The 57,671-nt window shown below is 69.9% G+C and carries 50 protein-coding genes, 1 tRNA gene, 2 pseudogenes and 1 riboswitch (2 of these 54 cut by a window edge); of the genes and pseudogenes, 37 read left to right on the forward strand and 16 right to left on the reverse strand.

The annotated features are described in order from the left end of the window. Positions 1-339, reverse strand: partial view of a GNAT family N-acetyltransferase gene (locus ATK36_RS19155; protein ID WP_098515002.1) — the 5' portion only. 276 nt of this gene lie to the left of the window's left edge; the window shows 339 of its 615 coding nt (coding positions 1-339); its start codon is at positions 337-339; its stop codon lies off the left edge, out of view. Positions 340-452: 113 nt separating this feature from the next. Between ATK36_RS19155 and ATK36_RS19160 the strand changes: the two genes are divergently transcribed. Beyond that, positions 453-950, forward strand: a complete 498-nt coding sequence (locus ATK36_RS19160; protein ID WP_098512799.1) for a phosphoribosyltransferase — start codon at positions 453-455, stop codon at positions 948-950. Continuing rightward, on the forward strand, positions 947-1,669 hold the full coding sequence (locus tag ATK36_RS19165) for a Fic family protein (protein ID WP_098512800.1): 723 nt from the start codon (positions 947-949) through the stop codon (positions 1,667-1,669). Before ATK36_RS19160 ends, ATK36_RS19165 begins: the two co-directional genes overlap by 4 nt. Positions 1,670-1,672: 3 nt before the next feature. On the opposite strand, the gene ATK36_RS19170 is transcribed toward ATK36_RS19165, so the two are convergent. Beyond that, a complete protein-coding gene (locus ATK36_RS19170; protein ID WP_098512801.1) occupies positions 1,673-2,242 on the reverse strand; it encodes a TetR/AcrR family transcriptional regulator in 570 nt (189 codons plus the stop codon). 92 nt (positions 2,243-2,334) lie between these two features. Between ATK36_RS19170 and ATK36_RS19175 the strand changes: the two genes are divergently transcribed. Next, the gene (locus ATK36_RS19175) at positions 2,335-3,225 is read left to right on the forward strand and encodes an aldo/keto reductase (RefSeq protein WP_098512802.1); all 891 of its coding nucleotides are present in this window, start codon (positions 2,335-2,337) and stop codon (positions 3,223-3,225) included. Here ATK36_RS19175 and ATK36_RS19180 read toward each other — a convergent pair. Further along, entirely contained in the window at positions 3,222-4,088 is an 867-nt protein-coding gene (locus tag ATK36_RS19180; protein ID WP_098512803.1) for a sigma-70 family RNA polymerase sigma factor, read from the reverse strand. The two genes, ATK36_RS19175 and ATK36_RS19180, sit on opposite strands and share 4 nt — an antisense overlap. Before the next feature lie 75 nt (positions 4,089-4,163). Between ATK36_RS19180 and ATK36_RS19185 the strand changes: the two genes are divergently transcribed. Beyond that, positions 4,164-4,616 (forward strand): carboxymuconolactone decarboxylase family protein, encoded by a 453-nt coding sequence (locus ATK36_RS19185; RefSeq protein WP_098512804.1) that lies wholly within the window; start codon positions 4,164-4,166, stop codon positions 4,614-4,616. A gap of 48 nt (positions 4,617-4,664) precedes the next feature. On the opposite strand, the gene ATK36_RS19190 is transcribed toward ATK36_RS19185, so the two are convergent. The 8 genes and pseudogenes from ATK36_RS19190 to ATK36_RS19225 form a co-directional block, all read right to left on the reverse strand. Beyond that, complete coding sequence (locus ATK36_RS19190; protein WP_098512805.1) at positions 4,665-5,264, reverse strand: TIGR03086 family metal-binding protein; 600 nt, start codon at positions 5,262-5,264, stop codon at positions 4,665-4,667. Between the two features lie 108 nt (positions 5,265-5,372). Next, positions 5,373-6,480: pseudogene (nicT, locus tag ATK36_RS19195) on the reverse strand (Nickel transporter NicT). 97 nt (positions 6,481-6,577) lie between these two features. Beyond that, positions 6,578-7,507, reverse strand: coding sequence for an N-acetylmuramic acid 6-phosphate etherase (locus ATK36_RS19200; protein ID WP_098512806.1), 930 nt, complete (start codon positions 7,505-7,507; stop codon positions 6,578-6,580). 16 nt (positions 7,508-7,523) lie between these two features. Continuing rightward, positions 7,524-8,525, reverse strand: coding sequence for a MurR/RpiR family transcriptional regulator (locus tag ATK36_RS19205; RefSeq protein WP_170069805.1), 1,002 nt, complete (start codon positions 8,523-8,525; stop codon positions 7,524-7,526). A gap of 210 nt (positions 8,526-8,735) precedes the next feature. After that, the gene (locus tag ATK36_RS19210) at positions 8,736-10,448 is read right to left on the reverse strand and encodes a serine hydrolase domain-containing protein (RefSeq protein ID WP_098515003.1); all 1,713 of its coding nucleotides are present in this window, start codon (positions 10,446-10,448) and stop codon (positions 8,736-8,738) included. 50 nt (positions 10,449-10,498) lie between these two features. Next, positions 10,499-11,749 (reverse strand): exo-beta-N-acetylmuramidase NamZ family protein, encoded by a 1,251-nt coding sequence (locus tag ATK36_RS19215; RefSeq protein WP_098512808.1) that lies wholly within the window; start codon positions 11,747-11,749, stop codon positions 10,499-10,501. Continuing rightward, positions 11,746-13,398, reverse strand: a complete 1,653-nt coding sequence (locus ATK36_RS19220) for a glycoside hydrolase family 3 protein (protein WP_245915379.1) — start codon at positions 13,396-13,398, stop codon at positions 11,746-11,748. Before ATK36_RS19220 ends, ATK36_RS19215 begins: the two co-directional genes overlap by 4 nt. A 1,432-nt stretch (positions 13,399-14,830) precedes the next feature. Next, complete coding sequence (locus tag ATK36_RS19225; protein ID WP_098515004.1) at positions 14,831-15,652, reverse strand: HAD family hydrolase; 822 nt, start codon at positions 15,650-15,652, stop codon at positions 14,831-14,833. Between the two features lie 664 nt (positions 15,653-16,316). Between ATK36_RS19225 and ssd the strand changes: the two genes are divergently transcribed. From ssd to ATK36_RS19265, 8 genes are all read left to right on the forward strand, one after another. Next, positions 16,317-17,384, forward strand: coding sequence for a septum site-determining protein Ssd (gene ssd / locus ATK36_RS19230; protein WP_098512810.1), 1,068 nt, complete (start codon positions 16,317-16,319; stop codon positions 17,382-17,384). Between the two features lie 10 nt (positions 17,385-17,394). Continuing rightward, entirely contained in the window at positions 17,395-18,540 is a 1,146-nt protein-coding gene (locus tag ATK36_RS19235) for a TadA family conjugal transfer-associated ATPase (protein ID WP_098512811.1), read from the forward strand. Positions 18,541-18,656: 116 nt separating this feature from the next. Next, positions 18,657-19,295, forward strand: a complete 639-nt coding sequence (locus tag ATK36_RS19240) for a type II secretion system F family protein (protein WP_098512812.1) — start codon at positions 18,657-18,659, stop codon at positions 19,293-19,295. A gap of 41 nt (positions 19,296-19,336) precedes the next feature. Next, complete coding sequence (locus ATK36_RS19245; protein WP_098515005.1) at positions 19,337-19,993, forward strand: type II secretion system F family protein; 657 nt, start codon at positions 19,337-19,339, stop codon at positions 19,991-19,993. Between the two features lie 33 nt (positions 19,994-20,026). Continuing rightward, positions 20,027-20,191, forward strand: a complete 165-nt coding sequence (locus ATK36_RS19250; RefSeq protein ID WP_098512813.1) for a DUF4244 domain-containing protein — start codon at positions 20,027-20,029, stop codon at positions 20,189-20,191. After that, a complete protein-coding gene (locus tag ATK36_RS19255) occupies positions 20,191-20,529 on the forward strand; it encodes a TadE family type IV pilus minor pilin (protein ID WP_098512814.1) in 339 nt (112 codons plus the stop codon). Before ATK36_RS19250 ends, ATK36_RS19255 begins: the two co-directional genes overlap by 1 nt. After that, entirely contained in the window at positions 20,526-20,882 is a 357-nt protein-coding gene (locus ATK36_RS19260) for an Rv3654c family TadE-like protein (RefSeq protein ID WP_098512815.1), read from the forward strand. The genes ATK36_RS19255 and ATK36_RS19260 overlap by 4 nt, the downstream gene beginning before the upstream one ends. Before the next feature lie 531 nt (positions 20,883-21,413). Beyond that, complete coding sequence (locus tag ATK36_RS19265) at positions 21,414-22,034, forward strand: bifunctional DNA primase/polymerase (RefSeq protein ID WP_098512816.1); 621 nt, start codon at positions 21,414-21,416, stop codon at positions 22,032-22,034. A gap of 41 nt (positions 22,035-22,075) precedes the next feature. Here ATK36_RS19265 and ATK36_RS19270 read toward each other — a convergent pair whose 3' ends face one another. Further along, positions 22,076-24,865 carry a DEAD/DEAH box helicase gene (locus tag ATK36_RS19270; protein WP_098515006.1) on the reverse strand — a complete coding sequence of 930 codons (2,790 nt, stop codon included), beginning with the start codon at positions 24,863-24,865 and terminating at the stop codon, positions 22,076-22,078. A 311-nt stretch (positions 24,866-25,176) separates the two neighbouring features. On the opposite strand from ATK36_RS19270, the gene ATK36_RS19275 reads away from it, so the two are divergent. The 3 genes from ATK36_RS19275 (at position 25,177) to ATK36_RS19285 (ending at position 28,949) form a co-directional block, all read left to right on the forward strand. Further along, positions 25,177-27,441: a sodium-translocating pyrophosphatase gene (locus ATK36_RS19275; protein ID WP_098512817.1), complete on the forward strand. Its 2,265-nt coding sequence runs from the start codon at positions 25,177-25,179 to the stop codon at positions 27,439-27,441. A 139-nt stretch (positions 27,442-27,580) separates the two neighbouring features. Next, positions 27,581-28,165 carry a hypothetical protein gene (locus tag ATK36_RS19280; RefSeq protein WP_098512818.1) on the forward strand — a complete coding sequence of 195 codons (585 nt, stop codon included), beginning with the start codon at positions 27,581-27,583 and terminating at the stop codon, positions 28,163-28,165. 79 nt (positions 28,166-28,244) lie between these two features. Further along, the gene (locus tag ATK36_RS19285) at positions 28,245-28,949 is read left to right on the forward strand and encodes a hypothetical protein (protein WP_098515007.1); all 705 of its coding nucleotides are present in this window, start codon (positions 28,245-28,247) and stop codon (positions 28,947-28,949) included. A gap of 65 nt (positions 28,950-29,014) precedes the next feature. On the opposite strand, the gene ATK36_RS19290 is transcribed toward ATK36_RS19285, so the two are convergent. Beyond that, entirely contained in the window at positions 29,015-29,830 is an 816-nt protein-coding gene (locus tag ATK36_RS19290; protein ID WP_098512819.1) for a S1 family peptidase, read from the reverse strand. A gap of 315 nt (positions 29,831-30,145) precedes the next feature. On the opposite strand from ATK36_RS19290, the gene topA reads away from it, so the two are divergent. The 7 genes and pseudogenes from topA to ATK36_RS19320 all read left to right on the forward strand — a co-directional run bounded on the left by topA (position 30,146) and on the right by ATK36_RS19320 (position 39,902). Next, positions 30,146-33,052 (forward strand): type I DNA topoisomerase, encoded by a 2,907-nt coding sequence (gene topA / locus ATK36_RS19295; RefSeq protein WP_211291906.1) that lies wholly within the window; start codon positions 30,146-30,148, stop codon positions 33,050-33,052. Positions 33,053-33,373: 321 nt separating this feature from the next. Then, positions 33,374-33,604, forward strand: a pseudogene (locus ATK36_RS34435) (MFS transporter); the annotation flags it as partial. A 133-nt stretch (positions 33,605-33,737) separates the two neighbouring features. Continuing rightward, entirely contained in the window at positions 33,738-33,974 is a 237-nt protein-coding gene (locus ATK36_RS33630) for a hypothetical protein (protein WP_245914894.1), read from the forward strand. Positions 33,975-34,037: 63 nt separating this feature from the next. Next, complete coding sequence (locus ATK36_RS19305) at positions 34,038-34,877, forward strand: ESX secretion-associated protein EspG (RefSeq protein ID WP_098512820.1); 840 nt, start codon at positions 34,038-34,040, stop codon at positions 34,875-34,877. A 919-nt stretch (positions 34,878-35,796) separates the two neighbouring features. Next, on the forward strand, positions 35,797-36,402 hold the full coding sequence (locus ATK36_RS19310; protein WP_245914896.1) for a hypothetical protein: 606 nt from the start codon (positions 35,797-35,799) through the stop codon (positions 36,400-36,402). 138 nt (positions 36,403-36,540) lie between these two features. Next, positions 36,541-38,706: a bifunctional MFS transporter/dTMP kinase gene (locus tag ATK36_RS19315; RefSeq protein ID WP_098512822.1), complete on the forward strand. Its 2,166-nt coding sequence runs from the start codon at positions 36,541-36,543 to the stop codon at positions 38,704-38,706. Further along, positions 38,703-39,902: a DNA polymerase III subunit delta' gene (locus ATK36_RS19320; protein WP_098512823.1), complete on the forward strand. Its 1,200-nt coding sequence runs from the start codon at positions 38,703-38,705 to the stop codon at positions 39,900-39,902. The genes ATK36_RS19315 and ATK36_RS19320 overlap by 4 nt, the downstream gene beginning before the upstream one ends. 44 nt (positions 39,903-39,946) lie before the next feature. On the opposite strand, the gene ATK36_RS19325 is transcribed toward ATK36_RS19320, so the two are convergent. Continuing rightward, a complete protein-coding gene (locus tag ATK36_RS19325; RefSeq protein WP_098512824.1) occupies positions 39,947-41,626 on the reverse strand; it encodes a hypothetical protein in 1,680 nt (559 codons plus the stop codon). A gap of 138 nt (positions 41,627-41,764) precedes the next feature. Here ATK36_RS19325 and ATK36_RS19330 point away from each other — a divergent pair. Together ATK36_RS19330 and ATK36_RS19335 are read left to right on the forward strand one after the other, a co-directional pair. Continuing rightward, a tRNA-Thr gene (locus tag ATK36_RS19330) sits at positions 41,765-41,838 on the forward strand. Positions 41,839-41,997: 159 nt separating this feature from the next. Further along, positions 41,998-42,435 (forward strand): hypothetical protein, encoded by a 438-nt coding sequence (locus ATK36_RS19335; protein WP_211291907.1) that lies wholly within the window; start codon positions 41,998-42,000, stop codon positions 42,433-42,435. A gap of 51 nt (positions 42,436-42,486) precedes the next feature. Here the strand turns inward: ATK36_RS19335 and ATK36_RS19340 are convergent, their stop codons facing one another. Continuing rightward, positions 42,487-42,945, reverse strand: coding sequence for a GreA/GreB family elongation factor (locus tag ATK36_RS19340; RefSeq protein ID WP_098515010.1), 459 nt, complete (start codon positions 42,943-42,945; stop codon positions 42,487-42,489). Positions 42,946-43,067: 122 nt separating this feature from the next. On the opposite strand from ATK36_RS19340, the gene ATK36_RS19345 reads away from it, so the two are divergent. From ATK36_RS19345 to ATK36_RS19360, 4 genes are all read left to right on the forward strand, one after another. Beyond that, entirely contained in the window at positions 43,068-43,655 is a 588-nt protein-coding gene (locus ATK36_RS19345) for a TetR/AcrR family transcriptional regulator (RefSeq protein WP_098512825.1), read from the forward strand. 19 nt (positions 43,656-43,674) lie between these two features. Further along, positions 43,675-44,193, forward strand: a complete 519-nt coding sequence (locus ATK36_RS19350) for a gamma carbonic anhydrase family protein (RefSeq protein WP_098512826.1) — start codon at positions 43,675-43,677, stop codon at positions 44,191-44,193. Positions 44,194-44,232: 39 nt separating this feature from the next. After that, positions 44,233-44,320, forward strand: a riboswitch (ZMP/ZTP riboswitch). 21 nt (positions 44,321-44,341) lie between these two features. Then, a complete protein-coding gene (locus ATK36_RS19355; protein WP_098512827.1) occupies positions 44,342-45,610 on the forward strand; it encodes a serine hydroxymethyltransferase in 1,269 nt (422 codons plus the stop codon). A 194-nt stretch (positions 45,611-45,804) separates the two neighbouring features. Beyond that, a complete protein-coding gene (locus tag ATK36_RS19360; protein WP_098512828.1) occupies positions 45,805-47,454 on the forward strand; it encodes an MDR family MFS transporter in 1,650 nt (549 codons plus the stop codon). A gap of 56 nt (positions 47,455-47,510) precedes the next feature. On the opposite strand, the gene ATK36_RS19365 is transcribed toward ATK36_RS19360, so the two are convergent. After that, complete coding sequence (locus tag ATK36_RS19365; protein WP_098512829.1) at positions 47,511-48,029, reverse strand: inorganic diphosphatase; 519 nt, start codon at positions 48,027-48,029, stop codon at positions 47,511-47,513. A gap of 174 nt (positions 48,030-48,203) precedes the next feature. On the opposite strand from ATK36_RS19365, the gene dacB reads away from it, so the two are divergent. From dacB to ftsH, 9 genes are all read left to right on the forward strand, one after another. Further along, a complete protein-coding gene (dacB, locus tag ATK36_RS33635; protein WP_170069806.1) occupies positions 48,204-50,711 on the forward strand; it encodes a D-alanyl-D-alanine carboxypeptidase/D-alanyl-D-alanine endopeptidase in 2,508 nt (835 codons plus the stop codon). A 59-nt stretch (positions 50,712-50,770) separates the two neighbouring features. Next, the gene (locus ATK36_RS19375; RefSeq protein WP_098515012.1) at positions 50,771-51,787 is read left to right on the forward strand and encodes a zinc-dependent metalloprotease; all 1,017 of its coding nucleotides are present in this window, start codon (positions 50,771-50,773) and stop codon (positions 51,785-51,787) included. After that, positions 51,784-52,755, forward strand: coding sequence for a tRNA lysidine(34) synthetase TilS (tilS, locus tag ATK36_RS19380; RefSeq protein ID WP_098512830.1), 972 nt, complete (start codon positions 51,784-51,786; stop codon positions 52,753-52,755). The genes ATK36_RS19375 and tilS overlap by 4 nt, the downstream gene beginning before the upstream one ends. Before the next feature lie 2 nt (positions 52,756-52,757). Then, the gene (hpt, locus tag ATK36_RS19385; protein WP_098515013.1) at positions 52,758-53,309 is read left to right on the forward strand and encodes a hypoxanthine phosphoribosyltransferase; all 552 of its coding nucleotides are present in this window, start codon (positions 52,758-52,760) and stop codon (positions 53,307-53,309) included. 143 nt (positions 53,310-53,452) lie between these two features. Continuing rightward, positions 53,453-53,803, forward strand: coding sequence for a hypothetical protein (locus tag ATK36_RS19390; RefSeq protein WP_098512831.1), 351 nt, complete (start codon positions 53,453-53,455; stop codon positions 53,801-53,803). 23 nt (positions 53,804-53,826) lie between these two features. Next, a complete protein-coding gene (locus tag ATK36_RS19395; protein WP_098512832.1) occupies positions 53,827-55,191 on the forward strand; it encodes a hypothetical protein in 1,365 nt (454 codons plus the stop codon). A gap of 82 nt (positions 55,192-55,273) precedes the next feature. Further along, positions 55,274-56,077 carry an ESX secretion-associated protein EspG gene (locus ATK36_RS19400; RefSeq protein WP_098512833.1) on the forward strand — a complete coding sequence of 268 codons (804 nt, stop codon included), beginning with the start codon at positions 55,274-55,276 and terminating at the stop codon, positions 56,075-56,077. A 58-nt stretch (positions 56,078-56,135) separates the two neighbouring features. Further along, entirely contained in the window at positions 56,136-56,957 is an 822-nt protein-coding gene (locus tag ATK36_RS19405; protein WP_098512834.1) for an ESX secretion-associated protein EspG, read from the forward strand. Positions 56,958-57,147: 190 nt separating this feature from the next. Further along, positions 57,148-57,671, forward strand: partial view of an ATP-dependent zinc metalloprotease FtsH gene (gene ftsH, locus ATK36_RS19410; RefSeq protein ID WP_098512835.1) — the 5' end (the start) only. It continues 1,870 nt past the right edge of the window; only the first 524 of its 2,394 coding nucleotides appear in the window; the start codon lies at positions 57,148-57,150; its stop codon lies beyond the right edge, outside the window.

Genomic DNA, 57,671 nt, shown 5'->3' on the forward strand with positions numbered 1-57,671 from the left:
CTCGGTGTTCAGCGCCGTGCGCTGGAAGGCGGCGCCGAGCCAGGTGTGCCCGATGGCCAGGATGCGGTGTTTCGCCGCGACCTGGTAGTACGAGGTGGTGCCGGCGACGCGGCCGGAGGCGAGGTCGATCTGCGCCATCGGGAGCCGGTCCGGATCGGCCAGCGCGGCCCGCACCATCGCCTCGGATTCGGCGAGATCGGTCGGTCGCACCACGCTCAGCCAGGTCCAGATGCCCGGGTCGGCGCCGGCTTCGAGCAGGCCGGCGGCATGGCCGAGGGTCAGCGGTTCCAGCCGGACATGGCGGCCGGTCAGGGTCGGGGGTTCGGTCCAGGTGCTCACCAGGCTCACGCTACGAGGCCAAGTGGCTGTGCAGGATATCCATTTCCGCCTTAGTTCACCAGTCCACTTCGCCGTTGCCTATGCTCGCGGGAAGAACCGGAAAGAGGGCGCGCATGGCCGAGGAACGGGAAGAGCTGACCTGGGAGCTGTTCGGGTCGGCGGGCCGGGAGCTGGCCCGGACCGTCGCCGACGACGGGTACGCGCCCGACCTGATCCTGTCCATCGCCCGTGGCGGGCTGTTCGTGGCCGGTTCGCTCGGCTACGCGCTGGACGTGAAGAACCTGCACGTGATGAACGTCGAGTTCTACACCGGTGTGGATCAGCGGCTGGACCTGCCGGTGATGCTGCCACCGGTGCCCAACGTGGTCGATCTGACCAGCAGGAAGGTGCTGATCGCGGATGACGTGGCGGATACCGGCGCCACGCTCAAGCTGGTCCGCGACTACTGCCTGGACCACGTGGCCGAAGTGCGCTGCGCGGTGATCTACGAAAAGCCACAGTCCACAGTGAAGTGTGAATACGTGTGGCGCCGGACCGACCGGTGGATCAACTTCCCGTGGTCGGTGCTGCCGCCGGTCGTGCAGCGGAGCGGGCAGGTGCTCGACGCGTGAGTGACCCACTGAAGCCTTTGCTGGAGCTCGACGGCGTCGCGGCCGCGGCCAAGGCCGCACAGGACGCGGTGTTCGCCGTGCACCGGTTGCCGGCGAACCTCCGTGGCGGCGCGGAAACGGCCGCCGAAGCGTCGGTGCGCGCGGCGCGGGCCTCCGCCGGGATCGCCGGGGCCGACCCCGAGCTGCCCGCCGACGGCTCGGTGACCGATCCGCTGCTGGCCGGCGCGCTCCGGGTGGCCGGGACGCTGGAGCGGCTGCTGCCGACGTGGCGGCGGGCTCCGCTGCAAGCGCTGGCGCGGCTCCACCTGCTCGCCGCTTCCGACCTGGTCGACGATCCGGACGGGCTCGGCCGTCCCCGTAGCGGTGGGGAACGGCTGGAGTTGCTCGCGCAGCTCGTCACGGGGGCGACGAAGGTGCCTGGTGCGGTGCTGACCGCGGTCGTACACGGCGAGCTGCTGGCGTTGTCGCCGTTCGGTTCGGCAGACGGCGTGGTCGCTCGCGGCGCCGCGCGGCTGGCGATGGTCTCGACCGGGCTCGACCCGAAGGCGTTGACGGTGCCCGAGGTGGCGTTCTTCCGGCGCGTGCCGAAGTACGTCGACCTGGCCGAGGGTTTCGCCGGTGGAACTCCGGAGGGCGTGCGCGCCTGGCTGCTGTTCTGCTGTGAAGCCTTCGAGACGGGGGCCAAAGAGGCCCGCAGCATCTCCTCAGCGGCGGGCTGACGTTCAGTGGCGGACGCCGTCCACAAGTAGGTCGAACATTCGGTCCAGTTGCGCTCGTCCGCCGTCGATGGCGGTGGCGGAAGTCATCCCGACCACGCTCACCACGATGTCCTCGGCGCGCACGTCGGCACGCAATGTGCCGGCCGAGATCCCCGCGTCGAGAATCGTCTGGATTGCCGCAGTGAGGTCCTTGCGCACGTCCGTGATCGCCACCGCGCCGGACGACAGCAGCACTCGCAGGGAGTCCGCCATCTCCCGTTTCGCGGTCGCGTATTCGGCGAAGCGATCCATCCAGCGGCGTAGCGCGTGCACCGGGTTCTCGGCAGCCAGCAGAACCTCTGCGCTGGCGCACAGCTGGGCCACCTCTTCCCGGTACAGCGCCTCGACGAATGCTTCCCTGGTCGGGAAGTGCCGGTAGAGCGTGCCGATGCCGACTCCGGCGTCGCGGGCGATCCGTTCCAGCGTCACCGGTTCCCGGCCGGACGCGAAGGCGGCGCGGCCCACTTCCAGCAGCCGGGTGCGGTTGCGTTCGGCGTCCGCGCGGCGACGGCGCGGCGGTCCTTCTTCCGACATGATGCGGAGGATCCTCCGTTTCTGCTACCGTGGTGATACGGAGGAGCCTCCGTATCAACCCTGCTCACTATGCCAGAGCTGGAGTCGCACCCATGACGGAACTTGATTCCCCAGGCGGCACCGCCGGTCTTGCCGGACGGCAGGTTGCCCGGATCGGCTTCGGGGCCATGCAGCTGGAGCGCTCGTCCGCCTCGCACGAGGACCGCCTCGCAGTCCTGCGGCAGGCGGCCGAGGGCGGCGTCAACCATATCGACACCGCCCAGTTCTACGGTGCGGGTCTGGCCAATTCCCTTATCCGCGAAGCGCTTTCGCCCTATCCGGACGACCTGGTCATCGTCACGAAGGTCGGCGCGGACAACCTGCCGGATGGCAAACTCGCCCTGCGACAGCGGCCGGCGGAGCTGCGTACGCAGGTCGAAGCCAACCTCGCCACTCTCGGCGTGGAGCGGCTGGAGGTCGTCAACTTGCGCCGCGGCGACACTCCTCCCGGGCTGGTCGCCGAGGGCGAGCAGGTCGTCGACCTCGACAGCCAGCTCGCTGAGCTGATCGCGCTGCGAGAGGAGGGCAAGATCGGCGGCATCGGGCTCAGCCACGTCTCCGCCGACCAGCTGCGGCACGCCCGGCCTGCCGGGATCGTCTGCGTCCAGAACGCCTACAGCGTGCTGGACCGCTCCGGCGAACCGGTGCTGCAGCTGTGCCGGGAGCACGGCCTCGCGTGGGTGCCGTACTTCCCGCTCGGGTCGGCGTTCCAACTTGGCCGGGACGTCACCGGCGATCCGGTGGTCACCGGCATTGCCGCGGACCTCGGCGTGACTCCGGCGCAGGTGGCGCTGGCCTGGCTGCTTGCGCATTACGAGGGCACGCTGTTGATCCCGGGAACGGCGAATCCGGTGCACCTGGCGGAGAATCTGGCTGTCGGTGCGGTCCGGCTGCCTGCCGGCGCGATTGCCGCACTGGACCTGGCCGCCGCTGCCGTACGCTAAAGCGATAGTTCCAATGTGGACAGTCGGGTGGCGTCGGCGAGGATGTCGATCTCCACGATCAGTCCGTCGCGCAAGGTGAACGCCAGCACCGACCGGGCGCGGCCGTCCTGCACGGCCACGATGCCGGGGCCGCCGTTGACCAGCGCGAGCCGGGCCAGCCTGCCGCCGGCCCGGAACAGCACGGCCTGTCCGGCGATTTCGGCCGGACCGCGGACCAGCTTCGACCCGGCGCCGCCCGTGTCGACCCGCAGCACTGCGTCCGGGTGCAGCAGCTCGACCAGCGCGGCGAAATCCCCGCCTCGCGCGGCGGCGAGCCAGGCCTCCACCATCCGGCGCTGCTGCCGCCGGTCGGGTGAGCCGGTGAGCGGCAGGCCCTGCACCCGGCGGCGGGCCCGGCTCGCCAGCTGCCGCGCCCCGGCAGGGGTCCGGTCCACGATCGGCGCGATCTCGTCGAACGGCACCGCGAACATGTCGTGCAGCACGAAGGCGAGCCGTTCCGCGGGGGCGAGCGCGTCGAGCACCACGAGCAGCGCCAGCCCCACCGAATCGGCGAGTACCTCCTGTTCGGCAGGATCGGCACCGTCGCCGGATTCCACCACCGGATCAGGTACCCGCGTGTCCAGCGGGTCCTCCCGCCGCGTCGAACGCGCGCGCAGCATGTTGAGGCACTGCCGCGACACCACCGTGGTCAGCCAGCTGCCGGCGTCGCGTACGTCCTCGCCGGACGCGCTGGAGACTCGCAGCCAGGCTTCCTGCACCGCGTCGTCGGCCTCGGTGAACGAGCCGAGCATCCGGTAGGCCACCGCGCGCAACCGGCCGCGGTGCCGTTCGAACTGTGCCGCCCAGAAATTCTCGTCCTGCACTGTCACATCCTCTCTCCCCGCAGGGTCCTACCGTCAAGACCCGCCGAACGCGGGCGGTGTGACAGGAGGAGATCCATGCAGGCGCGGATGAATCACCCGGTCCAGGTACACCCGGCAGCGATGCAGGCGCTGCTGGCGCTGAACAAGGCGGCGCACGCGAGCACGCTGCCCGAGACCACCCACCAGCTGGTGCACCTGCGGGTGAGCCAGATCAACGGCTGCAGCGTCTGCGTGGACATGCACGCCAAGGAACTGAAGGAATCGGGCCAGAAGGACGAGCGGATCTGGGCGGTCGGCGCGTGGCGGGAATCGCCGTACTTCACCGACGCGGAGCGGGCCGCGCTGGCGCTGGCCGAATGCGTGACCCGGATCGCGGACCGGCCGGACGCGGTGCCGGACGCCGTCTGGGACGAGGCCGCGGACAACTTCGACGAGAAGGAGCTTTCGTCGCTGCTGCTGACCATCGCCGGGATCAACGTGTGGAACCGGTTGAACGGCGCGATCCGGCAGCCTGTCGGTTCGTGGTGACTGGGGGTGTCCGGCTCCGGGGCGCACGTCCCGGAGCCGGACCCCGGGTCAGCTCTTCGGAGCCCAGTCCGCCGGCCGTCCGACGAAAGCCAGCAGGCGCTCCAGCGCTGAAGCGTCCGCGCTCACCGGAAGCTCCGGCGCGAACGGCATGCCTTCGCCGCCCCGGTACTCCGGCTGGATCGCGGCCGAGAGGGTCGCGCGCACCAGCTCCGTCGCGGCCGGCTCGGGCTGCCAGGGCAGATCGAGGGCGCGGGAGAGATCCCAGCCATGCACCAGCGTTTCGGCGAGCAGGAGCCCGATGACGTGGTCGAACGAAGCCGTGCCCGCCGCCAGTTCGACGATGTTCACCTTTGTGGTCTCGTCGGCGTCGGCCACCGCGGTCCGCACGGTGGCGATGAGGTTCCGGACCGCCTCGGCGACGACCCGGGGTTCGTCGGAACCGGTGCAGCTGCGCGGATTCGGCCGCTCGGTGCCGACCGGATCCGCCAGCGCGACGGTGAAGTACTGGACTCCGCCGAGCAGGTGCTGATGCAGCCCGCGCACGTCCAGCCCGTCGCACGGAGTCGGGAGTTCCTGCTGCTCCGGAGTCGTCGCGTCGATTACGTCCGCCAGCTCGTCCAGCACGGTCAAGATGTGCCGCGAAGGCATGCCACGCTCCTGGTTCGCGAAACGAGACTTGTGCTGCTTGAAATGGTATAGACCGGCTTCCTCGCGGGTACGATGCCCGTTCGGCCCGCTTCGTGGCCCGATCGAGGGTTACTCAGGTCCTTGCCGCTCTTGCCGAGCCGATTCCGGTCCCGCATTCGAGGCCGGCCGGGCACTCCACTTCTGCTCGATCCGCCCAAACCGCCACACTGCCAACGCAATCAGCCACACGAGCACGAACAGCCCGACGATGCCGAACCCGACATAATCCAGGTCCAGCCCGGCGATCGCGGCCAGCGGACCGCCGGTGACGTCGAGCTTGTCCGCCAGCAGCGAGACGAGTTCGATGGAGCCGATGCCGAGCGCGACCGCCACGGACAACGCGGTGACCGTGAGATTGTAGTAGATCTTGCGGATCGGCCGGGCCGCCGCCCGGTCGTAGGCGTAGTTCATCAGTACGCCGTCGGCCGCGTCGAACAGGCACATGCCGGCCGCGAACAGCACCGGCAGGACCAGGATCGTATACCAGGGCAGGGAAAACGCGGCCGCGCCGGCGGCGAGCACGAGCAGGCCGATCTCCGTCGCGGTATCGAACCCGACTCCGAAAAGGACACCCACGGGGTAGATGTGCCACGGTCTGCGCACAGCTTTCGTGGTACCGCGCAGCAGCCGGTTCAGCAGGCCGCGCTGGTCGAGCCGCTGCTCCAGCGCCGCCTCGTCCAGTTCGCCGCGGCGCATTCCGGCGAACACCTTGGCGAGGCCGGCCAGCACCACCAGGTTCGTGATCGCGATCAGGTAAAGGAAAACACCGGACACCGACGTGCCGATGAGCCCGGCCGTCTCGTGCAGGGCCGAGGAGCCGTCCTCGAGCTGGCCGGCCAGCGCCCGCACCCCGAACGAGAGCAGCAGGCACAACACGAACACGATCGTCGAGTGCCCGAGCGAGAACCAGAACCCGACCGACAGCGGGCGTTGCCCGTCGGCGATCAGCTTGCGCGTGGTGTTGTCGATCGCGGCGATGTGATCGGCGTCGAAGGCGTGCCGCATGCCGAGGGTGAACGCGGTGACCCCCGAGCCCGATGCCGAACCCGCCGGTGCCGAGCTGGTAGTGCCGCGGTGCGACGACCAGCACCAGCAGGCCCCAGCCGAGGAGGTTGAGCAGCAGGATGACCAAGGCCATCGCGCCGATCACCCAGCGGTCGCCGCTCGGCTTGGTCATGGATGCCCTCCCGCTCAGCCTGACCACGAGGCTATGCAGGTGAACGAATGAACCGCAACGGCCGCTCGCGGGACGTCCACGAGCGGCCGAGCCGGACTCAGCCGGCGCGCAGGTGCAGGGAAGCGAGTGCCTTCCGTACGTGCCCGCCGGACGCTTTGAGCGCTTCGGCGGCGTGGGTGACGTTGCTGCCCGACAGCAGGTGTACGAGTGCCACCTTGAGGTCGCCGCCGGCTTCGGTGAGCGCGTCCGAGCAGTCGGCCATGGTCATGCCCGTGGCCTCCTGAAGGATGCGTACAGTGCGTCCGCGCAGCTTCGCGTTCGTCGCGCGCATGCTGACCATCAGGTTCGAGTACGTCTTGCCCATCTTGATCATCGTCGCGGTGGAGAACGCGGTGAGGATCATCTTCTGCGCAGTGCCCGCCTTCATCCGGGTGGAGCCGGCGATGGCCTCCGGTCCGGTCGCGACGGCGATCAGCACATCGACGCCCATCGGCTTGGCTGTACGAGGGTTGGCCGAAATCAGGCCGGTACGCGCACCAGCCCGGCTCGCTGCGGCCAGCGCACCGAGCACGAACGGCGTCCGTCCCGACGCGGCGAGCCCGAGTACGAAGTCACCAGGACGGACAGCTGCGGCCAACGCCGCTTCGCCCGCTTCGGCGTCGTCCTCGGCGTTCTCCACGGCTTCGCGCAGCGCCTGCGCGCCGCCCGCGTGATGCGCGATGAACCAGTCGGACGGCACGTTGAAGGTGGGCACGAGCTCGGCCGCATCCAACGTGGCCAGCCGCCCCGACGTGCCCGCACCGACGTAGTGCACCCGGCCGCCGCCGCGCAGCGCATCGACCGCGTAGTCCACCGCGAGAGCCAGCCGCGGGAGCACTGCGGCCACCGCGTCCGGCACCTTGCGATCCTCGGCGTTGATCGCGCCGAGGATCGCTTGCGTGGACATCAGGTCGATGTCGACCGTGCGGGGGTTGCGCTGCTCGGTCGGCGAATCGACGTGCACCGCTTGACACGGGACGGTCATCATGCGCCTCACTTTTCCCTCACTTACCGGTTTCCCGCGGACGGCGGCGGCCGTCGGGCCTGACCCCGAGCCGGTGCGAGCCGACCGCGTCCCTGGTCGCGTCGAGTGCGCTGACCGACGCCTCCATGTGCCGCTGCGCGACCCCGATGAACAGGCAGTCGATCACGGTCAGCTGAGCGATCCGGCTCGCCGTCGCGCCGGAGCGGAAGGTGGTCTCCCGGGCCGCCGTGGTCAGCACGTGGTCGGCAACCTCGGTGATCGGGGACCGCGGGAAGTTGGTGACCGCCACGGTCACCGCGCCGCGCTCGCGGGCCACCCGCAGCGCCTCCACGGAGTCCGTGGTGGCGCCGGTGTGCGAGACGGCGATGGCGACGTCGCCCGGCTGCAGTACCGCGGCCGAGGTGAGCATGATGTGCGTGTCCGACCACGCGAAGCTGACGCGTCCGATGCGGTGCAGCTTCTGCTGCAGGTCTGCGGCGACGAACGCGCTGGCGCCCACCCCGTACACGTCCACCCGCCCGGCGTTCGCGACGAGATCGATGACGCTCTGCAGTTCGGCCACGTCGAGCTGCTCCGCGGTCTCCTCGACGGCGCGCGCGTCGGCGAAGCTGACCTTGCCGATCACGGAGGCCAGGTCGTCGCCCGGGCCGATCTCGCCGCCGAGGTTGCGCGTGGTGCGCGCTTCGGTGCGTGCGGTGTCCGCGGCGAGCGCGATGCGCAGCTGCGGGTAGCCGCCGACGCCGACGGCCTTGCAGAAGCGGGTCACGGTGGTTTCGGAGGTGCTCGCGGCGAGGGCGACTTCGGTGATGCTGCGACGGGCGACCGAGGCCGGATCGTCGAGCACGACCTTTGCGACGCGCTGCTCTGCGCGGGCGAGCCCGGGCAGCAGTGAGCGGATGCGGACCAACGGGCTCGCGTCAGCGTCCCGGGCAGGCGGCTGACCTGCGAGGTCCTCGGACGGTGCGGCGACGACTACGGATCCGGCATCAACCGCCGTCGGAAAGTTACTAACCGTTGGCATTTGTGACAAGACTACCCACATCCTTCGGCAGGATCACAACCCGTCCGTGTCTGCGGACTTCGGTTTGCGATTAATCGTCGTAAAGAAAGTCGCTAACCGGGTCCGCCTTGTTAACGAGCTCAAGCTAACGACTTGGCAACTTAGTGTCGTGGGCGAACGAGGTCAGATCACCGGAACGGGCAAAATCCCTGACAACGGGCGACGAGCTGCTTACCGTGTGCTCAACCGCCACCCGGATGAGGACAGTTCGCCGGGGTTTCGCTCACCATCGAGAACGGTTCGGCCGCGTTCAGTGACTTTCACACCATCGAGTGAAATCCCGCGTCCGGTGTAATTCGAGTCGGTGGTGTAACGCCAGCGGAGCGTCATGGCTGAGGGCGCCGGGACGGTGGCGGACACGTGCCACCAGGCACGGTGCCCGTGTCCGGAGAGAGACCACACGGTTCCAGCGGGTGCACCCGGCCCGGTCGCCCGCAGGGGAACTGGTTGCCAATTGACGCCGTCGGTGCTCGCTTCGAGCTGGAATGGATCATTCGGTCCTTCGGTGTCGACGAAGGCGTGAAAGGACGCTTGCAGTGATCCACTCCGTGCGTCCAGCGGCGGTGTACTGAGCGTGGCTGTGGTGCTGTCGCCGGGGTCGGCGTACCACTCGTCCTTGCCGACCACCGGGCGGACGGCCATCGCCTTCGCGAGCGAAGTCGCCCAGACCTGCCGCGCGGCGTTGATGGACCCCCAGCCGCGCGTGGGGTGCACACGGTTGGTCAGAAGCAGCGCGAAGGAGCGCGAATCGGGGTCGATGACCAGCGTGGTGCCGGTGAACCCGGTGTGTCCCGCGCTCGCCGACGACGACAGCGCGCCCATGTACCACGGCTGGTCGAGTTCGAAGCCGAGGCCGTGCGCGTCGCCGGGGAAGCGTGCGTTGTAGTTCGTCAGCATTTTCTCGACGGTGTCGGGCCGCAGGATGCGGTGGCCGCGGTAACTGCCGCCGTTGAGGATGGCCTGGCACAGCGTCGCCAGGTCGCTCGCAGTGGAGAACACGCCGGCGTGCCCCGCGACGCCACCGAGCGACCACGCGTTCTCGTCGTGCACCTGTCCGCGTACGAGACCGCGCGGCGGGTTGCTCTCGTACTCGGTCGCAGCGATCCGGTTCAGCTTCGAGACAGGCGGGTTGTACCCGGTATCGACCATGCCGAGCGGCGCCGTGATGCGGTCGTGCACCACCGTGTCCAACGGCTTACCAGTGAGCTTCTCGATCACGAAGCCGAGCGTCAGCATGTTGAGGTCGGAGTACAGGTAGGTGGTGCCTGGAGGGTTCTTCAGCGGGCTGTCGAGTACGGCTTTGCGTCGCGACGGGATGTCCGCGTACCCCTCCCACAGCGACGGCGAAGGGTCAGCGTCGAAGCCGGAGGTGTGCGTAAGCAGCTGTTCGATCGTCACGTCCTGCTTGCCCTGTACGCCGAACTCGGGCAGATAGCGCACCACCGGCGCGTTTACGTCGAGCTTGCCTTGCTCGGTGAGCTGTAGCGCGGCTATCGAGGTGAACAGCTTCGAGATCGACGCCAGGTCGAAGATGGTGTCGTCACGCATCGGCACCTGCTGCGCGGGAGGTAACTCCGTGCCCTTCGCATCGGCGTAGCGCAGGGCGCCGCCCACGGCGTACCGGTCGACGACCACACCGTGGTGCGCGAGCAGGCCGACCGCACCGGAGAAGTGCGGATGCCCGCTCGTGTCCGGCTGCGTCCAGCTCCTCAGGAACTGCTCGGCGTCGCGGATCGGCCGCTGGTCGAGCCCGACGTCGCCGGGCCCGCCCTCGCGCAGCGTGGTGCTCGCCGGGGCGAAGCCGTGCTGTGGCTGGTCGAAACGCCCTTGGCCGGGCCTGCTGGAGGTCGTGGCTGCTCCCGCCGTCGTGGTGGCCGCGAGCATGACGGCCAGCGTCGTGACGAGCACCTTCCTAGCACGTATCACCGGTCTCCTCAGCGGTAGATCAGGTAGGGCCGGCGGCGACGGCCGAAATCGCCGAGTTCGGCGCGCCAGGCCCCGGTGATCTCGTCGATTCCGGCCCCGGCGTCGACCATGGTGCGCAGCCGGGCGGATCCGGACAGCTTGTCGATGACCTGGTCCGGCCGCCACCCGAACTTGTCCGGGGCGATCCGCTTCGCCGTCACCAGCATCGCCACAGCCGTGCGGACCGCGTCGAAAACCTGCGGTTCGGTGACGGTGAGCTGGACGCCGCCGCAAGTTTCGTTCACGAACTTGCTGAACGTCGGTACAAAGTAGACTTCGCGGAACGCGGCGCCGGGCAGATGCAGCTTCTCCAGCTCGTCACGCCAGCGCCAATCGAGGCCATGGGCGCCGACGATCTCGAACGGCCGGGTGGTGCCGCGGCCTTCGGAGAACACAGTGCCTTCGAACATCCCGGTGCCCGGGTAGACGAGCGCGGTGTCCGGCGTGGGCATGTTCGGGCTGGGGAGCACCCACCGTAAACCTGTGTCCGCAAAGAAGCCGTCGCGCCGCCAGCCACGTACCTGGATGACTTCGAGGTGCTTCAGCTGAGCACCGTCGCCCGGCAGGAACTCGGCAGCGAAGAAGCGCGCGAGTTCGCCGACCGTCATACCGTGCTGCTGCGCAATGGGCTTCAGTCCGACGCCCGAGGCGAACTTCGGGTCGAGCACCGGCCCGGCGAGACGGCTACCGATCGGATTCGGCCGGTCGAGCACAACGAAGGCGGCGCCGACGTTCGCTGCGGCCAGCATCGCTGTGTACAGCGACCATATGTAGGTGTAGAAGCGCGCGCCGACGTCGGCGATATCGAAGACCACGGTGTCGAGCCCGGCCTTCGTGAACAACGAAGCAAGCTTCGCTGCGTCGGCGCCGTACGCGTCGTAGACGGGAATGCCGGTACGTGGGTCGTTGTAGTCGCCTTCGGAGCCACCGGCTTGTGCGCTGCCACGAAACCCGTGCTCGGGGCCGAAAGCCGCGACAGGACGTACACCTGCCGCAACCATCGAGTCGACGATGTGATCACCGTTCGCGAGCACACCCGTCGGGTTCGACAACACGCCGAGCTTGCGTCCGGCGAGGGGACGCCAGCCCTGTGCAGCGAGCTGTTCCGCGCCGGTCAGTACGGGCTGGGCAGTCGCGGCCTGCGCCACGGCGGAGCCACCCGCGAGCGTTGGCAGCGCGAGCGCGGGAACGGCCAGGAAGCTGCGGCGGTTGAGGTTCACCAGGTCAGCCCGTGTCCGAACGGGTATCTGACGGTGTGTACGTCGGCCCCGGCAGGCACGTCCACGGGCAGCTTCCCGCTCGGTTTTGTCTTGCCCAGCACGGCCTTCGCCAGCGCCTCCAGCGACGGCGTGAAGTACCCGTAGGTGGCGAGCCACGTGGGCACCGGGTTGTCGTACCCCGCGTCGTACGGGATCTGCGCGGCCACCGCGATCACTGGTTTGCCGGTGTCCATCAACGCTTGCAGGAGCTTGTTCTGCCGGGGGAACCCACCGAGGTTGTTGGTGAGCACTACGACGAGATCGGTGTTCTTCGCCGCTCCGGCCGCCTGCGCGATCATTTCGTCGGACGGAGTTTGACCGGTCTGCAGGGCAGTCGCCTTCGTCCCGTGCGCGGAAAGGCGTTCGGCGAGCGTCTGCGTGCTGGCCACGCCCCAGCCGGCGACCAGCGCCGTGGCGGGTTTCTCCTTGAGCGGCAGTACTCGCGCGTCGTTCGCGACGGCAGTGATCGACCGGTCGGCGATGCGCCGCGCGATCGCCAGGTGCTCCGGCGTGCCGACCGACCTGCCGACCTGTGCCGGGTCGGTGAACGGCGCGGTCAGGATGCCGCGCTTGAGCTTCAGTTTCAGCACCCGGAGCACGCTCTGGTCGATCCGCTGCATCGGCAGGTTCCCGGACTTCACCGCGCTGAGCACGGAGTCGATCGCGAGCCGCAGATTCGCCGGCATGAGCAACTGATCCACCCCGGCTTTCAGTGCGAGCACCGGGATTTCCGCGTCACTGTGCAGCTCGCGCACCCCCTGCATCTCAAGGGAGTCGGTGATCACCACGCCGTCGTACCCGAGTTCGCCACGCAGTTTCCCGGTGATGATCGGCTTGGACAGCGTGGCAGGCTCACCCGAGGGATCGAGGCTCGGGAACTGGATGTGCGCGCTCATGATCGAATCGACTCCGGCCGCGATCGCGGCCTTGAACGGCGGCACGTCGATCGCCCGCCATTGTTCTTCGGATCGATCGATCCGCGGCAACCCGGTGTGACTGTCGGTCGCCGCGTCGCCGTGTCCGGGAAAGTGCTTGGCAGTAGCCGAAACCGCCTTCGCGGCGGGGCCTTCCTGGTACCCGCGTACCTCGGCGGAAACGAACTCTCCGGCCAGCCCTGGCTGTCCGGAGAACGACCGCACCCCGATCACCGGATTGGCCGGATTGGAGTTGACGTCGGCGTCCGGCGCGTAGTCCTGGTTGATCCCGACCGCCCGAAGTTCCCGCCCGAGCACGGCGCCTACCTGCATACCGGCTGAAACGTCCCGTCCCGCCGCGACCGCCATCGAGTTGGGGAATTCGGTCGCCGGCGCGCCCATCCGCGTGACCGTACCCCCTTCCTGATCGGTCCCGATCTGCAACGGAATACGTGCCCCGCTCCCGAGCGCGGCAGCCTGAAGCCCGTTCGACAACCGCGCGACCTGCCCGGGATCATCGAAGTTGTCGCGGCTGTCGTTGTTGAAGTAGATGACCCCGCCGAGGTGGTACCTGCGCACCGCCTCCGCTGCGGTATCGACCCCGAAATCGGCCTGATTCTTCGGATCGGCTTGCTCGGCGGTCTTCCCGTTCACCCAGGTGACGAACAGCTGCCCGACTTTCTCTTCGAGGCTCATCCCGCGCAGCACCCGTGCCGAGGCCACCTCAAGCTGCTCCGCCTGCGCGCTCGTCACGTCCACCCCGTCCCCCACGCCGACCTCCGTTGCCGCCGCAGTACCGGAAAGCCCACCTCCGGTAAGTACTCCGACCAGCGAAACGGCTACCACCCGCCCCACCCGAACGCGCCTACGAACAAGCCGACTCGCCACGACGCCTCCCAGTCTCGACAACCGCCCGACGTGAAGCCTCCACCGAACGGCACCGGTATCGGGAAGCTACTCACACGCGCCCCGCGTTGTCCATCGGACAAGCGCCCGAACCGCCCCGTTCACCTGAGCGGCTGCGCCCCGCTCGTCCCAACGTTGTCTCCGCCTGCTCCTGCCACCGCAATCACGTCACTCCGAATCGCCGTTGCCCACTGCATGCCGGGTTGGCTTCGCCGGACTGGCTCCGCTGCGTGAGCGGGGAGCGCCACTGCTCGCTCGGATGGCGGCCACCCCTGCCGATTGCGCTCCCGGCCGACCAACTCCGGGTACGGGAACCGACCGTGTTCCTCCCGCCTGTCAGCCCAGTCTCGGCGAGCTGCTGTTGCCAGACTCCGGCTCGGTTATGCCCGCCGGGAAGCTGATTATTTTCCGCGCCTTGCGATGTTGTGCCCGGGAAGCCGATGGTGTCCCCGGGCTTGCGGTCCTTGCGCCTCGGCGTCGGTGGTTCTCCCGCGCCTCGGGGCCTGGGGCTGCACAAGTTGATGACTTCCGCATATGCGGTCCGGCGCCCTGGCAAGCCGACGACGCTCCTCGCTCTCAACGTCCCAAAAGACAACCTGCCACCCGCCCGGCCCAACTTCAGCAAACGAATTCCGCCCCGCAGCCCCGGCGCCCACCACAACCTGCCCAAGCCGAACCCCGCACGTGGCCGAACCTCGCACGCACCAGACAACCGCGATGCCCCTAAGCAACGGTCATACCTCGTATCAAGCCCCCTCACCATCGAACCGACCCGCCCAGGCACTCGGCCCCAAAACCCCCACACAAAACAAAAACCCCCGCAAACACTGGCGGCGCCCGTCGGCCAAAGGCCGACGGGCGCCGCCTGCAGCGCGGAACATCTCGGGCGACCAAGCGTGCAACTCTGGTCGTACCTTCATGGACTCGGCGTCCGGCGTCCCGGTACGCAGTCCCTAGACGACGAGCCTCCCGCGGCGTGCTGCGCGTGGGTACCCGGAGTCCGCGCACGGAGGTTGCCCGGGGTGGCAGAGGCTTCTCTTCTACCTCTTCCCTGGCCGGCACAACGTCCGCACCTACTTTCTACGCCGTGAGCCGGGTCACTTCAAGTGCGCGGATGGGTGCACCGTTACAGAGGCTCGATCCGGTGACAACAGCCTGCGGTACCGGGACAATCGGTCGCCCCGGGTGGGGGAACGGTGCCCTCGTACCGCCGTGTGGGTGTTCAGCCGTCGGAGGCGCGAGACCGACGGCGACGGCTGAGGCTGTACCACGTCGCGCCGGCCGCGACCGCGCCGACGCCGAGGGCCACCATGCCCGCCGAGCGGGCCGGGATTCGCGTGCGCAACGACATCGGCCGCTCGAACGACAGCACCGGCCACCCCTGCTCCTCGGCGGCGTGGCGGAGCGCCTTGTCCGGATTCACCGCGTGCGGGTGACCGACCACTTCCAGCAGCGGGATGTCCGTACTGGAATCGGTGTAGGCAAAGCACTCCGCGAGATCGTAGCCATGCTCGGCGGCTTGCTGTTTCGCCGCCACCGCCTTGTTTTCGCCGTAACAGTAGAAATCGACCTGCCCGGAGTACCGGCCGTCGAGGATCTCCATACGCGTCGCGATGCACCGCGTGGCGCCCAGCATCTCCGCGACCGGTGCCGCGACCTCCTCGCCGGTGGCCGACAGGACCACCACGTCGTGTCCGTCGGCAAGGTGCTGCGCGATCAGCTCGGCCGCCTCGACGTAGACGAGCGGATCGACGACGTCGTGCAGAGTCTCGCGGACGATCGCGGAGACCTGTGCGACGTCCCAGCCCGCGCAGAGCGCCGAAACCTCGGCGCGCATCCGTTCGGTCTTGTCGGCATCGGCGCCGGCGAGCGAGAAGACCAGTTGCGCGTAGGCACTTCTCAACGCGGCTCGCCGGTTGATCAGCCCTTCTTTGAGCAACGGCTTGCTGAACGCGAGAGCGCTGGAGGAGGCGATGATCGTCTTGTCAAGGTCGAAGAACGCGGCGACGCGCCGGGGCGACTCTTCGTTGCGGGTTTCGGCCACGTGATCAGGATAGGCGCTCGCCTCCACCCGGTTGGACCCACACCGTCCTGCGCGGCCGCCGGAAAATTCATGACATGGCGACGGTTCCCGCTCCTCGGTGACGTTATCGAATCGTATGTAGCACTCACAGCGCCGATCCGGACCGTGGCGAGTTACAGTGGACAGACCCGGTGCATAACCGGGCCGGTTCAGTCCGACCCCCCGGGGCTGAACCCCTGGCGGCCCTCGTCCCTCCCCCCTGGCGAGGGCCGCCCTCTATTCCGGATATTTTCCTTTTCTCCCAACGTTCTCTCCTCGGCTGCAGGACGGTCGCGCACTGGCGCCGACGGGGTGCCCGCGCTCCGTTCGTGCCTGGTGCACAGCCGGTCCGCGCCCGCTCGCTCCGCTCCGGTACTCGGTGCACCACGCACCGTCGCCACCGCGAGACAGCCGATCTCGTTTCTCTGCATCGATCCTCCTCATCTCCGGCAATCGTTTTCCCGGCCGGAAATCCTGCTGCCCATTGTCCCGGACGAGCCGGCCACGACCTCCGTCCCAGATGGATTTCCCGTCGGGTTGTCCACAACCCCCCGGTTGTCCACAGGCAGCCGAACCCGCCATTGCCGCCCGCACCGCCGGCAGGTGACGGTGGAGGTCCGGCCCATCGAACCCAGGGGAGGGACACATGGCCACCGCACGTCCGCTCGTCGTCGCCGCAAACGGCACGGTGCTCGAAGAAATCCAGCGTGTCGCGGCTATCGCAGGCAGCGAGCTGGATCACGTACCGGACCTGTCCGCCGCGCGCGGCCGCTGGGTGCGGGCGCCCCTGGTGGTGATCGACGAGGAAGCCGCGGCCGAGCGCCCGGTCCTGCCCCGTCGCGACTCCGTAGTGCTGGTCTGCAAAGGCACCGCCGGATTGGCGGCCTGGCGGCGGGCCGCGACCATCGGCGCCCGCCGGGTTTTCAGCCTGCCCGAGGACGAATCCGAACTCACCGTGGCCTTCGCGGATGTCGCCGACGCACCCGCCGAATCCCCCGGGCCGGTCGTCGCGCTGGTCGGTGGCCGTGGCGGCGCGGGCGCCTCGGTGCTGGCCGCAGCGGTCGCGGTAGCGGCGGATCGCGGTGGCCCGGCGTTGCTCGTCGACTGTGATCCGCTCGGTGGCGGGCTCGACCTGCCACTCGGCTTGGAACACGCGGAAGGCCTGCGCTGGCCGGAAGTCCGGCTGACCGGTCGCGTGTCGGTGCCCGCGCTGGTCGCGTCGTTGCCCAGCCGCGGGGCGCTCCCGGTGCTGTCTTGCGGACGGTCCGGCACCGGGCCCAGCCCGAGTGCGCTGTCCGCGGTGGTCGCCGCGGGCCGCCGCGCCGGCCGTACGGTCGTCTGCGATCTGCCCCGGCATCTCGACGAGGGCGCGCTCGGGGTTGCCGCTGCAGCCGATTTGGTCGTCCTGGTCGTGCCGGTGGAGTTTCGCGCGTGCATGGCCGCGAAACAGGTTCTGCACCGGCTCGGCGCCCACGCCGACCGGCTTGCGATTGTCGCAAGTGGACACTCGATCGACGGTGCCCCGCCTTCCCGCACCGCGGAGCTGCTCGGGCCGCCACTGCTCGCGACGCTGCCTCCGGAACGCCGGGTCGCCGCCACCCTCGAAACGGGCGAGTTCGAGCTGCCCGCGAAAGGTGCGCTCGTGGCCGCGGCCGGAGCCGTGCTGGCTGAACTGCGATCCGCCACCGCAGCCCCGTTCCAGACGGCAGCCTGACGGGCCGGCGATGACGACAGAATTCGTCGAGCGAGTACGCAATCGCTTGGCCGGGGAGAGCCGAAGTGCGGATCCGATCGCGCTCGCGGCGGCCGTCCGCGCGGAAGCGGGTGGTGCGCTCAGCCACGACGCCGTACTGGACGCTGTCCGCCAAGCACAGGACGAATTCCTCGGCGCCGGCCCGCTCGCCCCGCTGCTCGATGACGAGGACGTGACGGACGTTCTGGTCAGCGCACCCGACCAAGTGTGGACCGATGGCCCGCAAGGGCTCGCCCGGGCATCGGTGCGTTTCGCCGACGAGGACGCCGTTCGCCGGCTCGCGCAGCGGCTCGCCCTCGCCGCCGGGCGGCGCCTCGACGATGCCCAGCCATACGTGGACGGCTGGCTCCCCGCCCGGCAAGGCCGAGTCCGGGTACACGCCGTCCTGCCGCCGATCGCCCCCGACGGCACCTGCCTGTCTTTGCGGGTACTCCGCCCCGCGACACACGATCTCGACGCGCTCGGTGCGTGCGGAGTGTTCAATGCCGCCGGTGCCGGGATTCTCCGTACCGTCGTCCGGCGCCGCCTCGCTTTCCTGGTCACCGGTGGCACCGGCGCGGGGAAGACGACCTTGCTGAGCGCGCTGCTGGGCGTGGTCGACCCGGCCGAGCGCATCGTCTGCGTCGAGGACGCCGGTGAGTTGCGTCCCGTGCATCCGCAGTTCGTCAGTCTCGTCGCCCGACCGGCCAATGTGGAGGGTGCTGGTGCGATCGAGCTGCCCGAGCTGGTCCGGCAGGCCTTGCGGATGCGCCCGGACCGGCTGGTGGTCGGGGAAGTCCGTGGTGCGGAAGTGTGTTCGTTGCTCAACGCGCTGAATACCGGTCACGAAGGCGGAGCCTGCACCTTGCACGCCAATTCCCCGGCCGAGGTGCCCGCTCGGCTCGAAGCGCTCGCCGCGCTGGGTGGTCTCGGGAGGGAAGCGCTGCACAGCCAGCTCGCGGCCGCCGTACGCGTCGTCTTGCACATGCAGCGCACGCCGGGCGGCCGCCGCCTCTCCGAAGTCGCGGTGCTTCAGCGGTACCACGGCGAGGTTCGTGCCATAGCAGTGTGGCGTGACGGTCAGTGGACCGCCCGCCGGTCGCTTTTCGCCGATCTGGTCCGGGAGGCGGACTCGTGAGCGTCGCCTGGCCGTTCCTGTGCTTTGGCACCGGACTCTTGTCGTGGCCGGTCCAACCCGGCCGGCTGCAGCCCGCATCCCGGTTCCGTTGGCGCTGCCCGGTTCCGCCCCGGCGCATGTGGTGGCTGGCGCCGGCAGTCGTCGCGCTTCCGCTCGCCGGGGTGGGGGCGGCTGTCGCGGCTGGGCTGGTCACCTTCTCCATCGGGCAGGAATGGCGTAACAGAAAGGAAAAAGCTGCGGCGCTCGCGAAGGCGGAGCAGACCTCGGCCGCGCTGCGGATGATGGTGTCGGAGCTGCGTTCCGGTGCGCACCCGGTGCTGGCGGCGGAAGCGGCAGCCGACGCGGAACCGGCACTGGCCGCAGACCTGCGGAACCTGGCCGCGTCTGCGCGGCTCGACGGCGCACTCGAATCGGCTGCGCTACCGCGGTTGGCGCAGTCCTGGGAACTCGCCCGAAAGCACGGCTTGCCGATCGCCGATGTGCTGGAAGCGGCGCGTCGTGATGTCGAGGCTGAGACGTTGTTCGCGCGACGGTTGCACGCGAAGATGGCCGGCCCGCGGATGAGCGCCACTGTGCTCACCATTCTGCCGATCGGCTGTCTCGCACTCGGCCAGGTCATCGGGGCCGGCCCGCTCACCGTGTTGACCGGAACCCTTCTGGGACAAGTCTTTCTGGTGGCGGGAGCAGTACTGCTGTGGGCGGGCGCGGCTTGGTCTCGCGCACTGACCGGACGGGGTGGGGTGGCGCGCACATGATGGCAACGGGCGTATTCCTCATACTGGCCGCCGTGGCTTTGATGCTGTGGCCGGATACTCCGGCTCCGCGCAATTGGGCTCCCGCCCGGTGGAAACGGCCGGCTGTGCGGCCGGCCGTATGGCACGCCGCGGCGGTGGTCGTCGGCGGCTTGTCGGTCGCGGTCGTGGCCGGAATTCCGGTCGGGCTCGTCGCCGGGGCGGGCGGCTGGTGGCTGCTCCGGCGGTCGCGGCGCGCCCGAGCACCGGACGATGTCGCCGCACGGCTCCGTTCCGCGGCGGTGCTCGACCTGCTCGCTGCTTGCCTGCGTACGGGGATGCCGATTCCGGTAGCGCTCGAAGCCGTGGCGAACGGCGCCCCGGAAGAGACCGGAAAGGCTCTGCGTTCGACAGCGAGCCTGCTCGCGCTCGGCGCCGATCCGGTACCTGCGTGGGCTCCCGTGCGAGCGCGGCCCGGTTTCGCCGAACTGGCCATGGCCGCTGCCCGCACTGCCCGGTCCGGCACAGCGCTTGCCGCGACCGCGGATGACCTGGCCCGGCGCCTGCGCGACGGGTTGGGCACCGAGGCCGAGGAACGCGCCGAACGGGCGGGGGTCGCCCTCGCCCTGCCGGTCGGATTGTGCTTCCTGCCCGCGTTCTTCGCCCTCGGTGTGCTGCCGGTCGTGCTCGGACTCGCCGAGCGGATCGGCGGCCTGCTGTGAACCCATCCACGACCGAAAGAAGGGAAACCGGCAATGCGGTTCCTGCCCGGAGACGAGGGCACCACCACTGCCGAATACGCGATCGGCACGGTGGCGGCGGCGTCCTTCGCCGTCGCCCTCTACCTCCTGCTCACCGGAGACACGATCTCCAAGTCACTGTCGGAGCTCGTGCAACGGGCACTGACCTTGGCCGGCTGATGACCGGTCGTCGCCGGGACGGTGGTTTCGTCACGGTGGAAGCCGCCCTGTGCTTGGGCGCACTCGCCGCCGTACTGGCGATCCTGTTGGCCGGAACGACCGCGGTGGCCGGGCACCTGCGTTGCCTCGATGCGGCAAGAGAGGCTGCCCGGCTCACTGCGGCTGGTCAACCGGGTGCAGCCGATGCCGTCGTGCGGACCATCGCACCGCACGGTGCTCGGCTGACCGTCCACCGCTCCGGCGACGGCCTCACCGCCGAGGTCACCACTGATGCGCTGGCCGCACTTCAGTTGAGTGCCAGCGCGTACGCCATTGCGGAACCGGGGGTGGCGCCGTGAGCCATTCTCGGGACACGGGCCTGGCCACCGTGTGGACGGCGCTCGCGGCAGTCGCGCTGGTCGGTGTCACGACGCTGGTCTGGTGGATCGGTGTCGCGATCACCGCCCGGCATCGCGTCGAAGCGGCGGCCGACCTCGGCGCGCTGGCTGCCGCCGCACACGCCGCCGACGGGCCGGCCGCAGCCTGCTCCCGCGCCCGCGAGGTGGCGGATCAGGAGAAGGCCACCGTGACCAGTTGCCGCTGGCACGATCGAGACGCCTTCATCGAGGTGCGGTCCGCAGTCACCCCGATACCCGGCCTGCCACCCCCGACCGCCCGTGCTCGGGCCGGTCCGGTCGGCTTGCCGCCCTGACCGGTCGGCGTTTCGGCCTGCGCGAAAGGTGGGTAGCGGCCCAAGCATCCCGGCTTGTGCCAGGTGAGCGGCCTGGCCGGCGGCGGCGCGGACACCCGGCCCGGTGTCCTGTTCAGGGCACGGTGGGCTCGGTGACCGTTCGTCGGCGGGCACGGTGATCGGTCGACAGGTTGTGCACGGATGTCGGCGGTGCGTGGTGCACCGATCACCGCACGGATAGCGCGAGCAGCGGTCGCCAGCGCGCGGCGAACGGTTGAAAGTGCAGGTCAGAAAGGAGTTCCCCAGGAGTAGAGCGGTGTCGCCGTCCTGGTTCGGAAGGCGGGGCCGGCGGGACGAGCGGTGGGGTCGGCGACCGGTGATCGTGTCCATTTATCGGCCGGACGGTGCGCTACTTGGCGTTCATCGCGCGTTGACTGCCGGTTGCCGCGCAGGGCTTCCGCGCAATGTGCAACTTGCCGTTAAGTGAGACGTGCGCCACCACGGCCCCCGATCCGGGCGGCGCGACGACCGGAACTTGAAGGCAGGAATGCAATGTTGGACGCGAATTGGCCGGACAGCTGGCGGAGCGCCTTCCGCATCGAACTGCGTGCGGAGGCGATCGGCCTCGCGTGGCGTGGCTGGCCGGTGCTCCCGGGGGCGACCCCAGCGCCGATCACCGGTGAGGGGGACGATCTGACCTGGCGGCGGCCGGTGCCGGTGCACGAGAACTGGCGCGAGCTCGTCGGCACGCACGCCCACGAAGCGGCGGGCTGGTTCACCGACCGCACGCACAGCCTGCTCGTGGCCACCGGCACCGTGGTGGACGCGATCGAGGTCGACCAGGAGCTGGGCAAGCGCGCCGCCCGGCTGCTGCGGGCGGCGGGACACCCGGCGCCGATCGCCGCGATGCCGAACGGCCGGTGGCTGTTCCTCACCACCCCCGCCGACCGGATCCCCGCCGAACTGGCCGAGCTGGTCTCGGTGCAGTGGCACGGTGCCGGCAGCTACATCCCGCTGCCGCCCTCGCCGTTCCAGCACGGCGTGGTGCACTGGCGCGTGAAGCCCGAGGTGTGCGGCTGGCAGCTGCCGGACGCCACCGAGGCGCACGACGTCCTCGTTCGCGCACTCAGCATCGAGCGGGTTTCCCAGCTGGTCGAGACCACGGCTGCCTGACCGGTCCCCATCGGCAAACCGCACACCACAACCGAAGAGTTTCACGTACCACCGTGGCCGCACTTCTCCCCGTGCTGACGCAATGCCCCGAGCACGGTTCCCAGTACGGCCACCGCCCCCGCCTTGTCCAGTGGATCGTTGCCGTTCCCGCACTTCGGCGACTGAACACAGGACGGGCAGCCCGTCGGGCACTCGCAGGAGACGATCGCCTCCCGCGTAGCGGCCAGCCACGGGACAATCGCGGCATAACCGCGGTCGGCAAACCCCGCACCCCCGGGATGCCCATCGTGCACGAACACCGTCGCCTCCCCGGTGTCCTCGTGCCACGCGGTAGACACCCCGCCGATGTCCCAGCGGTCGCACGTAGCGAACAGCGGTAGCAGGCCGATCGCCGCGTGCTCGGCGGCATGCAGGGCACCGGGGACGCGTGCCGGGATCAACCCGGCACCCCCCGGTGCTCTGCCTGCAATCCCGGTCCCCACCGGTATTCCGGCTTCGGTCCCCGCCGGGTGCATCTTGGTCTCCGCTCGATGCGCCCCGGCCTCCGCCTCCGCCTCCGCCTCCGCCGGGTGTACCTCCGCGCCCCCCGAGTGCGCCTCGATCTTCACCCGATGCACCTCGATTTCCGTCGGGCGCGCTTCGGTCTCCACTGGATGTGCCTCGATCTCCGCGGGGCGCGCCTCGATCTTCACCGGATGCGTCTCGGTTTCCGTCGGGCGCGCGTCCGTCCCCACCGGATGCAACTCGGTCCCCACCCGGTGTGCCTCGGTTCCTGTCGGCTCTCCGGCTTCCTCGTCAGCCGCCGGTCGCGAGTTCCCCGTCCGGACCGGGCGCGCCTCAGTCCCCGCCGGTTCCCCCGCTTTCACCGTGGCTCCCGAGCCTTCGGCCCCGGCCACACGCTCTCCCGTCCCCACGGCGCAGCCACTTCCCGGCGGTGACTCCAGAAGCTCGGCGGACACCGTGTACCAGACCGCGCGCGTCTGCAGCCGCTGTTCCGGAAGGTCCAGCGCGGTATGGTCCAGCACCTCGCCGGACGGGCGGCGCCGCAGGTAACCGACGACCTGGGACGTCACCGCCACCTCGCCGAGGGACACCGTCACACCGTGGTGGTGGCATTGACGTTCCGTGCTCAGCACCGTGATGTCCACTATCTCGCGAGGCGAGGTGTTCCAGTCCGGATCCTCCGCGTGCACCAAGGCCAGCGCGGTTTCCAGGTCCAGCTCGTCCACCACATACGACGAACCCTGATGCAAGTACACCGCGCCCGGATGCACGGCGAAGCAGGCCGAGCCGGGGTCCACGGTGCCGAGCATCCGCCCCGAGTCCGCTTCTACCACGGCGATCTGGTCGCCGCCGGAGCCGCGGATGCCTACCTCGGCGTGCGGGCGGTCGCGGGAAGTCCAGTACCAGCCGCTGGTTCGCCTGCGCAGCAACTTCTGTTCCGCCAGCTCGGCGAGCGCCGCGCGGGCCGCGGGGCCGCCGAACACCGCCAGTTCCGGTTCGGTCAGCGGGAGTTCGGCGACGGCGCAGGCCAGCTGCGGACCCAGCACGTACGGGTTCGCCGGATCCAGCACCGCCGTCTCCACCGGACGCTCCAGCAACGCCTGCGGATGGTGCACCAGGTACGTGTCCAGCGGATCGTCCCGGGCGACGAACACCACCAGCGCCTCGTCACCCGACCGGCCGGCGCGCCCGGACTGTTGCCAGAACGACGCCAGCGTGCCCGGGTAACCGGCCAGCACCACCGCGTCGAGACCGGCGATGTCGACGCCGAGCTCCAGCGCGTTGGTGGTGGCCACGCCGAGCAACCGGCCGGACAACAGCGCCTGCTCCAGCTCCCGGCGCTCCTCGGGAAGAAAGCCGGAACGATACGCCGCAACGGTTTCCGCCAAGGAAGGGTCCACTTCGGACAGCAGGCGCCGGGCGCCGAGCGCGGTGAGTTCCGCACCCCGCCGGGAACGGACGAAGGCCAGCGAGCGGGCGCCCTCCACGACCAGTTCGGTCAGGATCCGCGCGGCCTCCGCACCGGCAGGCCGGCGGACCGGGGCGCCGTTCTCTCCGCTGAGCTCCTCGATCAGCGGCGGTTCCCACAACGCGATGGTGCGGGCCCCACGAGGCGAGGCATCCTCGGTGACCGCCGAGCATGGCAGACCGGTAAGCCGGGACGCGAATTCCGCGGGGGCGGCGGCGGTGGCCGAGGCCAGCACGAAAACCGGTGACGCCCCGTAGTACTGCGCGACGCGGCGCAACCGCCTGAGCAGCAGCGCGACGTGTGAGCCGAAAACGCCGCGGTAACTGTGGCACTCGTCGACCACTACGTAGCGCAATCCGCGGAAGAACTGGGTCCAGCGCGAATGCGCGGACAGAATGCCGCGGTGCAGCATGTCGGGATTACTGAACACCCAGTTGGCGTGCGCGCGAACCCAATCGCGCTCCGTGACCGGGGTGTCTCCGTCGAAGGCCGCCGCACGCACCCTTGGGATGTCCAAAGTGGACACCGAACGCAGCTGGTCGGCGCCGAGCGCCTTGGTCGGCGCGAGGTACAGCGCGGTCGTCTGCGCGTCCCTCGTCAGCTCGGACAGCACTGGCAGCTGGTAGGCCAGCGACTTGCCGGACGCCGTGCCGGTGGAGATCACCACATGCCTGCCCGCGTGGGCCAGGCAGGCCGCTTCGACCTGGTGTCGCCAAGGATTGCCGACTCCCGCCGCGGTGCACGCGGCCACCACCTCCGGCGCCGACCACTCCGGCCACGGCGCGAACCCGGCCGCGCGTGCGGGCATCCGCGCGACGTGCGTGACGGGATTCTCCGATGCCGGAATCCCGGCCGTCACCCGGTCCAGCAGCTTCCGCCCGCGCTCGCCAACCACGTGCCGAAGCTTCGCACAGAGCACCGACAGAAACCGATCCGATCGACTTGGTGATCAATAACACAATGTCACGGAACGTGCTGCCCCCGGGACGCGTTGCGAGGCGCTGGAGCAATACCAATAGACTCCCGCAATCCACACCCTCTGTGGTGAGCGTCATGTGAGTCGTACGTCGCAGTGCGACTAGCGTGTCGTTCGGCACAGATCCATGCCAGCGCAGGCACGCCGGGTACGACGGGTCCGCTCTGGCCAAACGGCGTTTCCCAGGAGGACGAATGTCCCGGCAGTTCCTCGCGGAGGGCGGCCTCACGCTTTCCGGGGGTGGCTACACCATCGTCGGTGTGGTCGCCGTGGTCGCCCTTGTCGCACTGGTCATCGGTTACGTCCTGCTCAAAGAGGTGCTGGCCGCCGGCCAGGGCACCGCGAAGATGCAGGACATCGCGAAGGCAGTGCAGGAAGGTGCGGCCGCATACCTGAAGCGACAGCGCAACACCCTCGCCATCTTCGGCGTCGTGGTGTTCCTGCTGCTGTTTGCGCTCCCCGCCGACGACTGGAACGAGCGGATCGGCCGGTCGATCTTCTTCCTGATCGGCGCGGTGTTCTCGTTCACCATCGGCTACCTCGGCATGTGGCTGGCCACGCAGGCGAATCTGCGCGTCGCCGCGGCCTCGCGCGAGGAGGGCGGCCGCGAGATCGCCATGCGCGTGGCGTTCCGCACCGGTGGCGTGGTCGGCATGATCACCGTCGGCCTCGGCCTCTTCGGTGCTGCCGTGGTGGTGCTGGTCTACACCGGCCAGGCGCCGAAGGTGCTGGAGGGCTTCGGGTTCGGCGCCGCGCTGATCGCCATGTTCATGCGGGTCGGCGGCGGCATCTTCACCAAGGCCGCGGACGTCGGCGCGGACCTGGTCGGCAAGGTGGAGCAGGGCATCCCGGAAGACGACCCGCGCAACGCCGCGACGATCGCGGACAACGTGGGCGACAACGTCGGGGACTGCGCCGGCATGGCCGCGGACCTCTTCGAGTCCTACGCGGTGATGCTCGTCGCCGCGCTGATCCTGGGCAGCTCCGCGTTCGGCGCGTCCGGCCTGATCTTCCCGCTCATGGTGCCCGCGATCGGGGTGATCACCGCGGTGATCGGCGTCTACATCACGAAGGCGCGCAGCGGGGAAGGCGGTCTCGTCACGATCAACCGCTCGTTCTACATCTCCGCGGTGATCTCCGCCGTTCTGTCGGCCATCGCCGCGTTCGCCTACCTGCCGAGCAGCTTCGCCGAATTCGGCGACGCGTTCGGGGGCACCGCGGGAAACCCGGCGGTCATCGCGACCGTTTCGGTGATCATCGGCATCGTACTGGCGGCGGTCATCCTGAAGATCACCGGCTACTACACCGGCACCGAGTACAAGCCCGTCAAGGACGTCGGCAAGACCTCGGAAACCGGTCCGGCCACAGTGATCCTGTCCGGTATCTCGGTCGGTTTCGAGTCCGCGGTCTACACCGCGCTGGTGATCGGCGCCGCGGTGTTCGGTGCCTACCTGCTGGGCGGCGGCGTCGCGCTGTTCGCCGTGGCGCTGGCCGGTACCGGTCTGCTGACCACGGTCGGCGTCATCGTCGCGATGGACACCTTCGGCCCGGTCTCGGACAACGCGCAGGGCATCGCCGAGATGTCCGGTGACGTGGACGAGAAGGCCGCGGGCATCCTCACCGAACTCGACGCGGTCGGCAACACCACCAAGGCGATCACCAAGGGCATCGCGATCGCCACCGCGGTGCTCGCCGCGACTGCTCTGTTCGGGTCGTATTCGGACGCGATCACGAAGGCCGTCGGCACCACGGGTTCGTTCGTCGCGAACATCGCCAGCCCGCCCACCCTGGTCGGCGTGATCATCGGCGCGGCCGTGGTGTTCCTGTTCTCCGGGCTGGCGGTCAACGCGGTGTCGCGGGCGGCAGGCGCGGTGGTGTACGAGGTGCGCCGCCAGTTCCGCGAAATCGCCGGGATCATGGAGGGGACCACGCGGCCCGAGTACGGCCGGGTCGTGGACATCGTGACCCGCGATTCGCTGCGGGAGCTGGCCACGCCGGGTCTGCTCGCGGTGTTCGCGCCGATCGCGGTCGGTTTCGGCCTCGGCACCGGCGCGCTGGCCGGGTATCTGGCCGGCGCGATCGCCACCGGCACTCTGATGGCGATCTTCCTCGCCAACTCCGGTGGTGCCTGGGACAACGCGAAGAAACTGGTGGAGGACGGCAATCACGGTGGCAAGGGCTCGGCCGCGCACGACGCGACCGTCATCGGCGACACCGTGGGCGACCCGTTCAAGGACACCGCCGGTCCGGCGATCAACCCGTTGATCAAGGTCATGAACCTGGTTTCGGTGCTGATCGCGCCCGCCGTGGTCACGCTGTCGATGGGCGGCGGTGCGCACACCACCTGGCGGATCGTGATCGCGCTCGTGGCGGTCGCGGTGGTGGCGGCGGCGATCGTCGTGTCCAAGCGGCGCGGCACGGTCATCGCGGATACTCCGGCTCCGGCCAACGCGGTCTGAGTCGTTACTCCATCCGGGCCCGGTGCGCTACGGCGTGCCGGGCCCGGTTCGTGTCCACCGGCCGGGCGTGAGTTGCATCCGTCCGGCGGGTCGGTACGGTCGGGGCGTTCTGGGCTTCGAGTGGCGGGGAGGTGTTCGGGTGCGGCCGCGGTGGACCGTCCTTGCCGCGCTGGCAACGGGAATCGGGATCGGTCTGGCGGGTTGCGGGCAGCCGCCCGCACCGGCCGAGCCGCACGCGGGCGGACAGTCGGACCCGGCGAGCGGCGCCGACCCGGCGGCCGGCTGGGCGGACGGGTATTGCACGGCGGTCAGCCACCTCGTGCGCACGCTGGCCGGCCTGCCGGAGATAGATCCGAGTTCCCCGCTACAGGCGGCCCGGACCGCCAGCAAACTTCTCTCGTCGGTGGTGGACGGAATCGATCGGACGATCGCCGGGCTGGACCGGGTGGGACCGCCTCCGCTGTCCGGCGGTGAGACCGCGCGTGCGGAGCTGCTCGGCGAGTTCGCTTCAGTGCGTGCCCGCGCTGACGGCGTTCGCCGCCGCCTCGACTCGGCCGGCGGGGCCGACGCGTCCCGGGCGGCGCTGGGTGAAGCCCGGTCGGTGATCGATGCGGTCAGCAGGCTGGATGTGCTGAAGGGACTCGATGCCACACCCGAGCTGACTGCCGCGGGCAAGCGGGCGAGGGGGTGCCAGCAGCTCGTGGTGCCGCCGGCGCCGAGCTGACCGCCCTTTCGGGTGCCGGCGAAAAAGACACCCGTGTGACGCTCGCCTCCAATCGAACTTGTGTTCTATCATGATCGGTGTGGATCGGACGATCTCGCTGTTCTCGGCGGAGGCGACCGGACCGGGGCTCGCGGACCTGGCCGGGTTGTTGTGCTGTCAGGGGCAGATCACCGGCTTCGGGCGCACCGCGGCCCGGCTGACGGTGGTGGTCGAGCAGGCGTGGCGGGCTCGGGTGCTGGCGCGCGAATGCCGTGGCCGGGGTGCCGATGCGCAGGTCGCGGTGGCCGACTGCGGGCGGCCGCAGGTGCGCACGTCGTTCCGGGTCGACCTGCTGGGGCTCGCCGACCGATGGCTGCGGCCGGGGTGCACCGGTCCGGCCGAGCAGGATTCGGGCAAGGCCGTGCCCGGCGGGTTCCGGCTGAGCGGCGCGATGCTGCGGATGTGGGCACTCGCCGCCGGTCGTCCGGAGCCCGGTGGATACCTGCTCGGGCTCGACCCGATGGCGCCACTGATGCATGAGGAGCTGGCGGCAGCGCTCGCTCCGCTCGGAGTGCAGGCGCGGCTGCTCGGGCCGAAGGCCGAGGCGCCGGGCCTGCGGGTCACCGGGCGGCGTCGGCTCGATGGGCTGCTGGAATTGATCGGAGAGGCGCCTGCCGGTGCCGAGGACGTGTGGCCGGAGTTGCCGCCGGTCGGTGAGCGCCGTCCCGTCCGGACCGAGGGTGAGCCGCGCCGCGCCGGCCGGGAAGAGAGTCCTCTTCAATACTTACTGGAGGCTGTGGGGTAGCTGGATTAGAGAAAAGGCCCTCCCCGGCGGTTATGCCGGACAGGGCCCCTTCGCGGGACGCGGGGTTACGGCTTCGGCAGCGTGCAGCCCGGCCGGTTGAGGTCCACTTCGCCGGCCGCGGTGAGACAGGCGGGAATACCGTAGGTCTCCTCGCCGTACTTGGTACCGGCGTGCACGGTGATGTTGCCGGACTCGTCGACCTCGCACGCGTTGTTCAACGTGCAGCGCTCGCCGTTGTCGTTGGACGTGTTGTTCACGCCGATGACCTTGCCGGTCGCGTGGTCCTCGATGGGCGAACCGGACGTGCCACCGATCGTGGTGCAGCCGGGGGTGTAGCGGATGGAGTCCTGCCACACCCAGCCGTTCTCGCGAAGCTCGGGTACGAAGCCGTCGACGCTGCAGGAGTAGGTCTTCTTCCAGTAGCCGGAGACGACGTCGATGGCCGTGCCCGCTTTCGGGTGGCTGTCGACCAGTTCGAGCGGGGCGACGCCGTACTTGTCCTTGATCCCGGCGTAGCTGTCGGTGAGCTGGTAGAGCGACACGTCGGTGCCGGTCATGGTGGCGTAGAGGATCTTCTTCGCCTTGACCGTGCCCGCCGAACTCTGCCCGTCCGGGGACCGCAGGTCGAACGTGCGGCCGGAGGCCTGGCCGGTGATCACCTGGCCCGGCTTCATGAAGCCGGACTCCAGGCAGTGCCCGTTCGACAGCACGAGCGCGGGCGCGTCCAGCGGCGTGGTGGCCGGTTTGACCACCGAGCCGGAGCAGTTGGACAGCGCCACGGTGCCCGAGAACGAGGTCGTCGCCGCGCTTGCCGCCGGGGCGCCGGCCAACGCGAACACAGCTGCGGTGGCGATCGCGCCACCGAGCAGACGTCGAGTCATGAAGATTCCTTTCGGCAGGTGGGCATAGTAAGTGAAACCTTGGCGACGCGGGGCGCGCCACTGTCGAACGAAGGGGTATCCATTGCGTGACCGGTTACCCTGCACGGCACGTGTCCGACATCACGTGCTAGGTGTGGAAAGGAAACATCGCCGAGGTCAGTGGCGATCCGACGGGCAGGGGCCCGCCGGTGGATCCGGGCACCTCTGCGCTGCACAGCCGCCGGGGACGTGCACACTGACAGGTCGAGACGCGGGCGCAGAACCCCCGGAGCGGGGAGAGAGTGCCGCCGCCGGCGCAGAGGCGACGGCACGGAGATGAGTGGAGAGCAGGACAGCGTGGCAGGAGCACGGACCAAGAAGAGCGACGCCGGGGGCAACGGCGCCGGCCGCCGTCGGCTGGTGATCGTCGAATCGCCGACCAAGGCCCGCAAGATCGCCCCCTACCTCGGCGGCAACTACGTCGTCGAGTCCTCCGTCGGGCACATCCGCGACCTGCCCCGCGGTGCCGCCGACGTGCCCGCGCAGTACAAGGGCGAGTCCTGGGCCCGTCTCGGCGTGGACATCGACAACGACTTCAAGCCGCTGTACATCGTCACGCCGGACAAGAAGTCCAAGGTCACCGAGCTGAAGGGCCTGCTCAAGGACGTCGACGAGCTCTACCTCGCCACGGACCCCGACCGCGAGGGCGAGGCGATCGCCTGGCACCTGCTGGAGACGCTCAAGCCCAAGGTGCCGGTGCGCCGGATGGTCTTCCACGAGGTCACCGAGCAGGCCATCCGCGCCGCCGCGGACGCCACCCGGGAGCTGGACGCCGACCTGGTCGACGCGCAGGAGACCCGCCGCATCCTCGACCGGCTGTACGGCTACGAGGTCTCGCCGGTGCTGTGGAAGAAGGTCATGCCGAAGCTCTCGGCGGGCCGCGTGCAGTCCGTGGCGACCCGGATCGTGGTCGAGCGGGAGCGCGAGCGGATGCGCTTCACCTCGGCGTCGTACTGGGACATCTCCGCGACCATGAACGCCGGTCCGGACGCGGCTCCGCGGAACTTCCCGGCGCGGCTGGTCTCGGTGGACGGCGCGCGCCTGGCCACCGGCCGTGACTTCGACTCGAACGGGGAGCTCAAGGGCTCCGGCAAGGACATCCGCGTGCTCGGCGAGGCCGACGCGCAGGCCTTGGCGCAGGCGCTGCGCGAGCGGGACTTCAAGGTCGCGAGCGTCGAGGAGAAGCCGTACTCGCGCAAGCCGTATCCGCCGTTCATGACCTCGACGCTGCAGCAGGAGGCCGGCCGTAAGCTGCGCTTCACTTCCGAGCGCACCATGCGCGTCGCGCAGAAGCTGTACGAGAACGGCTACATCACTTATATGCGTACCGACTCGACCACGCTGTCGGAGTCGGCGATCTCGGCCGCGCGAAGCCAGGCGACGCAGCTGTACGGCAAGGAGTTCGTCTCGCCGTCGCCGCGGCAGTACACGCGCAAGGTGAAGAACGCACAGGAGGCACACGAGGCGATCCGTCCGTCCGGTGAGGTCTTCCGCACCCCGGGCCAGGTCGCGAGCGAGCTGGACACCGACGGGTTCCGGCTGTACGAGATGATCTGGCAGCGCACCATCGCGTCGCAGATGGCGGACGCGAAGGGCACCACGATGTCGGTGCGCATCGTCGGTACCGCCACCTCCGGCGAGGAGTGCACGTTCGCCGCTTCCGGCCGCACGATCACCTTCGCCGGCTTCCTGAAGGCCTACGTCGAGGCCGTCGACACCGAGGCGGGTGGCGAAGCGGACGACAAGCAGAGCCGGCTGCCGGTGCTGGTCAAGGATCAGGGCCTGACCGCCGACGAGCTGTCCGCGGACGGGCACAGCACTTCGCCGCCCGCGCGTTACTCCGAGCCGAGCCTGGTGAGCAAGCTGGAGGAGCTGGGCATCGGCCGCCCGTCCACCTACGCCTCGATCATCAAGACCATCCAGGACCGCGGCTACGTATGGAAGAAGGGCTCCGCGCTGGTGCCCTCGTGGGTCGCGTTCGCCGTGGTCGCGTTGATGGAGCGGCATTTCGAACGCCTGGTGGACTACAACTTCACCGCCGGCCTCGAGGACGAGCTGGACCGCATCGCCAACGGTGACGAGCACCGCGCCGAGTGGCTGTCGAAGTTCTACTTCGGCGGCGATCTCGGCGTGGAGGGCTCGGTCGGCCGGCTGGGCGGGCTGAAGAAGCTGGTCGATGGCAGCGTCGAGGGCATCGACGCGCGGGAGATCAACTCCATCCCGATGTTCAGCGACGCCGAGGGACACCAGGTCGTGGTGCGCGTCGGCCGGTACGGCCCGTACCTCGAAAGGGAGGTCAACGGCGAGTCGCAGCGCGCGAACCTGCCCGAGGATCTGCCGCCGGACGAGTTGTCGCCGGAGATCGCGGAAAAGCTGTTCGCCACTCCGCAGGAGGGCCGGGTACTGGGCACCGACCCGGTCAGCGGACACGAGATCGTGGCGAAGGAAGGCCGCTTCGGCCCGTACGTCACCGAGCTGCTCCCGGAGCCGGAGCTGCCCGAGGACGCCACTGCGGCGCAGAAGAAGGCAGCGAAGGCGAAGCTGCCGAAGCCGCGTACGGGCTCGCTGTTCAAGGCCATGTCGGTCGAGACGATCACTCTCGACGAAGCGCTGAAGCTGCTGTCGCTGCCGCGCGTGGTGGGCAAGGACCCGGAGTCGGGCGACGAGATCACCGCGCAGAACGGGCGGTACGGGCCATACCTCAAGAAGGGCACGGACTCGCGGTCGATCCAGACCGAGGATCAGTTGTTCTCGATCACGCTCGAAGAGGCGCTGAAGATCTATTCGGAGCCGAAGCAGCGTGGCCGGTCGGCAACGGCGCGTCCGCCGCTCAAGGAACTGGGCGAGGACCCGGTTTCGGGCAAGCCGATGGTGGTCAAGGACGGCCGCTTCGGTCCGTACGTGACCGACGGCGAGTTCAACGCGACGCTGCGGAAGACCGACAGCATCGAGGAGCTGACGGCTGAGCGTGGCGCCGAGCTGCTGGCGGAGAAGCGTGCCAAGGGGCCGGCGCCGAAGCGTAAGGCGCCTGCGCGCAAGACCGCCGCGGCGAAGTCGACCACCAAGACTGCGGCTGCCAAGACCACGACGGCCAAGTCCACCACGGCGAAGACCACGGCGAAGTCGCCGGCGGCCAAGAAGGCGCCCGCGAAGAAGGCGAGCAGTACGGCGAAAGCCAAGTAGATCCGTTTCGAAGGGCCATCCGGATGCCAGGGTGTCGGCAAAGTCGGTGTGGAGGGGCCCTGCGCAGCTGCGGAGGGCTGTGAAGGGCCCCTTCACGGACTCTGAGTCCGTCAGGGGCACCCTCACAGCCCCGAAACCGGTCGGGCAGCCACGGCTCTCTCTGCTGATCACGGGCCCTCGACCAACTTTGCCGGGCCCTCCCGTCCGGATGGCCCTTCGCATGTTCAGGGGGGCCGGGTGGAAGAAGCGCGGCGCGCGCGAATAGCGGTTTCAGTGGTATTCGCGGTGTGCGGAGCCGCTTTCGCTTCGTGGGCCGCACGCGTGCCCGCAGCGCAGGCGAAGCTCGGTCTCAGCGAGGGACAGCTGGCGGTCGGTGTTTTCGGGCTGGCAGCGGGTTCGGTGGTCGCGCTGTTGGCCGCGGGTCCGGTGCTGACGAAGATCGGCAGCCGGCGTGGAGTGGTTTGCGGCGCCACTGTGCTGTGCGCGGGGCTCCCGCTTGCTGCGTTCGCTCCGGATCTGCCGTTGTTCGTTGCCGCTCTCGCTGTGCTCGGAGTCGGCAACAGCTTGCTCGACGTGTCCATGAACGCGCACGCTGCGCGCGTCGAAGAGGCGTACGGGCGGCCGATCTTTGCCGGATTCCACGCGTTCTGGAACATCGGCCGTGGCCGGGCTCGGGGTGTCCGCGATGGTCCCGCTCGCGTGGAGCGCCGCCGGGCGCAAACAGCCGGAGGCGCCGGGGCGGGCGATCGCGGCCGTGGCGGCCTGCGGGTACCTCGGTTTCCTCGCCGGACCGGCGCTGATCGGGCCGCTGTCCGGCGGGATCGGGCTGCACTGGACGTTCGCGGTGGTCGGTGCCCTGCTGGTGACCGTGCACTTCCTGGCGCCGTCGATGCGGGCCGCCGAACCGGTGCGGCCGGGCTGACCGGCGCGGTCGTCGCCCCTCCGGGTGATTCGAACACAGGTTCGAGAAAATCTCGGTCCCAGGGTGTTCAATGCAGGGGTGAGCAGTTCCGCACCTGTCGTCTTCGACGTCATCGACCAGGTCATCGAACCGCTGCGCGCCGAGGTGCCGCAGCGGCCTTCGGTGATGGAGTTCTACGACCCGCACTTCGAGGTACCACCGGTGCTGGCCGGGCCGGAGCGGCCGGCACCGGAGCCGAGCCTCGCGGAGGTCCGGCAGTCGTTCGGGCCGCTGCTCGGCGCAGCGCTGGCCGAGGAGGCGGAGCAGTACATCCGGTTCGTCGGCGGGATGACCGCGCTGGGGCTGGCCACCGATGGCGAGGTGACGGCCGAGGCGCTCGGGCTGTACCGGGTGCTGCGCGGCGGGTTCATCCGGGGCGTGGTCACCGGGGTGTTCCCGGCCGACCGGGAGCCGTGGGAGGTGCGGTTCTTCGGCGATGCGGACTACACCACGGTGATGACCAGGGCGGGCCGCCGTGCGCGGCTGCGATCCGGCCTGCTGAGCGCGCTGCCCGGGTGGGTGTTCGACGGCCTGCCCGACCGTGCGCCCGGCCCCGGCCCGGCGGTCCGGATCGAGACCGACCGCAGCGGGCTGGTCCCGTCGGCGGCCTGGGGCGAGCTGGACGTGATCCGCTCCGCGGCCGCCCGCCCCCGTCAGGGCACGGTGCTGGTCGACCTCACCGTGCGCGAGGCGGTGCTGGCCGAGTACCCGCACGGCGCGTTCGGACTGGTGGACAACGACCAGGGCCGCTACCAGTTCCGGGCGGCCCCGCTTCCGGGCGGCGGCTGGACGATCACCTGGACACCGGCGACCCGCAGCACCGCGGAGGCCTGGATCGTCGAGGCGGTGCGCAGTCATGCGTGATCGTGATGGGGGTGTTGCGGCCGGGCAGGGGCGGGTTTGGGTCAGGGGTGAGTGGAGATGCTGGTGAGGGGCTGGGCTGAGGTGAGTGGGTTGCTGCTGGGAGGCGGGTCGATGTGTCCAGGGGAGGAGGGGTGTCCAGCGCGCGAGCGACGGTAAGTGGGTATGTCGACGGAGGTGAGCGAGTCTGCTGATGGGAGGTGCTGAGCGGCCGGGATACCGATCGGTTCGGTGAGCGTGATGTGGCGGTGGACAGAGGCGGTGAATGGGGTGGCGAGCGTCCCCACCGGCTCGCGTGTGGCGAACGAGCCGGTACCGGCACCACTCGCCCGGACGTAGCCGCCCGGCGATGCTTCAGCGAGTGACTTTGCTCCGCATCGCTTATGGCGAAGGAGTCTGCCTGCCGCGACCTGCAGGGAATAGTCTCGCTCAGCATGGCTTGTGGCAGACGGTCCCGGCTGGCGTCGCTGGTGGTGAGCGGCCTCGCCCGGCATTGCTTGTGGTGGATGACCGCCCGGCGCTGCTTTAGCGGCTGACCTTGCCCTGCATCGCTTATGGCGAAGGGCCGCCTGCCGCCAGTTGAGGAGAGTCGCCCCGCCCAGCATCGCTTGCGGCAGACAGCTCCGCCCGGCGCCGCTGGTAGCGGGCGGCCCGCCCGACGTCGCTTGTTGCGGACGGTCCCGCCCGGCGCCTCGGCGGTGGCCCGCTCGACGTCGCTTGTCACCGACGACCTGTCCGGCGCCGCCGGTGGCGACCAGGGCCGTCCGCCACCACTGTGTGATGCCGGAGGTGGTCCCGCGGGCACGGAGTGTGCCCGGCCGGGCGCGTCCGTCGCAGTAGGCTGAGGCCATTGGGTGGATGCGAGTGTGGGCAGTCTCGCCGATACTGGACGTGGCGGGCATTCCGTAGTGAGGTGGTCACCATGAGCACGAGCGATGGGGCGCCTTTCTTTCCGCCCCCCGCCCCGGAGTCCGATCGGGATGGCACGCTTTCCGGCGATTTCGTCGGGGAGCGGTTCTCCGATCCGCTGTCCGGGCTGGTCACCGGCGGCAGCGGCGGGGCTGCCCGGGCCGGGGAGTTCGGGCCGCTGCCCACTGCACGGCCGGTGCAGCACGATCCGGACGCGGTCAAGCGCATGGTGGAGGCCGCGCTCGAGGAGGAGTCGAAGAAAGGTGTGCGGAGTTCGATCTCCGATTCGGCCGCCTTCGAACGACCCGATCGGGTGCCGCTCGGGCTGTTGCCGCGGCAGCGGACCTGGCCCAGCCGGGCGCCGCAGCTGCTGAAGAACCTGCCGCGGCCGAAGCTGAAGCAGGTCGCCGAGGTCGCCGACGACGACATCGAGGAAGAGCTGGCCGAACGGCAGGTCCGGCGGCGTGGGCTGCCGGCCATCAGCATGCCGGCCATGGGCCGCCCCTCGACCAGCACCGCGGGTGTGGTGCTCGCGTTCGTCCTGTTGATCGTGTTCGGAATTGTCGCAATCGAGATGATTGCGAGCCTGGTCAGCAGTCTGGGCGAGCTGTTCGGCTGAGCCCGCATCCCCCGTACGACACCCGGGCCGGTTCCGCGGCCACCCCTGCTCCGGCGCTACCCTGGCGACACGGTCGGGGGATCCGCAAGGGTCGCCCGGCGCCGCCGTGACGAGTGGGGTGGGCATATCAGCGAGGGCATACGGTCGTTGCCCGGAGCCGGTCCGGGTGGGTCGAGCGGGGCTCCGGCGTCCACGATCCACCGGGTCCGCCGGGTGCTGGCGATCAAACCGTTCCGCAGACTGTGGGGCGTCACGTACCTGTGCAGCGTCGCCGACTGGCTGAACCTGCTGGCCCTGACCAGCCTGAGCACCAAGCTCCTGGACAACTACACCGCGCAGAACTTCGCGTTCGTCGGCGTGGTCGTGACCAGCCTGCTGCCGGGCCTGCTGTTCGCCCCGGTCGGCGGATTGCTGGCGGACCGGTTCGACCGGCGCAAGGTCATGGTCGTCTGCGACCTGCTGCGGTGCGGTTTCCTGCTGTCGATCGCCATCGTCGGCGCCCCGTGGTGGCTGTTCGTGGCGAACTTCCTGGTCGGCTGCAGCTCGATCATGTGGATTCCGTCCAAGGACGCCGCGGTGCCGAACCTGCTGCGCCGCCCGGACCAGGTGGAGACCGCCAACCAGCTCGGCCTGGTGATGACCTACGGCCTCGCGGTGATCACCGCGGCCGGGGCCAACGCGCTGATCCTCGGCATCAACTCCACGTTCCACCTGTTCCAGGGCGCGACCGCGGACCTCTACATCGCCAAGATCGTCGTGGTCATCACCGGTCTGCTGTACCTGACCAGCGGCGTCCTCGTGGCCACCCGGATTCCCGAGCTGTCACTGCGCGACGTGCACGCCACTCCCGAGAAGAAGGCCGAGAAGGCCGCCGAGGAAAAGCTCGGCCTCGGCGCCATGATGCGCGACGGTTTCCGGTTCGTGCGCACCACGCCGCTGGTGCGCGGGCTGCTGATCGGCGCGTTCGGGGCTTTCGCCGCGGGCGGTGCGGTGGTGGCTTCGGCCAAGCCGTACTCCTCGTCGTTGCTCGCCGGCGACGCTGCGTTCAACCTGCTCGTGCTCTCCGTCTTCCTCGGGCTCGCCACCGGGATGGCAGTGGCGCCGAAGCTCGCCCACCGGCTTCCGCACGACCGCCTGTTCGGCATTTCCATCGTCGTGGCCGGGCTTTCCCTGCTGGTGGTGGCATTGTCGCCGCACCTGGCGATCTCGCTGGTCGCGGTGGCGCTGGTCGGGGTCTGCGCGGGTACCGCGTTCCTCACCGGCGTCACGATCATCGGCTCCCGCGTGGAAGACGCGATCCGCGGGCGGATCAATGCGATCTACCAGACGATGCTGAAAGTGGTGCTGGCCGGCGCCACCGTGGTCACGCCGGCGCTGATCGGCCTGGTCAGGCCCCGGCAGGTCACCGTGTGGGGCGGCCCGATCACCATCGACGGCACCCGCCCGGTGATGCTCGGCGCCGCCGCGCTGGCCGTGCTGCTCGGAGTGGTCGCCTACCGGCAGATGGACGACCGCCGCACCGAAAAGATCTTCGCCGACCTGCGCAACGCACTGCGCCGGACTCCGCGGCGCGTCAACGGCTACCTGATCGCGCTTGAAGGCACCACCGCGATCAACACCGGAGAGCAGGCCGCTCGCCTGGTCCGCTGGCTGGACACCGGCGTACGCCCGGTGGTCCGGTCTGCCGATCCCGCGCTGGCCGAACGCCAGTTCACCACGCTGGTTTCCGAGGCCTCGCTGTCCGGCGCGCGGGCACAGGCGCTGGTCGCCGCAGCGGTGCGGGCCGATCTGGTCGAGCGGGAGATTCAGCCGGCGCTGGACGCCGGATCCGTCGTGGTGATGGAACGCTTTGCCGACTCACCGCTCGCGGCGGTGTCCGCGGTCGGCGGTCTCGACAGTGCCGAGCTCGAAGGGATCACCGACTGGGCGACCGGACGGCTGCGCCCGGACCTCACCGTGCTGCTGGACACCGCGTCCGGCAACCAGAATCCCGACGATTCGAAGCTGTCGCCCAGCGAGCAGTGGCGGATGCAGAAGCTGCTCGCCGACATGGCCGCCGCGGACCCCGACCGTTACGTGGTGATCGACGCGGACGGGACCGACGACGAGATCGCCGAGCGCGTGCGCGTCGCGGTCCAGGCGGTGTTCGTGGGGCGGCTGTCCAGCTTCGCGCCGAAGGAAGCCGCAGTCGCGAACCAGCCGGCACCGTACGCCGTTCACGAAGCCGCGGCTGCCGCAGACGTCGCCGAGGCCACCGCGGCGGAAGCCGAGGAGCGCGTAGCGTCCGAAGCGGAGGCGAAGTGACCGCGCCGATCGGCGTTTGGGCGGGTTTGATCGGGCAGGAACCGGCAGCGGAGACGCTCTCCACTGCGGCGGCCGCGGCAGCGAAGATCGTCGCGCGAGAGCCTGTGGCGCCGGCTGCGATGACGCACGCGTGGCTGCTGACCGGCCCACCTGGGTCCGGGCGTTCGGTCGCCGCGCGCACCTTCGCCGCGGCGTTGCAGTGCAGCACCGGTACCGGCTGCGGTGCGTGCCCGGGTTGCCGCACCACGATGGCCGGTACGCACGCGGACGTACGGCTCGTCGTTCCCGAGGGCCTGTCGATCTCCGTCGCCGAGATGCGCGCGTTGGTGCAAGCCGCAGCGCGACGGCCGACGACCGGTGAATGGCAGGTCGTGATCATCGAAGACGCCGACCGCCTCACCGAAGGCGCGTCGAATGCGTTGCTGAAGGCCGTCGAAGAACCGCCGGAGCGCACGGTGTTCCTGCTCTGCGCACCGTCGGACCATCCGGAGGACGTGTCGGTCACGATCCGCTCGCGGTGTCGGCTGGTGCCGTTGCGGACCCCGCCCGCGGCAGCGATCGCGCAGGTCCTCGTCTCGCGGGACGGCGTCGATCCCGAGCGTGCGCAGTGGGCAGCGGCGGTGTGCAACGGACATGTCGGCCGCGCGCGCCGGCTCGCGACCGACGAAGCCGCTCGGCACCGGCGGGACACCGTGCTGCGGATCCCGCTCGGCCTCCGCCGTCCTGGGGACGTCTTCACCAGCGCGGACCAGCTGATCAGCGCGGCTGAGGCGGATGCGGGCGAGGAGAGCAAAAGCCGCGACGAATCCGAACGCTCCGAGCTGCGTACCGCGATGGGCGGTGACGGCACGGGAAAGGGCGTCGCCGGTGCGAAGCGGGCCGCCGAAGCCGCGGTGAAGCAGCTCGAAAAGCGCCAGAAGTCCCGCGCCACGCGTACCCAGCGCGACACTCTCGATCTCGCCTTGGTGGACCTCGCGGGCTTCTACCGCGACGTGCTGGTCACGGCTTCCCATGCCGGAGCCACGCTCACCCACCCCGACCACGCCGACGCCATCGCGTCCGCCGCTTCGGCATGGACCCCGGAGTCGACCTTGAGGCGGCTCGAAGCCGTTCTGGAGTGCCGCGAAGCGATCGGGCTGAATGTGAAGCCGCGGATCGCCGTGGAAGCCATGGTCACCACACTTCGCCAAGGCTGACTCGTGAGTGGTGAGACCGGGGGACGGTCTCACCACTCACGAAGTCAGTCGCGTGGGAACGGTGACGGCTTGAAAGGCTTTGGCTCGCCGGGATTCCTGTGCGACACCAGCGCGGGCCTGCGACGGTTCGGGAACGCAGCCACCATGACCACACCGAGCAACAGCAACGCGGTACCGGTCCAGAACAACGGCACAGTTGCGTACGCAGTGCCCGTGTAGGCGAGGTGCTTCGCCGGGGCGGCCGGCGCTTGGCCACCAGCGTTCGGAGCGGGAGTCGTGCTACCGCACACCACGCCACCCGTCGGCGCGTACGCGCGCGCCACCTGCTCGCCCAGCGAAAGCTGCGCCAGCGACGAAGGCAGCTTGTCGCCCGCGTCCTTCGGCAACAGGCTCTTCAGCCGTTCCGTGGGCAGCACCTGGAGGTCGAACAGCCGCGCGGAGGCACCCAGCTGGTAGCCCTTGAACGGCGTGGTCGCCTCGGACTGCTTCTGCTCCAGGTTCGCGATGCTCAGCCGCAGCACGCCGAGGTCGAGCACTTTGTTGGTGGTGTCGGACAACTGCTTGAGGCCCTGCGTCGCCGTGGCGACCAGGCCGCCGACCACCGGCACGTTGTCGAGCGCGCCGAACTGGTCGCTCAGCGGCGACAACGGCAGGCCGATCGGGATGTCCTGTGTCGGGTTCGCCGCGTCGAGGGTGTACAGCGTCTTGCCGCCGGCCGAGATGGTCAGTACCGGTGCCTGGTACTCGACTTTCGACGTCTTCGCGTCGCCGGTCGAGGTCACCGTGAGCGTCGGCTGGCTGACCACCTTGAGCTCCAGTTCGAGCGGGGTGCCCTTGAGGATCTGGAGGTCCGCGCCCTGCAGCGTCGAGACCGACTGCACGGCCTTGTTCTTCGACCCCGGGATGTCGACGAGCTTCACCTGCGAGTGTGACGAGAGCGTGTTCGGCAGGCTGAGCAGCGAACCGGCGCCGCCCGGCTGGGCCTTCTCGCCCCCGGACAGCAGGCCGCCAAGACTCTGCAGCCCGCTCGCCGGATCGAACCCGGTGGCCAGCTTGTCGGTGGACGGTAGGTTCAGCCCGCCTCCGCCGAGCAGCGGGACCTGCGGCAGCGTCGGGATGACGTTCAGCAGCGAGAGACTGGCCACCGACGTGCTGGCGTCGGAGATCGTGCCGACGCACGGGCCGAGCGTGTCGCTCCAGCGCGCGTGCGCGCTGCCGTTGAGCAGCCCGACGTTCAGCAGCGGATTCGACGGTGCGTTGAGCCCGCCGGTGATCTCCTTGGGGTTGTCGGGCAACGCTGTCTGCGTGAGGCTGCCTGGCACCTGTGGCGCCTGCCCGCCCACCGCGAGCCCGAACGGCGAGGACTGCGCGATCGACTTCTCGTAGCTGAGGTAGGCCTCCGAATTCGCGGACGCGCTGGACAGGCCCATCCCGGCCTCCAGCGCGGACTGCTTCGGCAGCTGCTGGCCGAAGCCGGGGAGGATGGTCCCCGTGGTCACCGAGTTCGGCAGCAGCCGCAACACCCCGAGCGCGGTACCCGCGTCCCCGACAGCGTGCCCGAGCGGCTGCGGCTCGTTCGGCACCGACGCGGGTGGCTGGCCCGGGCTCCCCGGCTGAGGGATCGGCGTGGTCGGGATGTCCTGCGCACCCGCCGGACCCGCGCTGAGCAGCACCAGGGCCGCGGTGACGGGGACGGCTACCGCCCGAGGCAGTTTTCGCCGCATGTGCCGAATCCTCCAGATGGTGTTCGGGGGCCGGAATTGAGACCGAAGTCATAGGAGCCTAACGACGCGGCCCCCGGAAGGTGACGCGCCGGGCTCCGCTACACTGATGCCCGTCGCACGGCTCCACCACCGCGACACGCCGCCTTAGCTCAGTCGGCCAGAGCGATTCACTCGTAATGAATAGGTCGGGGGTTCGATTCCCCCAGGCGGCTCTCGAATCAGGCCCTGTCCGGAGATTTCCGGACAGGGCCTGAGTGCATTCGGTGCGCGGTTCTCCTCGCGGATGACCGGGCCACGATCGGCCAACTGGCCGGGCTACCCGAGCCGGAAGGCCGATGGCGGCGTCCGTTCGCCTGGCTTGACTCGAGGATATGCAGAACATGGTGCGCAAGATGGCCGTCGCGGGTGCGGTGGTGGCGGTGACCGCGGTGTCCGGGTGCGGGCTCCGTGAGGCGATCATCGAGCAGGGGAACGGGCATGCGAAGGCGGTTTCCTACGAAAGCGGGCTCGAGGGCAAGAACGATGCCGACGCGAAGTTGCCGGGGTGGGTACCGGACGGGGCGCGGCAGGTCGTGGAGGTCATCCGCACCACGGGCACCGAGCGGATTCTGAAGTACCGGCCCGAGGGGACAACGCTGCCCGCCTTGTGTACTCCCGGCAATGCCGAGGCCGCGCCGCCGACGCTGACCGCGGACTGGTGGCCGGCCGGGGAGCACAAGCGCACGGACAAGGTTTGCGACGGCTGGCATGTCGCGATCGAGCAGGGCGCGGTCTACGCCTATCGCGCCGAAAGTCTCCTCGGAAACTGAACGAGGGCCGCCCGCGCACTGCCGGGGCGGCCCTCGTTCAGTCCTTTGTGGTCAGTCCTTCGGCGGGGTCAGTTCCAGCACGGTCACCGTCGTGTGGCCGCGCGGCGTGCGGTAGGTGACTTCGTCGCCGGCCTTCGCGCCGACCAGGGCGAGGCCGAGCGGGCTGTCCGAGGTCACCGAATCGACATCTTCGCCCGGGAGGGTGACCACGGTGAACACTTCCTTGTCCCCGTCGGCGAACTGCAGCGAAACCCGCGTGCCGTCGGGAAGCAGCGAGCTGTCGTACGCGCCGTGCTCCAGTTTCGCGGACACGTCGGCGATCTGCCGTTCCAGCCGGGCGGCGGCCTCCGCACGGTCGATCACGTCGGCCTGGTCGGCCGCGTCCCCGGTGCGCTCCTGTTCACCCGGCTGCGGGGCGAGCGCCGCCCGTTGCGCGCGTAGATCGGCTATTTCCTTTTCCAGCTGACGGCGTGCCGCCTCGCTGAGCCCCTTGTCCCCTGAGATCACCATGCCGGGCATTCTCCGCCGCGCGGAGCGGGGTGGCCAATCCGGTTTTTCACCCTACGGGGGCGGCCGGGACATCTGCCCTAGAATTCGGGCCTGCCGTCCTGGACCCCGTAACGAGGATCACCGTGAGTGCCGTACCCGGCCGCAGCGCCCAGCTGTCGCCCAATCAACTGCAGAAGCAGGACCAGATCGTCGAGGCCGCCCGGGTGGTGCTCGCCAGGGACGGGCTCGCCGGCTGCACAGTACGCGCGATCGCGGACGCCGGGCCGCTCACCAAGAGCGCGATCCACTACTACTTCGCCGACATCGACGTACTGATCGACCGGGCGATGGCCGCGCACGTCAACACCTTCGCCGCCCGGCTGCGCACGGTCGGCGAAGAGCACGAGGACCCGCGCGCCCGATTGTTCGCGGTCACCGAGGCCTACCTGCGCGAATTCGCCGAACGGCCGGGTGGCGCGTTCCTCTGGTTCGAGTACTGGATCGCGGCCGGGCGAGCACAGCACCCCCAGGCGATCGACGCGATGCTCACCTCGATCACCGAGCCGCTGGTGGAACTGCTCGTCCCGCTCGACGTGGACGATCCCCGCGCCCGTGCCCGCGCGCTGCTGAGCTACCTGCTCGGCGCGGTCGTGCAGCAGCGGGTGCGGCCGCGTCCGTTCGCCGGGTTTCGCGGGGACATCGAAGCGCTCTGCTTCGCCGGATATCGCTGACGCCGCATAAGGTGCGCACATGCCTCTGTTCTCCTTCGAGGGCGTCAGCCCGAACGTGCATCCGGATGCCTGGATCGCCCCCACCGCAACCCTGATCGGCAATGTGACCGTCGAGAAGGACGCCTCGGTCTGGTACGGCGCGGTCATCCGGGGCGATTCCGGTCCGATCGTGATCCGCGAGGGCGCGAACATCCAGGACAATTCGGTGATCCACACCAACACCGAACTGTGCGAGGTGGGCCGGAACGTGACGGTGGGGCACCAGTGCCTGGTGCACGACTGCACGGTCGGCGAGCAGGCGCTGATCGGCAACGGGTCCACGGTGCTCGACCGCGCGGTGATCGGTCCGCGGGCGCTGATCGCCGCGGGTGCCACCGTGACACCCGGCACCGTGGTGCCCGCCGAGACGATCGCGATGGGCAGCCCGGCCAAGAAGTTCGTGCCGCTCACCGATTCCGCGCGGATGTGGGTGGATCACAACGCGGCCGTCTATCAGGAACTCGCCCGCCGCCATCGCGAAGGCAGCCGGCCGGTGTAGCGCGTGCCGGGTCCGGCACCGCGAGTGCACTAGACTTTCCCGCGCAGCTGCGACTGGCGCCATTGAAGAGGTGGAGCACCACCGGGGAGCGACGACGAGGCCGGCACCGCGCGCCTGGGTGCAGGCCACTGCACAGCCGGAGTACGTGATGACACATCAGCCTGCCCTGTCCGTTCTCGCCGCGGCCGACCCGAAGCTCGCCGGTCTCGTCGAGGACGAGGCGAAGCGGCAGCACGACAAGATCCGCCTGATCGCCTCCGAGAACTACGTTTCGCAGGCGGTGCTGGAAGCGACCGGCACCGTGCTGACGAACAAGTACTCCGAGGGCTACGCGGGCAAGCGGTACTACGAGGGCCAGCAGCTCGTGGACCAGATCGAGACGCTGGCCATCGAGCGCGCGAAAGCCGTATTCGGTGCCGACCACGCCAATGTCCAGCCATACTCCGGTTCCCCGGCGAACCTCGCGGTGTATCTGGCCTTTGCCAAGCCCGGCGACACCGTGCTCGGCATGGCGCTGCCGGACGGCGGGCATCTCACGCACGGCTGGAGCGTGTCCGCCACCGGGAAGTGGTTCACGCCGGTGCGTTACGGCGTGCGCAAGGAGACCGGCCGGGTCGACCTCGACCAGGTCCGCGACCTCGCCCGGCAGCACCGGCCGAAGCTGATCTTCGCCGGGGGCACGGCGATCCCGCGCACCATCGACTTCCCGGCGTTCGCCGAGATCGCCCGTGAGGTCGACGCGGTGCTGGTCGCCGACATCGCGCACATCGCCGGCCTGGTCGCCGGTGGCGCGCACCCGTCGCCGGTCGGTCACGCGCAGGTGATCACCACGACCACGCACAAGACGCTGCGTGGCCCGCGCGGCGCGATGATCCTCTCCGACGCCGACCACGCGAAGGCGGTGGACAAGGCCGTCTTCCCCGGGTTGCAGGGCGGTCCGCACAACCACACGACGGCCGCCATCGCGGTCGCGCTCGGGGAAGCACAGCAGCCGTCCTTCGCCGACTACGCGCACGCCGTGGTCGCCAACGCGAAGGCCCTCGCCGAGGCGCTCGTCGAGCGGGGTTACGACCTGGTCTCCGGCGGGACCGACAACCACCTGCTGCTGATCGATCTGACCGGCAAGGCCGTGCCCGGCAAGCCGGCCGCGCAGGCGCTGGACCGGGCCGGGATCGAGCTGAACTACAACACCGTGCCGTTCGACCCGCGCAAGCCGTTCGACCCGTCGGGGATCCGGCTGGGCACTTCCGCGATCACCACCCGCGGGCTCCGGCCCGAGCACCAGGTCCAGGTCGCGGACTGGATCGATCGCACGGTCACCGCCGCGGCCGCGCAGCAGGCGCCCGCGCTGGACGCCATCGCGGCCGAGATCCGCGAGTTCCTCGCGCCGTTCCCGATCCCGGGCTACACCGCCTGAGCGCTTCTCCCGAAGGGGCCGTCCGCATCTCCCCGCGGGCGGCCCCTTTTGCGCTGCTCCAGGCCCTGCGAGCAGGGTCACAGGAAACTTGGTTGCGGAATACAAGCTTTTTCGGGACAGTTGCACGGGGCAAGTAGTTGACGAGTGCAAGCAACCGTCACGCCGCCTGGAGATCACGAAGCAAGGAGACCCCGATGAGCAAGACCTCTTCCGCGGAAGGAGGCGCCACCACGAACGGGCGGCTTTCCCACCGGCAGATCCTCACCATCCTGTCCGGGCTGATGCTCGGCATGTTCCTGGCCGCGCTCGACCAGACCATCGTGTCCTCGGCGATGAAGACCATCGCCGACGAACTGCACGGGCAGAGCCTGCAGGCCTGGGCCACCACGGCGTACCTGATCACCGCGACGCTTTCCACGCCGCTGTACGGCAAACTGTCCGACCTCTTCGGCCGGAAACCGATGTACCTGACCGCGATCTCGCTGTTCCTGGCCGGTTCACTGGCCAGCGGCATGGCGAGTTCGATGTACGAGCTGGCCGCGTTCCGGGCGTTCCAGGGCCTCGGCGCCGGTGGCCTGATGTCGCTCGCGCTGGCGATCATCAGCGACATCACCTCGCCTCGCGAGCGCAGCAAGTACCAGGGCTACTTCATGGCGGTGTTCGGCGTTTCGAGCGTGGCCGGCCCGGTCGTCGGCGGGTTCTTCGCCGGTCTCGACTCGTTCGCCGGCCTCACCGGCTGGCGCTGGGTGTTCATCGTGAACGTGCCGGTCGCGCTGGCCGCGCTGGTCGTGGTGAGCAAGGTGCTGAACCTGCCGCACACCCGCGTGCGGCAACGGATCGACTTCCTCGGCGCCGGTGCGCTGACCATGGGCCTGGTGCCGCTGCTGCTGGTCGCCGAGCAGGGCCGCGAATGGGGCTGGGGCGCGCCGGCCTCGATCGCGATGTACCTGGTCGGAGCGCTCGGGGTGGTGCTGTTCATCCTGCAGGAACGCCGGATGGGCGACGCCGCGCTGCTGCCGCTGCGGCTGTTCCGCCGCCCGGTGTTCCGGGTGGCCACGATGGTCACGGTGATCCAGGGCGTCGGGATGTTCGGCGCGATGATGTCGCTGCCGTTGTACCTGCAGATCGTGAAGGGCGCGTCGCCGACGCAGGCCGGGCTGCAGATGCTGCCGCTGACCCTCGGGATCATGGTGGCCAGCCTGAGCAGCGGCCGGATCATCGCCCGCACCGGCCGGTACAAGCCGTTCGCGGTGGCCGGTCTCGGCCTGATGGCCGCAGCGCTGTTCGCGTTGTCCACGATCGGCGCGGACACCCCGCTGGGCGTGGTGATGGCGATCGCGTTCGTGATCGGGCTCGGCCTCGGTTCGTCGATGCAGACGCTGACGCTGGCCGCGACCAACGACGTGTCGCCGCAGGACATCGGGGTCGCGACCTCGGCGTCGACCTTCTTCCGCCAGATCGGCGGCACGGCCGGCACCGCGGTGTTCATGTCGATCCTGTTCAGCACGGTCGGCGACCGGATCGCCGCGGCGGTCCGCTCGGCGATGGGCTCGCCCGCCTACGTGACGGCGCTGGCCCGGAACCCGGAGTTCGCGCATCGGATGGCCGCCGGTGGCGTGGACATCAACGACACCTCGTTCCTGTCCTCGCTGGACCCGGTGCTCGCCCGGCCGATCCTCGACGGCTTCGCCGGCTCGATGAGCACGGTCTTCGTGATCGGCGGAATCGTGCTGACGGTGGGCTTCGCGCTGGTGTGGTTCCTGCGGGAGAAGCCGCTGTCGGACAAGTCGGCGCTGGAGGTGCGTGCCGAAGAGGAGAGCACGGACCTCGCGATGGCCGGCTGAGCCCGGATACCGAAAGGGCCGCTCACCCCCGGGTGAACGGCCCTTTCGTGCGCTGCTCAGTGCTCGGCTTCGCCTTCCAGTTCGGCCTTCGCGAGCCGGTCCACCTCGCGCTCGAGCGAGCGGCGGATCTCGGCCTCCGCCTCGGTACGGCCCGCCCAGCTGGAACCCTCCACGCTCTTGCCCGGCTCGAGGTCCTTGTAGACCTCGAAGAAGTGCTGGATCTCCAGCCGGTGGAACTCGTTGAGGTGGTGGATGTCGCGCAGGTGCTCCTGGCGCGGATCGTTCGTCGGGACCGCGAGGACCTTGTCGTCCGGGCCCTTCTCGTCGGTCATCCGGAACATCCCGATCGCCCGGCAGCGGATCAGGCAGCCGGGGAAGGTCGGCTCCTGCACCAGCACGAGCACGTCCAGCGGGTCGCCGTCCTGGCCGAGCGTGTCGTCGATGAAGCCGTAGTCGGCCGGGTACTGCGTTGCCGTGAACAGGGTCCGGTCCAGCTTGATGCGACCGGTCTTGTGGTCGACCTCGTACTTGTTGCGCTCCCCTTTGGGGATTTCGATCGTGACGTCGAATTCCACGGCCGTCCTCGCTGCTTCTCGAATCTGGGTGTGCCCCGCGTCGCGGGCGGCAACCACAATGCCCTCATTGACGTCACTAGTGTGGACTACGCCGGGCCGGCCGGTCGCGCCGATGTCGGTCAGGCGGCATGTGACCTTGGCCCCTTCCCGGGGGCAGGTGAGAAGGAGTGGTGGGTGCCGGACAACGACCAGCCGAGGTGGCCGACGGGCGACGAAGACGCCACGCCCCGCGGTGAAGGGGCGACCGGCGGCCTTCCCCTGCCGAAGCGGACCGCGGGCTCCACCGAACGGCTCGCCGTGCCGAACGTCACACCCGGTGACGGTCCGGGTTCGTGGTTTCGCCCGAACGTCCCGGCGACACCGATACCGGGCCTCAACGCGCCTGCGGAGCCGGGCACGCCGGATGGATCGGAGCCGCCTGGGGAGCAGACCCAGCAGGTCCAGTGGCAGCCGGAGTCCCGGGCGGAGCAGCCGTCGCCGCAGACTCCGCAGTGGCCGGAATCGCGTGCGGAGCAGCCGTCGGTTCCGTGGGTGCCGGTGGAGCGTCCGCAGCAGCCGGCGCGAGGCCCTGCCCCGCTGTTCCAGCCGGGACGTCCGGACGGTGGCCACGAAGGCTCAACGCAGCAGTTCTCCGCGTTCCACGACGAGTCGCCCGCGGCCGGTTCGGCGGCGGACGGCGGACAGGGTTGGGCGGCCTTCCGTCCGGTGTCCCCGGGAACTCCACAGCAGCCGGATGCTGGCGAAGGGTGGGGGGCGTTCCGCAGCGAAAGTTCGGCGGAAGGCGCGGATCGGCCGTCGGATGGTCAACCACGCAGCCCGGAGCCGACGTACGCGGCGAGCCGGTCCGGGGACGGGCAGCCGAGCTGGGCTGCGCAGGAAGCCGTGAGCTGGCCAGGGGAAGGGCAACCGGAGACCGCGGGCCGGGAGCCGGGTAGTCCTGAGCCGCGTTGGGATGCGTCGCAAGCCGACCAACCCGGGGATGGGCAGCCTCGCGGTACGGAACCGGGCCGTGACGAATCCTGGTCGCAGCGGATCGACGTGCCGATCCGGCCGGAGCCGGGTGGCGTGCCGTCCGCGTCCAGCGGTCCCGCGCGGCCGATGCGGATCGAGCCGTCCGGGGGCCAGTTCGGGTCCGAGGCGACGGTCGGGATCCCACGGCCCCAGCAGGCCGAAGCCGAGCCCGCGCAACCGGCCGGCGGTATTCCGGAGCAGCTCGCGAGTGAGTCGACGGTCGCGCTCCGCCCGCCGCCGGAGACGCCGCCTGCCCCGGCGGCCGGTGACGACGTCCCGAAGCGGGGGCGCAAGAAGCTGGTCATCGCCGGGATCGTGGTGGTACTCCTGCTCGCCGCGGCCGGCGGCGCCTCGGCGGTGCCGCAGGTGGCCACCCGTCTGGGGTTGCCGTGGGCGCCCAACGCGCCGAAGGGCGCCGCGCCCGATCCGGCCGACGTCAGTCTTTCGCTGCACGGTCCGGACACGTCGGGCCCGGGTGCGACCGCGAACGGTGTCGCGTCCGCCCTGGCCGGTCCGGCCGGCGCACCGGCGCTCGCGAAGCTCAGCGGCAGTGTGATCGACCCGGCGACCGGAACCGCCTTGTGGGACCGCGACTCCGCCACAGCGTTGACGCCGGCCTCGACCACGAAGATCCTCACCGTGGCCGCGGCGCTGCTCGCGATGGACCCGGGCAAACGGCTGACCACCAGGATCGTTCAGGGCGCGCAGCCGGGCACGGTGATCCTCGTCGGCGGTGGGGACCCCACACTCACCACGCTGCCGCAAGGCACCGACTCGCCGCTGTATCCGGGCGCTGCGCACGTGGACGACCTCATCGCGCAGGTCAAGAAGGCGGGCGGGAACGTCAGCAAGGTGCAGGTCGACGTCAGTGCCTACACCGGCCCGCCGACTGCGCAGGGATGGGAGCCGGGGGACGCTCCGTCCACGTACGGTGCCCCGATTGCTCCGGTGATGACCGACGGCGGCCGGGGCAACGCCAAGGTCGACGAGACCCAGCGCTCGGCCAATCCGGCCGGTGCGATCACCCAGCTCGTCGCGCAGAAACTCGGGGCAACCCCGGGCCCGGCGACGAAGGCGGCCCCGGACGCGAAGGTGCTCGCCGAGGTTCAGTCGGCTCCGCTGCCCGACCTCGCGTACGCGCTGCTGCAGATCTCCGACAACGTGCTCGCCGACGCGCTCGGCAGGCAGGTCGCCATCGCCACCGGCGGGGAGCCGTCGTTCACGGGCGCGGCTGCCGCGGTGAAGAAGGTCCTCGGCGATCACGGGTTCGACGTGAGCCAGCTGCAGCTGTTCGACACCAGCGGCTTGTCCAACCAGAACAAGGTGCCCGCGCGGCTGCTCAGCCAGGTGCTCGCGGCGGCCGCAGGCCCGGATGGCAAGGACGAGAAGACCTCGAAGCTGCGTCCCCTGCTCGCCGGGCTCCCCGTCGCGGGTGGTTCGACGGGCACGCTCTCCAATCGCTATCAGGCCGCGCCGTCGGCGGATGGCAGGGGCTGGGTGCGGGCCAAGACCGGCACGCTCACCAGCGTCAACACCCTCGCCGGATACGTGCTGGACAAGGACAACCGGGTGCTCGCGTTCGCGTTCATGTCCAATGGCTCGGACAAGGACCCCGGACAGGCCGCGCTCGACGTACTCGCCACGACGTTGCGTGACTGCGGCTGTCGCTGACCGGTTCGGGCGGTAGCGTCGGAAGGGTGAGCCAGGAAACCGAAACCCGCGAACGCCCGATGGTCGACTGGGACCGGGCGGCGGCCACCGGCGCGCTGCTCGTGCGGGGCGGCCCGCAGATCCCCCGGCGCGAGGCCGACCGGGTGGTGACCGATCTGCGGGAGCTGACCGCGGAGGCGGAGGGGCACGTCCGTGAGCTGACCGGGCTCGGGCGGGAGCTGCCGCTGCTGCCCGGCACGGTGGTGGACCGGCCCGGCTGGGTGCGCTCGGCCGCGTCCGGGCTCGGCGCGCTGACCGGCCGTGCGCTGCCTGCCGCGCAGGGCGGCCCGCTCGGCCCGATCCTGGCCTCCGGCGCCGGCATGCAGACGGGGCTGGTGCTGGCCTTCCTCGCTTCCCGCGTGCTCGGCCAGTACGACCCGTTCGGCGGGCCGGAAAACCGAGGCGAGTTGCTGCTGGTCGCGCCGAACGTGGTCGCCGCCGAGCGCGCGATGAAGGTGCCGGACCGGGAATTCCGGCTCTGGGTCTGCCTGCACGAGTGCACGCACCGGCTGCAGTTCACCGCCGTGCCGTGGCTGCGGGACTACTTCGCGGACGAGGTCGAGCGGCTGATCTCGGGAATCGCCGGACATTCGGACGACAGCCTGGCCGAGCTGTTCGGCAGGCTCACCGACGCGGTCAAGCATCGCGGGAAGGGCGCGGGTATCGCGGAGCTGCTCCAGTCGCCCAAGGAACGCGCGGTGTTCGACCGGCTGCTGGCCTTGTCCACGTTGCTGGAAGGGCATGCCGATTACGTGATGGACGCGGTCGGCCCCCAGGTGGTGCCCAGCGTCGAACAGATCCGCTCGAAGTTCAGCGCGCGGCGTCGCGGCGGTGGCCTCTTCGACCGGCTGCTGCGTGCTCTCCTGGGGCTCGACGCGAAGATCCGCCAGTACGAGGAAGGCGCGAAATTCACCCGGCAGGTGGTCGACGCCGTCGGTATGGCGGGCTTCAACGCGGTCTGGCGGTCGCCGAACACGTTGCCGACCCGGGCGGAGATCGCGGACCCCGCGGCCTGGGTACGGCGTCTGCACGGGTGAGTGCGCTCGCCGCGGTCCGTCTGGCGGTCCGCGAATTCCTCGCCACCGTCGAGCTGCCCGGCGAAGTGTGCGTCGCGGTCTCCGGTGGGGCGGATTCGGTCGCGCTGGCCGAAGCGACCGCGTACGTCGCTCATCGCCAGAGCTTCCGTACGCGGGCGCTTGTGATCGACCACGGCCTCCAGGAAGGCTCCGCGGACGTCGCGGCCGAAGCCGCCGCTGTGGTGCGGAAGCTGGGCGTCGAAACGGCTGAGGTGCGCCGAGTCGAGGTCACCGGCAAAGGCGGTCCTGAAGCAGCCGCACGCACGGCGAGATACCGCGCGCTGCGCGAAGCGCTGTCAGACGGCGAAGGGCTCGTACTGCTCGGCCATACCCTCGACGACCAAGCGGAGACGGTGCTGCTCGGCCTTGGCCGAGGCTCCGGGCCACGGTCGCTCGCCGGGATGCGCCCGCACGACCCACCGTGGGGCCGTCCGCTTCTCGGGATCACCCGCGTACAGACTCAGCAGGCTTGCGTCGAGCTTGGCGTGCAGCCGTGGCAGGACCCGCACAACGCCGACTCACGGTTCACCCGTGTCCGGCTACGCAGCGAAGTGCTCCCGTTGTTGGAGGACGTGTTGGCCGGCGGCGTGGCGCCCGCGTTGGCCCGTACGGCCGCTCAATTGCGCGACGACACAGAGGCGTTGGACACACTCGCCGCGCGGGTGCACGCGCGTGCGAAGCAGGGCCGAGAGCTTGATACGGCAGTGCTCGCCGTCGAGCCGGCAGCAGTGCGCAGACGCGTTCTCCGCAGGTGGCTGCTGGACTCCGGGGTCCGGGAGCTGACCGACGCGCACCTGCGTTCGGTCGACGCGCTGGTGTCCCGCTGGCGCGGCCAGGGCGGCGTCTGGCTGCCGGGCAACTTGGAGGCACGGCGGTCCCGTGGCAGGCTCTCGCTTGCCGGACCCGAACCCACCACCCGAGGGGAATGACCGTGTACGAGGGTGAGATCGCCTCCGTGCTCATCACCGAGCAGCAGATCAGGGACAAGATCGCGGAGCTGGCGGCGAAGATCGCCGCCGACCACCCGGAAAACGGCCAGGGCGACCTCATCCTGGTCGGCGTCCTCAAGGGCGCCGTCATGTTCATGACCGACTTCGCCCGCGCCCTCCCGCTGCCGACCCAGCTGGAGTTCATGGCCGTGTCGTCGTACGGGTCCTCGACCTCCTCCTCGGGGGTGGTGCGCATCCTGAAGGACCTCGATCGCGACATCGCCGGCCGGAATGTGCTGATCGTCGAGGACATCGTCGATTCCGGGCTGACGCTGTCCTGGCTGCTGAAGAACCTGGCGAGCCGGAACCCGGCCTCGCTGGAAGTGGTGTCACTGCTGCGGAAACCGGAAGCGGTGAAGGTCGAAGTGCCGGTTCGGTACATCGGCTTCGACATTCCGAACGAATTCGTAGTCGGGTATGGCCTCGACTATGCGGAGCGCTACCGGGATCTGCCCTACATCGGCACGCTGGACCCGCACGTCTACACCTCCTGAAGCCGGTTGCGTCCGGCCCGCCGGATGCGGAACCCTGATCTCTTCGAACGCGTCATAGGGCACGACCAGGTGCGTTAACCTATGCGAAGACCTAGTGCCATGCGGGCGGGCAGGGCTCGCGCGGGGGAACGGAGAGAGGGCAGATGGGCGACGCCAACGCGTTCAGAAATGCGGCTGCGAACGGTCAGGTCGGGATCGATCCCGACGCGGCGCACACCGTGCTGAACAAGATCCGCACCGGCAAGGATGCGGTCGAGGCGCTGCTGAACGGCTCGGGCGCGCTCGCCCAGCCGCCGAAGCTGGGCAACAACCCGGTCGGCAACGCGATGGCCGCCAAGTTCGTGCAGCGTGCCGACGGGGGCGGCGACTCCTACTCTGCCGCACTGCAGAACCTGCTCGGCCAGTACCAGGCCGCCGAGGAGGGCATCGTCCAGGCGATGGCGCGTTACCACGAGATGGACCAGTCCGCCGCCGACCCGTTCCGCAAGGCCTGACGTCCTAGGGGGATCAGCAAGTCATGGCACCGAATCAAGACCTCGCCGGGCCGGGCTCGGCCGGCTACGCCCCGCCGTCCGGCGGCTCGGTCGTACCGCTGGGCAGCAACTCCTCGCAGAGCATCGTGAACGCCGCGCGCAGCAGCTCCGGCGGTTTCGAGATGGGCGGCGACCGCGCCATCGCGAACCCACCGAACTGGAACTCGCAGGCCAGCCAGCAGCTCTACAACGGCGCGGTGAACGACAACGACCCGGGCACCGCGGAGGCGACGGGTCAGCACTGGAGCAAGCACGGCACCGAGCTCAAGCGCACTGCCGACGAGTTGTACAACGCGATCGCCGAACTCGGCAACGCGTGGGTCGGTGAAGGCGCGGCGAGTGCGCAGGGCGCGCTGGTCGCCATCGCCAACTCCGGCAGCCAGGCCTCCGACGCCGCGCACACCATGGCCGACCGGATGGCCAGGCAGGCCGCCGCGGCCGCCGAGGTGAAGAAGATGCCGGCGCCGCGCGAGTTCGACCCGAAGCAGGCCATGGCCGCGGCGCTCGCCGGCGGCCCGGCCGCGATGGCCGCCGACCAGAAGGCACAGGCGGATGCTGCCGACGACGTCAAGGCGCAGCAGGTCGCGTTCTTCAACGCCTACACCGAGTCGATGACCGACGTGGACGGCTCCACCCCGAGCTTCGGTCCCGAATCGCTCGGCATGAAGGCGACCGCGACGCACTTCAACGGCAACTCGTTCAACTCCGTCAGCGTGGTCGCCCACCCGGGTTCCGGGCAGGGACTCGGCGGCGTCGAAGTGCTCGGCGGGGCGGGTGCCCCGGGCCTGGCCGGTGGGGCGCACGGTGGCCCCGCCGCGCATGTGGCACACGATTCGGGCTCCATGGCCACCGCCGGTTTCGACGGCGGCCTCGCTCCCGGCGCCGCTGCGGGAGCGGGCACGGGTGCTTCCGTCCCGGCCTCGGCGGCGTCCGTTTCTGTTTCGTCCGGCGGCAGTGGCGCCGGTACGGGTGCCGCGCTGGGCCTCGGGGTCGCCGGTGCGGGCGCGGGGCTCGGCAAGCTCGGTCAAGGCTCGCGCAGCGCGTCGCGCAAGAGCGACAACACCGCGGCCTCGTCGGAGCACCAGAGCGGGCAGAGCGCCGCATCGGCAACGCCGCAGCAGCAGGGCGTGGTCTCCGCGGGCGGCACCATCGGCGGCCAGAACCAGCCGGCGGGCATGGCCCCGGGCATGGGCGGCGGCATGGGTGCGCACGGCGGGCCGGGCCGGGAGGACGAGGAGCACACGCACGCCTCGTTCCTCATCGAGCCGGACCCGGACGACGCGTTCGGCGCCCGCGAGGCCACCCCGCCCCCGGTCATCGGGGCGTGGTCGGAGGACGAGGAAGACTGATGCGGTACCCCGCGGGCGCGTGACCGGATCCGGTCACGCGCCCGCGGTTGTCCGGGAACACTTCGGGATAGGGAGTTGGTCGATGCCGAACGCGGAGCTGCTCACGCCATTGGAGGCGGACTTCCTGTGGGAGTCCGCCGCGGTGGGTGAGCTGCCTTATCCGCTGCGCATCCCCTCGCACGGCGCGACGATGGACGAGCGTGCGGCGCTGCGCCTCGGCACGCTCGGCGGGCTCGCCGAGCGCGGCGTGGCCGATCGCCACGGCCGTCCGGCGCCACACGTCGAGGACTACTTCGGCATGCTCGCCTCGCCCGACGCGAGCCTGGACACCGTGCAGCTGCTCGACCCGAACGGCGAGCCGCTGCTCGCGGTCGCCGCCCGGCTCGGGGACCAGGGCCTGTTCGCGGTGCAGGATCAGCGCGGGCTGCACCTGCAGCCGTGCCCGGCCGACGGGCTGGCCACCGCCGTGGTCTCGCTGCTGCCGGGCAGCCCGCGAGGCAGCGAGAAGTCCATCACCGTGCCGCTGGAGCAGCTCGTCGGCGCATCCGGGGTGGACTTCATGCAGCGCCGGGGCAACCAGGTCGACGCGACCGGCCGGGCGAGTGTGGACGAGGACCGCAAGGCACTCGCGCGGCTGCACACCCAGCAGCGGCTGCGGGGCGGCCAGATCGGCGCGAACGCCCGCAACCGGCTCGGCGGGCGCAGCCGCTCGCCGGTGCTCAGCTGGTTCGACACCGAGACCGGCCGGTACTTCACGCAGGCCAGCCGCGGGCACGACGGCCGGGACTGGATCACCATCGCCCCGGCCGACGCCGCGACCCTGCGGCACCGGCTCGGCGAGATGCTCGCCGGCGCCGCCGACCAGGCGGGTGCCGCCGCGCTCTGACCGGAGTCCCGGCGTTACGCTGGGCCACGAGCCGATTCTGGAGGGTGAGCAGCACCGGATGCACCAGGAGTTCTTCTCGCCGCTGGCGTTCGACTTCCTGTGGGAGTCGATGGAGCTGGGCGAGCTGCCGTATCCCCTGCGGATCCACTCGCACGGCGCCACCCAGGACGAACGGGTCTCCCTGCGGCATCGGGTGGACACCGAGCTGAAGGCCCGCGGCCTGCGGGACGCGCGCGGCCGGGCGGAACCGCGGCTGGAGGACTGGCTCACGCTCCTCGCCCGTGCCCCGGTCTCCCTCGACGGCCTGCACATCCCGCAGTTCGAGGCGCATCCGGTCGCGCTGCTCGCGGCCGGGGACGAGCGCACCGGCGTGGTCGCCATCCAGGACGCGGACGGCATCTGGCTGCGCGAGACGCCGTCCGACGGGCTGGTCTCGACCATCGTGGGCCTGCTGCCCGCGGGCAAGCGCGGTAGCGAGGCCTCGGTCACCCTGCCGCTGGACGAGGCACTGCACACCCGGCCGATCCGGGTGCCGGTGGCCGCGGGCGGGGGGCAGGAGCCGCAGGTGAAGGGCCGCCGGCCGAGACGTCAGTCACTCAGCGAGCGCGCCACCGTCGATCCGCGGGAGACCTACGGGCTCATCTCCGGCCAGCCACGGCTGCGCGGCGGTCAGCTCGCGGCGAACAGCCGATCGTCGCTCGGTGCCCGGCAGCGGTCCCGGGTACTGGGCTGGTTCGACACCTCGTCCGGGCGATATCTGAGCCTGTCGCGGGCCGGTTCGGACGGCCGGGAGTGGGTCACGGTCTCGCCCGCGGACCCGCAGACACTGCGCACCAGGCTGGGTGAGATGGTCTCTTCCGTGGCGGACAGCACCCGCTGACCTGCCCGCTCCGGGAACCCTCCCGCGGGATCGGCCGTTGACCTGCGAGAGGCTCACCAGGTTCCATCGCCCGGCCGGACGGTACCCTGGTGGGACGGGTGCCCGGCGGCGTGCCGGGTCGAGATCGTGATGGCGGGTATCACAGGAGCCGCCCAACCAGGGAGGGTCGAGGCCGCAAAGGCCGAGTCGTATGAACCGGAAGAGCGTGCTCAGGAACCCACTGCTGTGGATCGTCGCGGGGTTGCTGGCGTTGTTCGCGTACAACACGATCTTCGACAGCGATCGTGGCTACACGCAGGCTCCCATCTCGGTGGCGAACCAGCAGATCGCCCAGGGTCACGTCAAGGAAGCCAACCTCGAGGACAAGGAGCAGCAGCTCAAGCTGCTGCTCACGCAGAAGATCGACGTCGAGGGCACCCAGACCGACCAGATCATCGCGCAGTACCCGGCGGACGCCACCAGCTCCATCTACACCTCGCTCAACGATGCGAAGTTCGACGGCCAGCCGATCAAGTTCACCACCAAGGTGACCCAGCAGTCGCTGTTCACCCAGATCCTCATCTTCGCCATTCCGCTGGCGCTGGTGCTGGGCCTGCTGATGTGGATGATGAACAACGCCCAGGGCGGCGGCAACCGGGTCCTCAACTTCGGCAAGTCCAAGGCCAAGCAGCTGAACAAGGACATGCCGAAGACCACCTTCGGGGATGTCGCGGG

This window comes from Amycolatopsis sulphurea, assembly GCF_002564045.1.
Lineage (GTDB): Bacteria > Actinomycetota > Actinomycetes > Mycobacteriales > Pseudonocardiaceae > Amycolatopsis > Amycolatopsis sulphurea.

Coding starts and splice junctions, on each gene's coding strand:
- ATK36_RS19210 (WP_098515003.1), bottom strand. CDS start 10,448: ATGCTCGCGGCCACCACGACGGCGGGAGCAGCCACGACCTCCAGCAGG.
- ATK36_RS19245 (WP_098515005.1), top strand. CDS start 19,337: ATGCTGTGGCCGGATACTCCGGCTCCGCGCAATTGGGCTCCCGCCCGG.
- ATK36_RS19265 (WP_098512816.1), top strand. CDS start 21,414: ATGTTGGACGCGAATTGGCCGGACAGCTGGCGGAGCGCCTTCCGCATC.
- ATK36_RS19200 (WP_098512806.1), bottom strand. CDS start 7,507: ATGATGACCGTCCCGTGTCAAGCGGTGCACGTCGATTCGCCGACCGAG.
- ATK36_RS19405 (WP_098512834.1), top strand. CDS start 56,136: ATGCACCAGGAGTTCTTCTCGCCGCTGGCGTTCGACTTCCTGTGGGAG.
- ATK36_RS19255 (WP_098512814.1), top strand. CDS start 20,191: ATGACCGGTCGTCGCCGGGACGGTGGTTTCGTCACGGTGGAAGCCGCC.
- ATK36_RS19400 (WP_098512833.1), top strand. CDS start 55,274: ATGCCGAACGCGGAGCTGCTCACGCCATTGGAGGCGGACTTCCTGTGG.
- ATK36_RS19190 (WP_098512805.1), bottom strand. CDS start 5,264: ATGCCTTCGCGGCACATCTTGACCGTGCTGGACGAGCTGGCGGACGTA.
- ATK36_RS19185 (WP_098512804.1), top strand. CDS start 4,164: ATGCAGGCGCGGATGAATCACCCGGTCCAGGTACACCCGGCAGCGATG.
- ssd (WP_098512810.1), top strand. CDS start 16,317: ATGGCCACCGCACGTCCGCTCGTCGTCGCCGCAAACGGCACGGTGCTC.
- ATK36_RS19350 (WP_098512826.1), top strand. CDS start 43,675: ATGCCTCTGTTCTCCTTCGAGGGCGTCAGCCCGAACGTGCATCCGGAT.
- ATK36_RS19340 (WP_098515010.1), bottom strand. CDS start 42,945: ATGGTGATCTCAGGGGACAAGGGGCTCAGCGAGGCGGCACGCCGTCAG.
- ATK36_RS19390 (WP_098512831.1), top strand. CDS start 53,453: ATGGGCGACGCCAACGCGTTCAGAAATGCGGCTGCGAACGGTCAGGTC.
- ATK36_RS19395 (WP_098512832.1), top strand. CDS start 53,827: ATGGCACCGAATCAAGACCTCGCCGGGCCGGGCTCGGCCGGCTACGCC.
- ATK36_RS19160 (WP_098512799.1), top strand. CDS start 453: ATGGCCGAGGAACGGGAAGAGCTGACCTGGGAGCTGTTCGGGTCGGCG.
- ATK36_RS19335 (WP_211291907.1), top strand. CDS start 41,998: ATGCAGAACATGGTGCGCAAGATGGCCGTCGCGGGTGCGGTGGTGGCG.
- ATK36_RS19250 (WP_098512813.1), top strand. CDS start 20,027: ATGCGGTTCCTGCCCGGAGACGAGGGCACCACCACTGCCGAATACGCG.
- ATK36_RS19235 (WP_098512811.1), top strand. CDS start 17,395: ATGACGACAGAATTCGTCGAGCGAGTACGCAATCGCTTGGCCGGGGAG.
- ATK36_RS19205 (WP_170069805.1), bottom strand. CDS start 8,525: ATGCCAACGGTTAGTAACTTTCCGACGGCGGTTGATGCCGGATCCGTA.
- ATK36_RS19175 (WP_098512802.1), top strand. CDS start 2,335: ATGACGGAACTTGATTCCCCAGGCGGCACCGCCGGTCTTGCCGGACGG.
- ATK36_RS19290 (WP_098512819.1), bottom strand. CDS start 29,830: ATGACTCGACGTCTGCTCGGTGGCGCGATCGCCACCGCAGCTGTGTTC.
- ATK36_RS19310 (WP_245914896.1), top strand. CDS start 35,797: ATGAGCACGAGCGATGGGGCGCCTTTCTTTCCGCCCCCCGCCCCGGAG.
- ATK36_RS19275 (WP_098512817.1), top strand. CDS start 25,177: ATGTCCCGGCAGTTCCTCGCGGAGGGCGGCCTCACGCTTTCCGGGGGT.
- ATK36_RS33630 (WP_245914894.1), top strand. CDS start 33,738: ATGGTCCCGCTCGCGTGGAGCGCCGCCGGGCGCAAACAGCCGGAGGCG.
- ATK36_RS19240 (WP_098512812.1), top strand. CDS start 18,657: ATGTGGTGGCTGGCGCCGGCAGTCGTCGCGCTTCCGCTCGCCGGGGTG.
- ATK36_RS19375 (WP_098515012.1), top strand. CDS start 50,771: ATGGTCGACTGGGACCGGGCGGCGGCCACCGGCGCGCTGCTCGTGCGG.
- topA (WP_211291906.1), top strand. CDS start 30,146: ATGAGTGGAGAGCAGGACAGCGTGGCAGGAGCACGGACCAAGAAGAGC.
- ATK36_RS19360 (WP_098512828.1), top strand. CDS start 45,805: ATGAGCAAGACCTCTTCCGCGGAAGGAGGCGCCACCACGAACGGGCGG.
- ATK36_RS19325 (WP_098512824.1), bottom strand. CDS start 41,626: ATGCGGCGAAAACTGCCTCGGGCGGTAGCCGTCCCCGTCACCGCGGCC.
- ATK36_RS19355 (WP_098512827.1), top strand. CDS start 44,342: ATGACACATCAGCCTGCCCTGTCCGTTCTCGCCGCGGCCGACCCGAAG.
- ATK36_RS19220 (WP_245915379.1), bottom strand. CDS start 13,398: ATGAGCCTCGAAGAGAAAGTCGGGCAGCTGTTCGTCACCTGGGTGAAC.
- ATK36_RS19170 (WP_098512801.1), bottom strand. CDS start 2,242: ATGTCGGAAGAAGGACCGCCGCGCCGTCGCCGCGCGGACGCCGAACGC.